The following is a 57671-nucleotide window of genomic DNA, read 5'->3' as shown; positions in this document are numbered from 1 at the left end:
CTACAGTAAATAATCTACATTACTACATTACCCTATTCCAGAAAATTCGTTTAAGGGACTTCCAGAAATTAAATTATTCAATTTTGGGAGCGAAGACAATTGTTAGATTCTTCCTCCCCTGCTTCCCCTGCCTCCCCTGCTCACCAAAACGATGGGATATTTTTTAGTAGGAAGTCTCTAACTCCTGCCTCCTTCAAATAGCTCTTTGCCGCACATGTTGCCCATTAAGCCCTTGCTTAATCCAACTCAGACATTCATATTCAGATTTGAATAATTTTGGAGCTGCAATATTATTCAATAACTCTGGTGGGTAATGGTCATAAAAATATTTGTCTCCTTCTTGGAAGATAATAATTAAATTGTTCCGATAAATGTAGCGAGACTTAAAACTATCCCCCCGATGAACAAACTCTGAATTGTTATCGATATGTTCTTTAGCAATATCAACGATATTACTAACGCCACTTCCATATATTTTTGCTGGGTTTTCTGCCTTATGAAATTGGCTCTTGTGCCCAATCTCAGATAGCAATTTATACGAATAAATCTCGTAATTATCAGCTTGCCCAAAAACAAATGGAATAATCAGATATCCTTTGTATGAGACTGAATTTTCATAAAGAAGACGACTCATCTCAACCTCCTTTGATATAACTGCGCTCAAAAAATTCGCTTAAATCACATTCACATTAACAATCAATACTTTTAGGTTAAATATATTCATGTATTGCCTAAAGCCTCATCGTCATTTAACCAAGAGGACTATTATCCTTTTTCTCAAACAAAAAGGAATTTCAAGCTTTAACAAAAAAGTATCGTAACACTAATTATCGCTCTTTTTTTAATTACTAAACATGAGATATTTTGTAAAACTTAAAAAAGTATAAATATCATTCTGTGGGACTACTCCCCCTACTCTTGCGCCTTACCTTTCAAGACCATAAACTGAGCTGATGGGGGGGATGCTCAAGGTTATTCCAAGGTAGGGGTGGAACTGGTGTATGACTCTGTTCTAATAGCTGTTGGAAGTGACGGGCTGTACTAGGCGATCGCGCTTCTATTGGACAATGAACAAAGAAATAAATTCGCACTCCCATTTGCAACCATTGCTGAATCTGCTTTACCCACTCTTCCATAAACGGCTGATTCACTGATAAATCTGGATGAGAAATAAACCGAATCAGAGTAAAAGGTGCTGTCACACTCAATTGCAACGGTAATTTGGGTTTACGCCGTTCCGATCGCAACTGGGGGTCATCATCTCCAGTGTAGATCGGGCGCGAGTCTAACAGCACCCTTCCTACACCTAGCTTTTCTAAAAGCGCCGTCAAATTACTAGCATGGGGTTCTCTGAACCAGTCAGGATGCCGAACTTCCAGCGTTAAGGGTGCTTCTGTACGCGGCCAAGCTGACAAAAAGTTGGTCAAATCGTCAAGCAATGTCGGTGCATAACTGGGTGGTAACTGGGCAAACATTGGGCCAAGACGCTTCTCTAAAGGGCGCATCCCCTCTAGAAATTTTAAAGCAGCCGGAATATAAGGTTGTAGCAACCCTTGATGGGTAATATCTCGCGGTAATTTCAGACAAAATTCAAAACCTGCTGGTGTTTCGGCAGCCCAACGGGTTACAGTTTCTTGGTTAGGCACTGCATAAAAGGTGGTGTTACCTTCTACAGTGGTGAAGCGACGACTGTAGAGATGGAGAAAATCGGCAGTGCGAGTGCCTTGGGGATAGAGTTCGCCCACCCAACCTTTATATGCCCAAACAGCACAACCGATAAAAAAGTTCACAGTGCCTAAATGCCTTGATGTATCATATTCAATTTTACAAGCAGGTTGTAGGGATGCAATACTTCTCGGTTAGCGCAATTAGTCGTTGCAGATCCCCCCAACCCTCCGATAAATTGGGGGGCTTCTAACCCTCTTTTACCCCCTTTTTAAGGGGGTCGCCGTAGGCGGGGGGATCTGAATTTAGGACGGCTCAACCCTTATCCGAGAAGTATTGTGTAGGGATGGATGAAGCTAGGTCAGATTCCCAACTTGTTAAAGGATAGTGGCGATCGTTAAAAGCGCAGATTGCTTACTCAAAATGCTTGATTGCTTACTCATTTCGGTAGATTTAGCAAGTAAAAAGGCATATTGCTTACTCAAAATGCTTGATTGCTTACTCATTTCGGTAGATTTAGCAAGCAAAAAGGCATATTGCTTTCTCAAAATGCTTGATTGCTTACTCATTTCGGTAGATTCAGCAAGCAAAAAGGCATATTGCTTTCTCATTTCGGTAGATTCAGCAAGCAAAAAGGCATATTGCTTACTCATTTCGGTATATCGCGTATTTAAAACCTCGTTTCCAGCCTGTGGCTGGAAATGTTGCTCATATCATGTCCGCTTGATTACTTATTAAACCTCAAGAACCCCACCCCGCCTGCGGGGAGAGGCTAGGGGTGGGGTGCAATGACGACTGTGGAATCATAACTAATTACTCGGACTTGATATTCATTGGACTGCTGCCGCTCAGTTATTGATAAATTGCACCATCAGGCATAATTGCCCCTGCTAAGTTAGTACCAACTAGTTTAACCAGAAGACGCTCACCAGAACGAATCCGCGCTCCTGTCAAGTCGGCTCCTCGCAAGTCGGCCCCACTAAGATCCGCTCCAATCAAATTAGCCGCGCGTAAATTCGCCTCCCTGAGATCCGCTAAAAGTAGGTTTGCCCGAAATAAATTTGCTTCAGATAAATTCGCACCTCTGAGGTTGACTTTGTGCATAAAAGTATCGCTGAGATTAGCACCGCTCAAATTGGCATAACTCAGATTTCTGCCAGATAAGTCTTTATTGCTCAAATTTGCCCGACTGTAGTCTTTGCCACTCAAGTCTGAGTTTTGCTTTGGTGGTTTCTGGATTGTTTGAGATGGTTTTTCCTGTTGAGGTGGCGGTGAATGATGTGTATTTTGATGTTTGGTTTTTAGAGAACGCAACTTTTCACGAGCTTCATTTATGGCTTTCAGCTTGTCTTGTGCTTTTTGCTGTAAACGGAGATTGTCTTTGGGAATGCGATCGGGATGCCAAACAAAGACTAAATCTTTGTAAGCCTGGTTCACTTCGTCAAGTGTTGCCCCAGGCTCTAATTCCAAAACTCTATAGTACCGCTCCAGATCGCTCATACGATATTTTGGTGGACAATCAACTTAATTATGAGTGATGGAGCCATCTATTCGCCGCATCATTTGTTATAGATCGTGGGGCATTGGGCATTGGGCATGACTCAAGAATCAATAGTTTTTCTTCCCTTGCCTCCCCTGCTCCCCCTGCCTCCCCTGCTTCCTCTCTTCTCATCTCCCCATCTCCCCATTTCTCCATCGAGCGATCGCTCTCAAATATGCTGCAACTGGAATCTGATAAATTTCAATAACAATCCAAACAATAATTGATAAGTGTGACAAGAAAGTTAATACCGTCCAAATATATGGCGTCCAGGTAATAGGTTCCTTGAGATTAGCAGGAAAATAGTAAGCTACTATGCCAATTAAACTACTGGGAAGAATTACAAAAACTGCTGCTGCTAGTCCATAACCCCAACCTAATTCCACACCTTCTAACTGGGCTTCTGTCCAACTAAACCCATTCCAACGCCAAATTAAGGGTGGATGCCTAGAGGGCATCTTGATTTGCTGGAGTTCTAGGTTAACTGTAAAAATCTCTTGACAAAAGTCACAAGCCATAGCTTCCATCAATGGCATATGAGAAATCTTACCTATCCGACAGACTGGGCAGGGATAAACTCCATAATAGTCGAAAGATTGGGCTAAGATTTTGGAACTGGGCATAATGAAACTGAATGTTCCTAAAAAGTTGATCTGGTCAATGAGGACTTAGGGAAGAATAATAATGTATAGCGATCGCCAATTGTCTGCAATTAGCTTTCACAAGGTGAGATGACAAGTCAGGAGAATTATATATTTTAACTTCTCAATCCTGGTTTGAACTTCTGAGCGACGGAAGCCACCGCTTAGAGTTCTCTCTGATTACCTTGATTTGGCTGTATTCTATGTCATTAGAGAATCACCATATTGTGAATTTTTAGATTTTTCACCATTGATTTTTGATCCTTTATACTACTCATTAGTCATGACACAACAATATTTGTAAACTTACTATGGTGATATCTAATGACAAACCACTTTCTTCGTCTACGCAAACAAGCAACTAGTACTTCACCACACAATCAGAACAGGGCGTGATTTTGAATTGTGCAAAGCGTTACTAGCCTTGACTCCTACAGTTAGTTGTACTGAGTCTATCGCTTTTTTATAGTTTGTGGGGGTCTTGACACCGCTTACTCTTCCTGTTAATGTTAGCTTACATAGGTATAGTTATTAAGTTTTCCAGCAAAAGCCCCGCAAATGCTCAACACAAATTCCTACTTTTATTTTTGGTTTAGGGTGGTTCACCGGGAGTGAATCGAGTTTCCTAATGGAAACCGCCCGGTGAACCGCAGAGGCAACTCTGCGGTTTTTGTTGTTTTAAGGAGAATTTCATCGTCATGACTTATTTCAGTAGCTGGTTTTATGGCTTTTACTTTTGGCCCAGACTAAATTCCGGGTAAATAGCGTCATGTCGATGAATCAGAACGCGCCCGGAACTCTTCAAAGGTTTCGGGCTTTTTTTTATCGCAAAATAGTCCCCAATACTTAATTTTTAGGAGAATAGAACCATGATTAACGCCAAACTTGCCGGACAATCCCATCTGAACCACCAGACAATCGTTAAAATCTCAGAAAAAGTCGCTTTCGGGGGCAAAGAACTGGTAATTATCGGCGGCCCCTGCACTGTTGAAAGCTTAGAACAAATGGAGATAGTCGCCCGAAAGCTATCTACTGCATCGGTACAGGGATTGCGTGGCGGTGTCTACAAACCCCGGACATCTCCCTACGCTTTCCAAGGTATGGGAGAGTCAGGATTGGAGATTTTGGCAATGGTGCGATCGCTTTACAATATGCCGGTTGTCACTGAGGTAATGTCAATTTCCCAAATTGAAGTAGTCGCCGCCCATGCTGATATGCTTCAAGTTGGTAGTCGTAATATGCAAAACTTCGACTTACTCAAAGCTTTGGGACAAGCTGGTAAACCAATACTACTTAAGCGTGGGTTAGCAGCGACAATTGAAGAATTCGTGATGGCTGCTGAATATATCCTCAGCCACGGGAATCCTGATGTGGTGTTGTGCGAAAGAGGTATCCGCAGCTTCGATGATTACACTCGTAACGTCCTGGATTTAGGAGCAGTGGCAGCACTTAAGCAAATAACTCACCTACCTGTGATTGTAGATCCTTCCCATGCCGTCGGTAAACGGGAGTTGGTAGCACCTGTGGCTAGGGCTGCGATCGCTTGCGGTGCTGATGGATTAATTATTGAATGTCACCCAGAACCAGAAAAATCTGTTTCTGATGCGCGTCAAGCACTTTCTTTAGAAGATATGGTGCGTTTGGTTGATAGTTTAAAGCCTGTAGCAACAGCCGTTGGGCGGAGTATATCAGATGTCGGGGCGGGTTTAGAACCTGCCCCGATTTTTTGTGCTGCTTAAATTTAGTCATTGGTCATTGGTCATTGGTCATTGGTCATTGGTCATTGGTCATTAGTCATTGGTCATTAGTCATTGGTCATTGCTACTAAGCTAAAAATCTTTTAATTTGCATCCTCAAAAAAATGAATCTCTTGTGGGGTGGGCATCTTGCCCGCCCTAGTTGTGCAAATTAAATGCGCGACAGCTTAATGACTTTGATTTTCGCACGGTTTTTTATGAAAACGATAGCGGAGCGTTAACGAGTCTACGAGTGTCGCGATCGCAAGAACGTGTGGCAAAGACTTGCGATTTTTTTTGTAGGCGTGGGATCGGTCAAAATATCTATTTTGGCTTAATTACAAACAGCGATGCCTACGGCGGTAAACTACGCTTTCGTAAAATAAAGTTGTTGCTTGGGCTATTCCATTTGTTCTCAAACAATTTTTGCAACATAACCCTATATACAGCAGTTTTCTTTTGGATGGATGAACTACAAAGTTATGGGTTTTGAGGCAGTTCTTGCTGGAGGTAGAAACTCTTTATATCTGATGCGTGAGTCCTGTATTTTCTACCTCACTTAAAAAGCAAACTGCTGTATAAAAATAATTTCTTTCCAAAAGGGGTAGGCGAAAAAAACAATTATTAGTACACTAATGTTTAGCTTAACTAATATTATGCTTTTCTAATTAGAATTAATCGCAACCAACCATCCATTTTGCGGAAAATGCGATGTCTAATGACAAGCTAGTACGTGTCTGTGCTTTCCCCTTTCCCCCAGAATTGTTGATATGCGCTGTTTAGCCCCTGTTCAGACGATAAACCCTTCGTCCTTGGCTGTTCAAATTGTTCCTCGTTTTCAGAGCATTATTCAAAGAGGGCGGTTCTCGGTACTTATGTTAGGTATAGCCTATTTATGTACTGCCTGTAATGCTTCCGAAGCCCAATCCAGTGGAAAAGAAGCAGGAAAAAAACGAGCTGTGCCAGTGGTGGTTGCCACTGCGACTCAAAAAACGATTCCAATACAGCTATCGGCTACGGGAACGGTGGAAGCATATTCCACGGTATCTGTCAAGTCTCAAGTAGGCGGACAACTTACGGGAGTCTATTTTCAGCAAGGACAGAACGTTAAGAAAGGAGACTTGTTATTTAAAATTGATTCCCGCCCTCTACAAGCCGCTCTGATGCAAGCTAATGCTGCCAAAGCCAAAGATTTAGCGCAGGTGAAACAGGCACAGGCAAATGTTCTCCAAGCGATCGCCCAAGTGAACCAGGCAAAAGCGAATGTAGTCAAGGATAAAGCCCAGGCAACAAATGCAGATGTGCAAGCTCAACGTTATGCTAACTTGCTCAAGCAAGGGGCAATCAGCAAAGAACAGGCCGAACAGTATCAGACTACTGCTAATGCTCAACAAGCGACAGTGAACGCCGATCGAGGTGGAGTCGCAAATGCTCAAGCAGCAGTGGCGGCAGCTCAAGCAGATGTACAAAATGCTCAGGCAGCAGTAGCATCAGATGAAGCTGCGATCGACAATGCCAAAGTTCAGCTTTCCTACAGCTCCATCTACTCGCCAATTGCTGGACGCACAGGTAGTCTGAAGCTAAATCAAGGCAACTTGGTACAGGCAAATGCCACCGATCCGCTAATTACAATCAGCCAAATTCGCCCGATTTACGTCAACTTTTCCATTCCCCAGCGACTGCTGCCAGATATCAAAAAATACAGTGCTAATAATGGCAAATTAGAAGTCGATGCTTTACCTCCTAAAGATGCAGGGCATCCAGTACGAGGCGAACTTACCTTTGTCGATAGTGGAGTCAATACCCAAACAGGCACAATTCAACTTAAGGGTACTTTTGCCAATGCTGACGAGCGGCTGTTTCCGGGACAGTTTGTCAATGTAGTACTCAAACTCAGCGAAGAACCAAATGCCATTACTGTGCGTTCCCAGGCTGTACAAAGCGGACAACAGGGGCAGTTTGTGTATGTAGTCAAATCCGACAAAACAGCAGAAATGCGTCCAATTACGGTAGGTGACACCGTTGGGAACGAAACGGTAATTAAGCAAGGGTTGAAACCAGGCGAACAAGTAGTCACTGATGGACAATTCAACCTAGTGCCTGGTGCCACAGTCCAAGTGAAACCGGAAGTAGGAGGCAGAGGGGCAGAGGGGCAGGGGGCAGGGGGAGCAGGGGGAGAAAGGTAAACTTCTCGCTCAACACTCCTTACTCAGCACTGGCTCAACTTTAGCTATCCGCTAACAGCACTCATTCAAGGGAACGCGATGAACATTTCCGAGCTATTTATCCGGCGTCCAATCATGACAACCCTAGTTATGGTTGGCATTTTGATATTTGGGCTGATCGGTTACCAACAGCTACCTGTTAGCGACCTGCCTAATGTAGATTATCCAACACTCCAGGTGACAGCTAACCTGCCCGGAGCTAGCCCAGAAACGATGGCTGCCTCAGTAGCAACTCCTTTAGAGCAGCAGTTTTCGAGCATCGCGGGATTGAGTTCGATGAACTCTACCAGTTCTTTGGGTACTACACAGCTGACGCTGCAATTTGACCTCAACCGGGATATCGACGGGGCAGCACAAGATGTGCAGTCTGCTATTTCTAAAGGAGCAAAGCAGTTACCTACTAATATGCCTAATCCGCCATCTTACCGAAAGGTAAATCCGGCGGATCAGCCAGTTCTCTATATATCTCTCAATTCGTCTATTCTGCCCTTGTCAACTGTAGATAAGTATGCTGAGACATTGTTGGCACAACGTCTATCAATGGTGGATGGGGTGGCGCAAGTGCAGGTGTTTGGCTCCCAAAAGTATGCGGTACGGATTCAACTTGACCCCGAATCATTGAGTGTAAAGGGAATAGGAATCGATGAAGTAGCTGATGCGATCGCTAATGGAAATGTCAATTTACCTACTGGCACACTTTACGGTCAACAGCAGAATTCTACCATCCAAGCAAACGGTCAACTCAACGATGCCGCTAGCTATCGTTCCCTGAATGTAGCTTATCAAAACGGCGCACCAGTGCAGTTAGCAGAACTGGGTCAAGTCTTGGACAGCGTGGAAAATGATAAGATTGCGAGTTGGTATTTTCCTGTCAAGAAGGAGAGTAAAGGAGCAGGGGAGCAGGGGAGCAGGGGAGCAGAGGAGCAGGGGAGCAGGGGAGCAGGGGAGAAGTCCCAATCTAAAATCCAAAATTCTGGCGTGCGGGCGATCGTTTTGGCAATTCAGCGCCAACCGGGAACTAATACCGTTCAAGTAGTAGATGCAATCAAGAAACTGCTACCCACCTTTCGGACACAGATTCCGGCGGCTGTGAGCATGGATATCCTCTACGATCGCTCCCAGTCAATTCGCGAGTCGGTGGATGATGTACAATTCACGCTGTTACTCACCATCGCTCTAGTGGTGCTGGTAATTTTTCTATTTCTTCGCAATATCTCTGCTACAGTCATCCCTAGTTTGGCAGTACCGCTTTCGATAGTAGCGACCTTTGGGGTCATGGTGCTATTGGGTTTCTCCCTCGATAATCTATCGCTGATGGCGTTGACTCTTTCAGTAGGTTTCGTGGTTGATGATGCCGTAGTCATGCTGGAAAATATTGTCCGCCACATGGAAATGGGCGAAAGCCGTATGGAGGCAGCCCTAAATGGTTCTAGAGAAATTGGTTTCACAATTTTATCCATGACCATCTCCTTAGTAGCAGTATTTATCCCTATCCTTTTCATGGAAGGAATTTTAGGGAGATTATTCCGTGAGTTTGCCGTTACTATCAGCGTTGCAATCTTGGTATCTGGCGTAATTTCCCTCAGCTTAACGCCAATGCTGTGTTCCAGATTCTTAAGTCCACCTCATCATGAGCAGGAGGGTGAGAGAGCAGGGGGAGCAGAGGGAGCAGGGGAAGCAGAGGGAGCAGAGGGAGCAGGGGAAGCAGGGGGAGAAATTTTTAATTCTCAATCGAAAATTAAAAATCGAAAATCCAAAATTCAAAACTTTAACCGTCGTCTCTACAACTTTTCAGAAAACATCTTTAATGTGATATTGGGGGGATACGATTGGAGTTTGAAGAAATCACTCAAGTATCACCGCACAACGATGGTGATTTCGGGAGCGATTCTTTTAGCGACAGTGTATCTATTTATAATTGTGCCGAAAGGGTTTGTTCCCAACGCAGATGTTGGACAAATTACTGCAACTACCCAGGCATCGGAGGATATATCCTTTGATGAAATGGTAAAACATCAACAGGCTGTAGCTGCGATCGCTTATCGCGATCCGAATGTCGATTCCATCAACTCCAGCGTCGGGGCTGGCGGCCCAAATGCTTCCGCCAACGCCGGAAGAATTTTAATCGAACTCAAGCCGCGTCATGAGCGCCGTCTCAGTGCTGATGAAGTTGTGCAGGAACTCCGACCGAAGTTGTCAGTTGTACCTGGAATTAAGGTATTCTTACAAAATCCCCCAGCGATTAATGTGGGTGGACAACAGACAAAAGCGCAGTATCAATTTACTCTGCAAACTCCCAATATTCAGGAACTTTACCAATACGCTCCAGCTTTAGAAGAAAAATTGCGATCGCTCTCAGATTTACAAGATGTCAATAGCGATTTGCAAATCAAAAATCCGCAAATAAAAGTAGACATCAACCGCGACCACGCTTCGGCTCTAGGTTTGACCGCCAATCAAATCGAAACTGCCCTGAGTAACGCTTATGGTACTCGCCAAGTTTCCACCATCTACGCCCCCGATAGCCAGTACCAAGTAATTATGGGCGTGGAACCAAAATATCAGCAAAATGCCAACGCCCTGGATTTACTCTCAGTTCGTGCCCCCAACGGACAACTTGTACCTCTCAACGCTGTAGCAACCTTGAGCAAAGATGTCGGCCCCTTGACCATCAACCACAAAGGGCAACTAGCATCTGTCACCTTCTCCTTTAACCTGAAGCCAGGAGTATCACTCGGTAACGTCACTGGCAAAATTGAGGAACTGGCTCGTCAAACATTACCACCCACTATTAGTACAGGTTTCCAAGGTTCAGCGCAGGCATTCCAGTCATCAATTCAGGGTTTAGGATTGCTACTGCTGGTTGCCATCTTGGTGATTTATATCGTGCTGGGGATTCTCTACGAAAACTTCATTCACCCGTTGACTATCCTTTCTAGCTTACCCTCCGCTGGATTTGGGGCAATACTGACCCTGTTGCTGTTTCAAGTTGACTTGAATATTTACGCCTTCGTGGGTATTATCCTGCTGGTTGGCATTGTGAAGAAAAACGGGATCATGATGGTTGACTTTGCGATTATTGCCCGTCAAAACGGCAAAACCCCTTATGAGGCTATCTATGAAGCTTGTTTGGTGAGATTCCGTCCAATTATGATGACGACAATGGCAGCACTTATGGGTACGCTACCCATCGCCCTCGGTTTAGGAGCCGGAGCAGATACACGCCGTCCCCTTGGTTTAGCAGTAGTTGGGGGGTTAGTGTTCTCGCAGTTTCTCACGCTTTATTTGACACCCGTTTTCTACACCTACATGGAGTCTTGGCAAACCAAGATGAAAAAACGTAGCTGGCGCAAACAGCCAATTTGACATTCCCTTGACTGAACAAATAACGCTTGGTTCATTTGCTCTTTTTAATCACTAACTCTTGACTCCCTTCATTTTAGAGGGGAGTTTTTTATGTATCATAGTTATTTTTGCTAGTTTGCTTTGATTAACTTTCCCATAATTGCGATCGCAAATCACAGTCTCCAAACATCGAAGAGCCGTAGTATGGCACTTGAGATTGAAGGAAGTATAATATTCCGTACAAGAGCTAGGCTAATGAGTATCAAAGGTGGATTCATCCAGTTCAAATACTCGTCAACGGAGTTCAACGGCTGAACAAGCCTTAGAATTGCAATACGCTTAGAATAAGTTTTTTTCCCTGCCCCCTTCACGCTCATATCAGTTTTGCTTAGAGGAATAAAGCCATGACTCAAGCCTTACGCAAACTAGTTACATTCGATGAATTTGTTGCTCAGTACCCAGACAACCCACAAAGACGTTATGAACTCCATGATGGAGTAATTGTTGAGATGGCACAACCGACAGGCGACCACGAAGAGGTTACAGGATTTTTGGTCAGAAAACTGAGTGTAGAATTCGATCGGTTAAATCTTCCCTATCTCATCCCAAAAACAGTATTCGTCAAACCACTTGAAAATGAATCAGCTTATTCACCAGATGTCCTAATCCTAAATCAGCCTAATTTAATAAATGAACTTCTATGGAAAAAAGCATCAACTGTAAGCCTTGCTGCATCCATTCCTTTAGTGGTGGAGGTAGTGAGTAGTAATTGGCGTGATGATTACCACAAAAAATACGCTGATTATGAACAAATGGGAATTCCTGAATACTGGATTGTGGACTATGCCGCATTGGGTGGTCGGGAATTTATTGGCAAACCAAAACAATCTACTATCTTGGTTTGCTGTTTGGAAGAAGGTGAGTATCTAATTAATAAATTTCGAGATAATGACCGTATCCAATCACCAACTTTCCCAGAGTTGAATTTAACCGCAGAACAAATTTTTCGCGCTGGTGTAGTCAGCTAAATTTACGGTGTCTATTAAAATTACATCAGAATTCAGGAGTCAAGAGTCAGAATTGAGGAGTTAGAAGGCAACCCACACGCAACTATTCACGCCGACCTACTTAAAATTATGTCTGAGGCAATTATTCAATCTGAATTATTGGATGACAAAGCTGATAAAGAGCAAAACCTCTCTCAGATTCTGAATGTACAGGAGTTAAGTGTTCTAAACGATCGCTCCAATAGCAAAGGGCTGGTTCAACTGGCTTTACATCTCACAGTCATGATTTGCAGTGGCTACCTGTGGGCAACGAACTTTGGCAATTGGTCGGTGGCTATACCAGCACTGGTAATCTACGGCTTCAGTCTGGCTTCAATGTTTGCACCGATGCATGAATGCGTTCATAGAACAGCTTTCGCTAACAATCGTTTGAATGAAGCTGTGGCTTGGTTTTCCGGCTTGCTCTCATTTTACAACAGCACGTTTTTTCGTCGTTATCATAAGTGGCATCACCGTTACACTCGCGTTCCTGACAAAGACCCAGAACTGACCGATCCCAAACCGAGTAATCTGGGAAAATACTTGTTGATAATTAGCGGTTTACCGTGGTGGTGGGGTAAAATAAATGGGCATTTTCAGGTTGCAACTGGTCAATTTGACGATTTTCCATTTGTGCCAGAAGCAGCACGAGCCGAAGTTATTCGTTCTACACGTTGGCAATTAGGTATTTATGGTGGTGCGTAGGCGAAGCCCGTCGTAGACATCGCTCTTTCAATTGTAGTTAATCAGCCTTGGTTTTTCCTCTATTGGCTGCTACCCATGCTTGTCGGTCAGCCGATTCTCCGTTTCATTCTGCTGGCAGAACATACGGGTTGCACTCTTGACGCAAATCTGCTTACGAATACCCGCACAACCCTGACCCTCTGGCCTGTGCGATTTTTCATGTGGAATATGCCATTTCATGCAGAGCATCATTTGTATGCATCAATTCCATTCCATGCCCTACCAAAAGCACATCAGCAATTGAGCCAACACTTTACCCATATTGAACCTGGCTATCTGAAAGTCAATTGGAATATCATAACTAATTCGTAATTAGGACACACAGTAAATTGCTGGCGTTGGCGATCGAGAAACTTTAACATTTCTTCCTATTCCCGTGTCACCTGTCACTTATTCCTATTTCCTTTGATTTTTATTTGCTCTAGACTCGAACTTAATGCACCTTTATCTTTTAATGAAGAATGATTAAGAAAAACGAGTATAGACAAACATGATAAAAATGCTAGCTGAAAACTTGATGGGAATTGAGGCAGGATTACAAATTAATTGGGTTTGGCTAAATGCCAGCTTACAGTTCGCTAGTTGGGCACTCTTCTCACTTTTACTCGCTGAGGTCTTGAGAGACAGCTACCATGCTTTGTGTCACCAAGTCAATTGGCTTGCTAAATGGCACAACAAGCACCACATGGCCTATCGCCGTGATTTATCGATAGTTTCCATGAAAATTTACCAAGAATCCCAGTTATATCACGACATTTTAGAGTCGAGTCTACTGCTGGTGGTATTGGTGGTAATTGCCTTAATTGTCCAGCAAATGGGGTTATGGTTGGGAGTAGCTTATGGTTGCACCTTCTTGTATGGCGCATCTGTACGATATTTCCAGGGAAAAATTGATACAGATTTCAACCACCTACCCGGCCCTTTAGAGACAATACCATCCATTTGGTGGGTGAATCGGTCTTACCATTGGCGGCATCATTTTGATGATGTCAACGCTTATTACAGTGGTGTCTTTCCCCTAGTGGATAAAATTCTTGGTACAGGACTGTCTCTTAAAGGTAAAACGATCGCTTTAACCGGAGCATCAGGAGCGCTGGGACAAGCGTTGGCGGCTGAACTTGTAAGGAATAATGCTAAAGTCGTCGCATTAACTACTAATCCAGAAAAATTAGTAGACCAAGTTGGGGTGAAGGTGGTTCCCTGGCAGTTGGGTAACGAAGCCGAACTGAGGAATAGTTTAGAGAAAGTAGATATTTTAATTATCAACCACGGAATCAATGTCTACGCCAGCCGCACATCGGAGGCTATCAACTCTTCTTATGAGGTGAATACCTTTTCAGCTTTGCGGTTGATGGATGTATTTTTGACAACTGTAACAGGGCCACAAGCAAAAGCAACCAAGGAAATTTGGGTAAACACTTCTGAGGCTGAGGTTTCTCCAGCACTGAGTCCGCTTTATGAACTCAGCAAGCGATCGCTAGGAGATATTGTTACCCTGAAGCGTTTGGACGGAAATTGTGTAATTCGCAAGTTAATTCTTGGCCCATTTAAGAGTCAACTGAATCCTTATGGAGTGATGTCTGCACAGCAAGTTGCTCGTGCCATCTTGTTTTTCGCGCGGAGAGACTTCCGAAATATTATTGTGGCAATAAATCCTCTCACCTATCTGCTGTTTCCCTTAAAAGAAACTAGTACATCGCTATACTATCGAGTCTTCAGCTGCAAAGCGAAAAGTGAACAGGACTTACGCAAACAATAGCCGAAACGCTGATTTTCAGTAGGGGTAATTCATGAATTGCCCCTATAACGCGTAGTTTTGCATAGGCGTAGCCCGCCGCAGGCATCGCTGAGAGTGAGTGCTGATTATTTAATGTTGAAAAAAGCTTATGCTTATGCACTTTTAAAATGGAAAGTCTCTTCTATTCCAGATTTTGAGAAATTAGGAAAGCAATAGTAATGCCATCTCTGAGCATTATTTACTATAATAAAATGTAATGAAAAGGATAAAATATAAATAATGAATATAAATTTTGACGATTTAAAGGTAATGTTTAAAATATTAGTCCCTGATTCATTAGGTAAAAAGAAACCGAAAGAAAAGGGTGATTTCTTTGAAGACCTGGTTACTCCTTTGTTCAAAAATCAGAGATGGAAAGTTACTGCACGCAACAAAGTTTTACCAGGAGCAGAAATTGATATATCTGTAGAAGATGAACATACGAAACAAACAGCATTAGTACAATGTAAATTTCATGAGGCTAGAACAAGTATAGTAATAGCATTAAACATCTTTAAATTACTGAATAGTAATTTAACTAAACTAGAAGTTACTAAAAACTTAAATTTAAAATCTCAAGGTGGCACAATTGAAAATGCTCTTCAGGATTTGCAAAAATTTTTACCTCTTGAAACTCAGCAAAACTCAGGTTTAGTAAAAATACCTAATAATATTAACAAGTTGAACGATTATGAAATTGCTGAAATTATTGCTGATTATTTAGAATCTCATGTATTAATTCAAGAAATCTATAGAGAATATCAGCCTGATCAATGCTTTCATTATGATGATTTTGATAAAATTTTATTAAAGAATCGTTATGTAAGTAGTAGTAGAGATCCCAAGGACTACCGTAGTAGATTTTTATCATGGTTTTGTTTTGCTGGTTTACTAGAAATAAGAGAAGATGAGTGGATATATAGACCTATTAATTCTAGGAAAGGAAAGCACAAAGCAAACGTTTCGGACTGCGAGTTTAGAAATAAACGAAGAAAAGATAAATCTAAAGGAAAATATCGGCAGTTAAACGCATTAGATTTACTCTAACAAAGCTTAAATAGATCACTTCCAATATAAGTAAATTTAATTGAAGTCGAAGAGCCGATATACTCACATTTCAACTTCAGTCGGGATAAAATGCAAAAAATGATTAAACAGATGCAAAACCAGTAAACTGTCTCACATGAGGCGATCTAAAACCTAAAACTATATCTGTTTTCGGCACACCTAATTCTACTAATTCATTAGCTACACCTTCCTCTGTCAAATCGCACTGAATCCAGATTTTTCCATTGATAATATCTATATGAATCACCGAACCATAAGTCCGTTTTTCACCTTCCCAACCTAGATGAATTACTAAATAGTGATTTTTTTGATTATCAAATATTAATTGTATTTCCGTTCCCTTGGCTAAATGACTTTCTGTATGTCTTGCTAATACTGTTTGTACTAATTCAGGATAATTCATTCCTTCCATAAAACAATCTCCTTTTTGCTACTTTCAAATATCAATAATTTTAATTTATGTTCAGCAATTATTTCTTGAATCACAGGTATCAGAAAAAAAGCTGTATATATTTCATAACTAATTGCTAAATATAAAATACGATCGGGTTCTTCTTTTCTTAAAATAGAACGGTAATTAAGTGTTTGTCCTAAAGCTGTATGAAATTCACTAATGGCTGATTTTCCCAAAAACGATTTTATTTCAACTGCTATTTTTTCTCCTTCTTTTTCTGCTCCTAAAAGTCTTTCTGCTCCTAAATCAAGACGAAATTCTATCGTATCTACTAGAAATATTAAAGGATCATCAGTAATTAACCAACCATCTTTCTCTAAAGCTAACTTAACAGCATTATGAAAAAAATCTTTTGCTGACATACAAACCTACAATAACACCCTCTATCCTAATACGGTTCAGTTAAGGGCTAGTGGCAAAAATTTTGGGTTTTCGAGACGCGATAAATCGCCGTCTCTACAAGTGTTTTGGTCTTATCTGAACTGTATTGCCCTCTATCCTATTATATGCTCTCTCTGTGGCTCTGAATCTCTGCGAGAGAAACACAAAAAAGGGATAAGCCCTAAAGCCTATCCCCTAAAAAATCAATTAATCAATGTATTAAGTTCCACTTGTCCAAGAATTGATGTACTCAATTTGATCGGGTGTTAGGCTATCAATCGTGATCCCAATAGCCTCCAACTTCAACCGAGCAATTTCTTGATCGACTTCAACAGGAATTGAGTGCAAACCAGGTTCCAACTTACCTTTATTCTTCACCAGGTATTCACAAGCCAAAGCTTGGTTTGCAAAACTCATATCCATAACCGCGCTGGGGTGTCCTTCAGCCGCAGCTAGGTTAATCAAGCGTCCTTGTCCGAGAACGACGACTGATTTACCATTTTTCAACTTGTACTCTTCGGTGAAAGGACGAACTTCTTTGATTTCCTTAGCTTGTGCAGCTAAGTATTTCAAATCAAGTTCCAAGTCAAAGTGACCTGAGTTACAAACGATCGCACCGTCTTTCATGACATCGAAGTGTTCGCCGCGAACGACGTGCTTGTTACCTGTCACAGTGATAAATATATCACCTTCAGGTGCAGCTTTAGCCATTGGCAGAACGCGGAAGCCATCCATTACGGCTTCAATTGCCTTGATGGGGTCGATTTCGGTGACGATGACGTTAGCACCCATCCCACGGGCGCGGAGGGCTGTACCTTTACCACACCAGCCATAACCGACGACGACAATGTTTTTACCAGCCAACAAAATATTTGTGGCGCGGATAATGCCATCTAGGGTTGATTGCCCAGTACCATAGCGATTATCAAAGAAGTGCTTGGTGTCGGCGTCGTTGACGTTGACGGCGGGGAAGGTGAGAACGCCTTCTCTAAACATGGCGCGTAGGCGCACAATACCAGTGGTGGTTTCTTCGGTGCTACCAATCAAATCAGCGATTTGGTGTTGGCGGTGTTGGATTAAAGCCGCAACTACATCGCTACCGTCATCAACAATAATGTTGGGGCGATGATCTAAAGCTATTTGAACGTGGCGGTTATAAGTTTCGTTATCTTCGCCTTTTTGAGCAAAGACGGGAATTTCATGATCCAGGACGAGGCTAGCGGCTACGTCATCTTGGGTTGATAAGGGATTGCTAGCAATTAAAAGCGCATCTGCACCACCGGCTTTCAGAGCGATCGCCAAGTGTGCTGTTTCGGTTGTAATGTGGGCGCAAGCTACAAGGCGTAAACCAGCGAAGGGTTTCTCGATAGCAAAGCGATCGCGAATTTGCCGCAAAACTGGCATTTCGCGTCCAGCCCATTCAATGCGCTGTCTTCCCAAGGCAGCTAGGCCGAGGTCTTTAACCTCGTGCTTTAATCGGGGAGAAGTTGCGGTCATCAAAAGTTACCTCAAAAAATAAAAAAGCTACGTAAAATTTACGCACTCTACTAGGTTATTCTACTACTGCTGATTTTTGCTTGTATTTAGCAAATTACTAGTCAATAGTCCTCAAAACTAGCTTGACGTTTGATCGGCGGAATGTCAACTTCCTTCCCAGGTTCTTCCTTTTTGTTTTATCTTTGCTAAAAGTAAGACTCTTCTAACTCTGCACGATTTTTTTTAGGTACATTGTCATCTGTCTAAAGATAGAAGAGAAACAAAAAAAACATCAAAATTTCATCAACTCAAGAGAAAACCTCAACTTTAGATAGGTACATCTACCCAAAGGAATTAAGCAGGATAGTTAAGGTAGTAATTAATAGATTTTACTCAAGGAGGTGTTTGAGTGCGCTTTCAATTTTTGGCGATCGCTAGTTCAATGGCCATAGCCGTTGTATCTGTGCCAAAAGCCACAGCCCAGATTCCTTTGTTACCACAGCTGCTACCATCTCCCAACAGTGTGAGTAATGACGCAAATAATCGACTTGTTACAGGCTGGATTTATTTAGATGGTCGTCGGTTATTTCAGATAGCAGCATCAAGAAGCAACTTTCCTGAGCGTTCAGAAGATATCCAAAAGAAGTTGGAGAAAATTGCCCGAAATTACTTTCAGTCGCCAGCAAAAACACCAGTCAAGGTAGATATTCGGGAAGTAAACCAATTACCAGTAATTTATGTCAACGACCAATACCTGATGACCGTCACTTCCGAGGATGCTGGATTGCGAGAGGTAGATATATCGACATCGGCAAATCAGGTAAAAGAATCGTTACAAGAAGACTTGCAACAAGCAAAGCAAGAAAGACAAACTCAATTTTTAATCGACCAAGGCAAAATTGCTGCGGGCATCGGACTGACAATGATTGTGATGAGTTGGGGGGTATATAGCTGGCAAAGGCGTTCTAAGAACGATGCAGTATACTCCCTTGCCTCCCAACCCCCCAGAGGGCCCCTAAACTCCCCAATTTCATCAGCAGCAGCTCAACCAATTACAACACAACTGAATCAACAGCAACATCGACATATCCAAGAAGCCAAAAGACGATTGTTTCAGCTAACTCAAGCCGGAATTTGGGGAGGTGGAAGTTTCTTTATTTTGGGTCTATTTCCCTACACACGACCATTTCAGGTAGGGATTCTTACAGCGGCCCAATTTCCTTTGCGATTAGGTGTTGTGTTCCTGGGAACTTACGTGGCAATCCGTCTCATCTACGCCCTTATTGACCGCTTCACCACCACCCTGATTAGCAGTGGTGCTTTATTAACTCCAGAAAGTTCTGAACGGCTGCAACTGCGAGTTTCTACATTTTCTGGCGTGACTAAAAGCATTGCTACTGGTATCTGCGTAGGAGTAGGCTTTTTGCTAGCGCTGGTGGCATTGGGGATAGATATCGTTCCCTTGCTAGCGGGTGCGAGTTTAGTTGGTGTTGCGGTGTCTCTGGCTTCGCAAAACTTAATTAAAGATGCGATTAACGGTTTCTTGATCATTCTAGAAGACCAGTACGCTTTAGGCGATGTGATTAATGTTGGAAACGTGGGAGGCTTAGTAGAAAATCTGAATCTGCGGATGACCCAAGTGCGGGATTCTGAAGGGCGCTTGATTACAATTCCCAATGGTGAAATTAAAGTTGTTGCCAATCTTTCTAGCCGTTGGTCGCGAGCCGATTTAACGATCCCCATCGCCTACCAAGCTGATATTGAAAAGGCTTTGAAGTTGATTGAAGGTATTGGCTTTAAGATGGATAAAGATCCGCAATGGGAGCGTCAAATTCTGGAAACACCGCAAGTTTTGGGAATAGATCAATTTGGCGATCGCGGTTTGATTATTCGTGTATGGATTAAAACACAGCCCCTCAAACAATGGGATGTAGCACGGGAGTTTCGCCGCCGTCTAAAAGTTGCCCTAGACGAAGCCGGAATTTCTATTTCTGTGCCTCAACAAGCAGTTTGGGTCAATGATGAGCAATTGTTAAATTTTCAAGGTAATGGTAATGGCAAAGCTAATTAGAAATTTGGATTCATTACCGCCTTTTTCTGTTAATTAGACCAGACCCTGGCCTTTCTCCTACGAGGAGAGAGGCTTTAAATTTGTCTGTTCCAGCTAACAAAAGTTTTTCTTGGAGAGGTTTCTCGGTTGGATACAACACACACATAAGTAACTAACTTTTCACGGTATCTGGAAAACCTCACTTCTATTTCTCTCATCCTTTAAGGAGAGAGACTTTGAATTTTCCCCCTTCCCGCGACGAGTTGGGGGTTAGGGGGTTAGGTCAATCGTTGGCTTTTCCACATAACGTGAAAAGTCAGACATAAGTAAGTCGGCACAATAAAAGTAAACTTTGTAAAGAAAAATAAACAAGGCTCAAACCCTTTTTCTCCCTGCTCTCTACCCCCTGCCCCCTGCCCCCTGTCCCCTTGCCTCTTTTTCAATCGTCAATTTTGTGCGATCGCCAACACTAAACCTTAATAAATACTTATTATTAATAAAAAGCTACTACCTTACTAACGAGTCTTGAACTTTTCCTGAATTTATGTTTGTCAATACCTTCATCAGACGTCCAGTCCTGACGACGGTCTGTACGTTTATTATTTTGCTGCTGGGGAGCATCTGTATTCCGATCCTGCCCATTTCTCAGTTACCAGACCTCGCTCCGGTGCAAATCACTGTTAGCTCCAACAATACTGGTGCAGATGCTCAAACAACAGAAAATACTGTCACCAACATTATTGAGCGACAAATTAATGGTGTTAAAGATGTATCTTATATATCTTCTAATACGGGTAATGATGGTTCGAGCAATATAACTGTCTCCTTTCCAACTAATGTCAATAGCGATATTGCTCAAGTAAACGTTCAAAATAAACAAGCACTTTCTGAACCTCAATTGCCAGATACTGTTCAACGAACAGGTGTTACCGTTGAAACGGCATCGAGCAGTCTCCTTCTCGTCTATGGGTTTTACTCAGATAATAATGAGTATGACAACATTTTTATCAGTAACTATGTCGATCTGTATATTTTCGATCAGATCAAACGGCTTCCTGGTGTAGGAAGTGCCAGGGTTTTTGGGGAGCGCAAATATGCTATGCGTCTTTGGCTCGATCCCAACAAGCTTGCCCAACATCAACTAACTCCTCAAGATGTTACAGCCGCCCTGCAAGAACAAAATATTCAAGTGGGTGCAGGGGCGATTGGTAAGGAACCAGCACCAGATAATCAAAGCTTTGAATTTGCTTTACGGGCAACCAGTCGATTTAAAGATGCGGCTGAATTTGAAGATATGGTGCTGAAGGTGAGTCGAGGTGGCACTAATAGCACTACTAATAGCACCACTAATAGCACTCTAGTTAAGGTCAGAGATGTCGGCCGAGTTGAACTGGGAGCAGAGAGCTATCTGGCTGATGCCAAATTCACCATCCCCGGAAATGCTCCCAAGGCAGCCGTGGGTTTGGGGATATATCAACTTCCGGGTAGTAATGCCCTGGATGTTGCCCATGCTGTTGAAGAGCAGATCAAAACACTAGAGAAGAGTTTTCCACCTGGACTAAAAGCACAGTTGGCATTTGATACCACTCCATTTGTGGAAATTTCTTTAGAAGAAGTTTTGCACACTCTGGTTGAGGCGATTATCCTGGTGGTCTTGGTAATTTTCGTCTTTTTGCAAGACTGGCGTACTACGATCATTCCCACTGTGGCGATCCCCGTCTCTTTAGTTGGGACATGTGCGGCTCTTTTGGTTTTAGGATTTCAGATTAATACACTCACCTTATTTGGTTTCGTTCTGGCGATCGGTATCGTCGTTGATGATGCGATTATTGTAGTGGAGGCAGTTGCAGTCAAACTAGAGCAGGGCATGAGGCCCTTTGAGGCAGCTGTCGAGGCCATGAAGGAGTTAACCGGAGCAATCATTGCCACTTCACTTGTACTCATGGCGGTATTTATTCCAGTTGCATTCATTCCGGGTACTACTGGGATTGTCTACAGACAATTTGCATTAACCGTTGCTTGCTCTATTGGCATCTCCACTTTCAATGCCTTAACCTTCTCTCCGAGTATGGCAGCCATCCTCATGCGCCCGGCTCAGACTCCACGGGGCCCTTTAGGTTGGTTTTTTACGCAGTTTAATCGCGGATTTTCCTGGTTCACGCGCCGATACGTCGGGTTTGTTAGCTTCCTTACCCATATCAAGCCGATTGTAATTGGGGTTTTTATCGCTGGTTTAGCCGCAACGGTTTTGATGTACAGAGCAGTGCCTACCGGATTTATTCCAGAGGAAGACCAGGGTTACTTTTTTGTAATTGTCCAAGGGCCTGACGGAGTTTCTTTGAAATACACCGAATCTGTCATGAATCGGGTTGCCAAAGAAGTAACATCGGCTCCCGAAGTTCAAGCTAGTTTTATGATCAGTGGCTTTGGTTTCGATGGCAATGCTTCTAATTTAGGCATTGCCTTTGCTAACCTGAAACCCTGGAAAGAGAGAGCTGAAGAATCTCAGTCTGTCTATGGAATACTTCAGAGAATGAACAAAAAGCTCTCTGCAATTACAGACGCGAGAGCGATCGCTGTGAATGCTCCTCCGGTTAGAGGATTAAGTACTACGGGTGGTTTTGAGTTTATCATTCAAGACAAAACCGGAACTGCGCCGATTGAAACCCTGGTTGCTACTGCGAACAAATTCATTGCGGCGGCAAATAAAAAGCCTGTTTTACAACGAGTCTTCACTCAGTTCACCGCGAACACTCCCCAATTTGACATTCAGGTAAACCGCAACCAAGCCAAAGCTCTCAACGTCGAACTCAACGACATCTTTGGGACATTGCAAAGTTACTTGGGGTCGCAATATGTGAATGACTTTGTGCAGGGACAGCGACAGTATCGGGTATATGTGCAAGCAGATGGGGTTTTCCGCTCTAATCCAGATGATATTGGCAAGCTGTATGTTCGCTCTGCAAGCGGGGCGATGATTCCATTGAGCAGTTTGGTGAAAATTACTCCCTTTGTGGGGCCAAAAACCATCTCCCATTACAACTTGTACAGATCGATCAAAGTCCAAGGCGCTCCTGCTCCCGGTTCTAGTTCTGGGGAGGCAATTAAAGCGATGGAGGAAGTTGCAGCAGAGGTGCTGCCTCAAGGATTTGGTTACGAGTGGACAGGGACTTATCTCCAGGAGAAGACATCCGGGGGATCTACGGGCTTGATTTTTGCTTTAGCGATCGTGATCGTCTTTCTGGTGCTATCAGCTCAATATGAAAGCTATGTTGACCCGATCATTATTTTGCTGACGGTTCCCTTAGCAATTTTGGGAGCGATGACGGCGATTTGGCTACGTTCCAATATTTTCATGGCAGGTAGCCTTTTCCCGAAAGTGGTGGATGATATCTATTGCCAGGTAGGTCTGGTGACTTTGATTGGTCTAGCCGCAAAGAACGCGATTTTAGTCGTGGAATTTGCCAATCAGCTGCATGAGCAGGGTATGAGCTACACGCGGGCGGCGGTGAAAGCGGGGGAAGAACGTCTGCGACCTATCTTAATGACTTCCTTTGCGGCGCTGTTAGGATTTTTGCCCTTGGTAATCTCTGAGGGAGCTGGAGCCAGCAGCCGTTGGTCTTTAGGAACAGCGCTCTTTGGGGGGCTGCTGCTTTCAACGTTCTTGAGTTTGTTCTTAGTGCCAATTCTGTATATTTTGGTTAAGAGCTTGGCTCAGGCTATGTTTTCTCGGAAGCGATCGGGAGGTTCAAAGCCTCCAGATTCTCCTAATGGAACTTCGCCATCTGAACATCGGGTTTTACCTGCTGGCTCAACTCAGCCAGAGACACAGCTCAGGTCTCAGCAGGATGGCATAACCTAACTTTTGCCTTTAAATCTCTATTTCGGCTCTGCCGCCAGTCAAGAGGCGGCAGAGCCTCTTATTAGGCATTCTCAGTCTCCGACTCTTAACGAGATAACTTTAAACAGGACTCTTAAGAATAGGATGCGATCGCTAAAATAGCAGAAATGGCATCTGTAAAAGTGCAAAAATCAGCCTTTGAGCCTCGACGTTGACCTTCTGAGCCTCGACGTTGCACCTTTGAGCCTCGACGTTGCGCCTTTGAGCCTCGACGTTGCGCCTTTGAGCCTCGACGTTGCGCCTTTGAGCCTCGACGTTGCACCTTTGAGCCTCAACGTTGCACCTTTGAGCCTCGACGTTGCGCCTTTGAGCCTCAACGTTGCACCTTTGAGCCTCGAAGTTGCACCTTTTAGCCTCGAAGTTGCGCCTTTGAGGCTCAACTAACAAATATAGTGCTTCTCAGTTGAGTGGAATACAGACCTAACAAGAACAGCCCCTTCCCTACTAGCGTTGGGGAGTAAAATTCAAAGCCTCTCTCCTTTTAGGAGAGAGGAATGGAAGTGAGGTCAAAGTGTATTGCTTCCATTCGAGAACCGCTATATATCTAACCATTCCTAAATTTACAAAAGTAAGTCTGTAGTAAAATTTGCTCACCTCTGTAAAGTGGAACATGGCTTTAGACTTCACTTCTTTGGTCAAAATTTCTGAAGATGGAACTTCAAAGGTAGGAAAGACCTTGTGGGTACAAATAAGTATGGCGTAAAAATTTTACTATTACTCTCGAATAGGATTTACAAGTTAAGTCATTCAATAGTAATCTTCTAGTGTCAATATTTACGTAAGAGGGTCTTGATTTCATGAATATGATGAACTTTAAAATCCAAGGCTTTTTTACGACGTTAATAATTGGTAGTGTGTCAGCATTGACCATTTCAGATGCTATCTCTCAAAAGGTGAACGCCCAAGCTACCCCTTCTTGTAATAATGCAACCATAACAGGTAGCTATGGAGATAAAACCATTGGGAGTGGGACGGACCCAGGAACAACTACGTCTATACCTGTAGCTGGAGTTGGTTTAGTCAAGTTTGATGGAAAGGGAAATTTTCAAGAAACATCTGCTATTAGCGTTAACGGTGACATATCTCCAAACCAAACAGACTCAGGAACCTATAGTGTTAAACAAGATTGTACAGTGCAGATAGTATACCGAAGTGGTACTTCTAGCGGTGTCATTGTTGATGGTGGCAAGGAAATATTTCTTATCGCACTCGTTCGAGGTCAAGTAGTTACTAGTACTTTGAAAAAAGTGAACTGATTTACTCAATCTGTCCCAACGCTTGAAAATTAATCAGTCTTACCTACGATGTACAAATAATTTTTGGATAATTTATTTTTTGGAAGTCCCTAACGGACTTCGACGAACCTCTCCCTGCCTTGAACTAAAGTTCAAGTCTGTCCCTCTCCGAGTCGGAGAGGGACGGTTTTGCATAGTAAAACCAGGGAGAGGTCTTTTCATTGAGCTAATTCGTAATTGATCGCGATCGTATCTACTTTCTTCATTCTCAGGTAGTTTTGGAATGTAGAGTTGAGTTTTTCCAAAATGTCTTTAACTGAAGAAATTCTTTCCCAATTACCAGGCGATGTTTTAGCAGGATTGCGTCAGGGCGATCGCATCCTCACATCTCTGCGTGAAAACACCGCACCTGTACCAACCTTAGTTAAAGAAAGTCAACAGCCTTTAGGCGTTGTAGACAACGATGTGCTTATCTGCGGTGGCACCTTGGGTATTTTAATTGGTTGCGCCTTGGCGCTGAAGGGACTGCGGGTAGCGTTGATGGAACGAGGAATTTTGCGGGGGAGGGAACAAGAGTGGAATATTTCTCGCAAAGAATTAGATGTGTTTGTGGAATTGAACTTGCTAACAGAGAAGGAATTAGAGAGTGCGATCGCCACTAAATATAACCCAGCGCGAGTTAGTTTTGATGGCGGTACAGAAGTTTGGGTAGAGGATGTTTTGAATATCGGCGTAGATCCAGTTTATCTACTAGCTACCTTGAAAACACGATTTCTCGCCGCTGGCGGAAAGTTGTTAGAAAACACACCCTTTACCGAAGCGGTGGTTCATCCAGATGGGGTGATGGTAAATAACCAATTCAAAACTCGGTTATTAATCGACGCGATGGGACATCTTTCACCCATCACCCAACAAGCACGCCAAGGCAAAAAACCAGACGCTTTATGCTTGGTTGTAGGAAGTTGCGCTCAAGGTTTTCCGGAAAATAACTCTGGCGACTTGTTATTATCATTCACATCTTTGCAGAATCAATGTCAGTACTTTTGGGAAGCGTTCCCAGCTAGGGATGGCAGAACTACTTACTTGTTTACCTACATGGATGCACATCCCCAACGCTTGAGTTTAGAAGCTCTGTTTGAGGAATATCTGCGTCTTTTACCAGAATATCAGGGAGTGGAATTGAGCAAGCTGAAATTTCAAAGAGCACTATTTGGCTTCTTTCCCACCTATCGCCAAAGTCCGCTAAAAACCCCTTGGAATCGCATTCTCCCAGCCGGAGATAGCAGTGGTAGTCAATCTCCCTTGAGTTTTGGTGGTTTTGGGGCAATGGTGCGTCACCTGAAGCGTTTAACTTATGGTATTTCCGAAGCGCTAGAAACTGAACAATTATCTGCAAAAGCGTTAACGCTGCTGCAACCCTATCAGCCAAGTTTGACTGTTACCTGGTTGTTTCAAAGGGCGATGAGTGTCGGTGTAAATCAAAAAATTGCTCCAGATCAAATTAACCAACTACTTTCGGCAGTATTTCAAGAAATGCAACAGTTGGGTACGCCAGTATTAAAACCATTTTTACAAGATATAGTGCAGTTTTCAGCACTAACGCAAACACTGTTAAAAACTGGTTTATATCATCCTGGAATAGTTGCCAAGATAATTCCGCAAGTAGGTTTGGCAAGTTTGTTAGATTGGATGTTACATTACAGTAATTTAGGTGTATACACTGCCTTGCTTTCGCTAAGTCCAATGTTAGAAACATGGATTAAGAATCAACCAAAAGAACAACAATATTATTGGCATCGTTTGATTGATGCCTGGAAGTATGGTTCTGGCAGTGATTACTCAGATGAAACTTAGAATTTTACCTGTGTGAGGATAACATGATTGAACGGAAATCTTTAGGGATAAAATACTTTGCGGTGCTGATTGGATTCCTGCGCGATCGCCAAGGATTTCTAGAGGAAGTTCGTCAAGGAACGAGATTACCAAATAAAATTATTTCTTTGCTAGTTTGCAGTTCCTTATTTATCGCTGCTTATGGCGGAATCATTGGTGCATACCATAGCTGGATGCAAGCCATATCTTCCGCCATTAAACTCCCAGCGCTTTATTTAATCACACTTTTGATTTGTATCCCGACGTTGTTCTTTGCTAACATTATTTTTGGTTCCAAGCGGACTTTTGCACAACATTTAGCATTAGTTTTAACTGCGGTTTCAGTCACGAGCGTACTTTTATTTAGCTTCGCTCCAATCACACTGTTTTTCTTAATTACCACCAATAATTACCAATTTTTAATTCTGTTAAATGTCTTTATCTTTGCCATAACTGGATTTATTGGTGTTTCGTCTTTATATCAAGCCACGAGTTTGGTTTTAGAACAAGAGAATGAAGGTAGCAAGACACGCCAGAAAATTTTACAATTTTGGCTCTTTCTTTACGCTTTCGTCGGCAGTCAATTAGGATGGACTCTCAGACCGTTTTTTGGTACGCCTGGTTCTGCTTTTGAGCTATTCCGTGAAAGAGAAGGTAATTTCTATTTGAGCGTGATTCACGCTCTTAGCTATCTGTTGGGAATGCGTTAAATAGCCATTAATAATTTAGCCAAACATATAACATATAAAATCATGTTGGGAAAACAAAAGCGCGGAATTCAACAATTTGGTGTTTTGGTTAATTTATTGCGCGATCGCCAGGCATTCTTAGAAGAAATTCGTCTGGGAATAAGATTACAAAATAAAATTAGTTCTCTGTTTGTAACTAGTTCCATATTCTTTGCCATCTATGGCGCAATTATCGGTGCATCTAACAGTTGGGCACAGGCATTAACTGGTGCGATTAAACTTCCAGCATTTTATTTATTAACGCTGATTATTTGTTTTCCGACTTTGTTCTTTTTTAATGTTTTGTTTGGTTCGCGGAGCAGTATTCAACAACATTTCGTTGTGTTGCTCACATCTGTATCAGTGATTAGTGTGCTTTTATTCAGCTTGGCACCAGTTACGCTATTTTTTCTGATTACAACACCCGACTCTTATCAATTTTTTAAACTGTTGAATGTGTTAATTTTTGGCATTACAGGCATCTTTGGCGTTAAATTTCTGTATGAAGGAATGCAACTACTTTCTCAACAAGATGAAGTTGGTAAAAAAACCCGCACCACTATTTTAAGATCCTGGTTATTGCTTTATGCCTTTGTTGGTATGCAGTTAGGATGGTTTCTCAGACCATTTTTTGGTGCCCCTGACTCTAAATTTGAATTGTTTCGGGCAGTGAAAGGCAACTTTTATCTGGATATTGTAGCGGCGATTTCCGAAATCTTAGGGTTGCGTTAATCTAAGATTTTTACATGTTTTATATCATGCATGTCTGGTAAATTCTCGACTAAGACTTTCTTCGTGCCCCCATATCAGCTATCGCACTACAGTAACTGGTGTTCCCAAACTTACCTGAGAGAATAATTCTTTGACATCCTTGTTGTACATCCGAATACAACCGTGTGAGGCAGCCTTCCCAACTGAATCAGGATTAGGAGTACCGTGAAAGCCTACCCAATTTTTACCATTTGTCCAAAATCCAATCCAGTATTTACCAAGTGGGTTTTCAGGATCTCCTCCTGGGATAGCCTTACCTGTAAAAGGGTTTATCCAAGTAGGGTTTTCTAACGTGGTTTATGTTGTTATTTAACTAATAAATTAACTGAATTAATTTTCTTATCCTTCTGCCTAAAGTATAGTCAGATGTTAAATTAACACGTGATACTTTAAACAGCATTTATTTATTTTTCCTTAATTAATCTACTTCTTTAGATATAGGTTTAATATATTTTTGTATGTAAAAAATTAATGCTTTAAACTTCATATAGCGTTTCCTAATCTAGCGAGGTACAGCTTAACCTCACTCTATAAAGCTGTGCTTTATCTCCCCTCCCCTTAGTAATAAGAGGGGTTGGGGATGAGGTTTTGATATGTACTTTATGTACTTGGGAACCGCAATAACATAAATCGGCAAAGAACACAATTATTTATGGATATATTAAAGGGGCTATTTAGTTTATTTTTCCAGACTCCAGCCCAGCGCTACGGCTACTTCAGCAGCTAATTCTAGAGGATTGAATGGTTTAGCGATCGCACCGATCGTTCCCATCTGGGCATAGCGACGGCGATCGGAAGCCTGGATTTTGGCAGTTAACAAAATTACTGGAATCGCTTTGGTTAATGGATTGGCTTGTAACTTTTCAAAGGTAGCGATGCCATCCATATTTGGCATCATTACATCTAGTAAAATCGCATCTGGTTGGTAAGTTTCAGCTTTAATTATGCCCTCTTGACCAGAACTCGCTGTCTCCACTTTCCAGCCTGCAACTGTTTCTAAGCAAATCTTGGCAACTTCTTGAATATACTGCTCGTTATCAACCACTAGAATTTGCTTTGTTGCCATTACTGCTATCCTCTTGTTGGTTCAGGGTAATTCGCTGAAGTAACTCGATCGTCCGTTGTTCAAATTCTTGGGTGGTAACACGCCCTTTGGTCAAAAATTCTCTATCTGGATTTAATTGGCCATTTCTGGTTGGCTGGTAACTACTATTATTAGAAGAGTTCTCTAAATCAGTATTTTGGAAAGTCCCAAACAACGATAGAGTTATGTAAAAAGTGCTACCCTTGCCCAATGTACTTTCAGCCCAAATGCGTCCACTGTGCTGTTGCATAATACTTTTACAAATCGCCAAACCCAATCCAGTACCATCGTGGTTGCGCGAATCCGAAGAGTCAACTTGTTGAAAGCGCTCAAAGATACTCTCAAGTTTGTCAGCGGGGATACCGCGTCCGGTGTCTTTGACTGTTAACACAACTTCATTTCCTTGTTGTTGCGCCCCCAACCATACTGTAGATCGAGCAGACGAAAATTTAATGGCGTTACTCAGTAGATTGGTCAAAGTTTGGACAATGCGATCGCAATCTGCCAATACTTGAGCGGATAGGGCAGAAATAGATAGCATCACTCCGGCTTTGTCGGCCAGAGGCTGCATGACATTTACTGCTTGAGCGATCAGATCGACGATATCGCAGATTTCTGGCTCCATCTTCGCCTGACCCGACTCGATCCGCTCAATGTCTAGGATGTCGTTAATTAAGCGTACTAGGCGTTCGGTGCTATCAGCAGCAATTTGTAGCAAGCGTTTTCCCTGCTCTGAGTCTGTCGGTAGCAAACCACTGGCTAGCATTCCTAGAGAGCCGTGAATCGAAGTTAAAGGTGTGCGGAGTTCATGACTAACAACAGAGACAAACTCATCTTTCATGCGTTCGATTTGCTTGCGCTCTGTGACATCTCGCAAGATAACCGTATAAAATATCTCTTCGCCCATGTCTATTTTAGAGATAGAAGCCTCCGCTGGAAATTCAGTACCATCCTTGCGGCGACCATAGATTTCCCGCCGTTCTCCCATCCGACGGGCAATATTGGGAGATTGACCAAAGTCAACTACATGTTGACGATGCACTTGGAAAAAGCGCTGCGGTAAGAGTAAATCAAGACCCTGGCTAATCACTTCCTGGGCAGAGTAGCCGAAAATTTTCTCTGCTCCTTGATTAAATAAGGTGATGCTTTGAAACCCGTTGATGGAAATAATTGCATCATCAGCAATATCTAAAATCCGGGCAAATCGGGCTTGAGAGAAGCGTAGTTCTTCCTGCGTCCGCTGACGTTCATCGAGTTGTGACTGCAACTGTTGATTCACGTTAATTAACTCAGCAGTGCGCTCTGCTACCCTCAGTTCCAGTTCGTTAATGGCTTGCCAATTGGGTGATAAGGGCGATGAGGAAGAATTTACTTCCCTATCTCCCCCTGCCCCCCCTGCTCCTCCTGCCCTTCTACCCCCCTGCACCACGCGCTGCCGCAGTTTCATCCGTTCTAAGCGATTGACGATTCGGGTTACTAGTTCCGCCCCGACAATGGGCTTGCTTACAAAGTCATCAGCACCAACGCTAAACACCTGATTTACCATCTCGGCATCGCTATGCACAGTGAGGAATAAGATGGGTAACTCACTCCAGCGTGAATCGTTGCGTACCAATCTGCAAAGTTCTATACCATTTATATAGGGTAATTCCACATCCAGAATCAGCATATCAGGGGCAACCGCTTCCAAAGTTTCCCATAACTGACGGGGATCTTCAAGAGCGATCGCTTTAAGTCCCCAAGGGCTAAGTAAGCTTTGCAACAATGCCTGAATTTGCGGATCGTCATCCACAACCAATATTTTAGTTTCTGCATGGGGAGCATTTTGCAACGGTTGCGTCACTGTTTCTAATACCTGTGAGGTTGGTGATGCAGACATTGGCTCTGCGTCCTTTCCGTCAATTTCTCGACGCAATAACTTGACCCAATTTTCGAGATTACTAATCTCAGATTTACTCAAGGTTTGACCAGAACTCAGCAGTAGTTCGATATTGCGGGCCAATTTTGAGCCAACAGGTAAGCCAAAAGTACCTAAAGATCCTGCCAAGGTATGCGCTTCTTTGGCTGCAAGGGAGAGTAATTCCGGATTTAAACTATTTTGATTTAAAGTTGCGATCGCTTTCTCCAACACCCTCACCTGCTCGTCCACCCGCCCTTGAAATCGTTGCCAAATTTCCGCAACTGCCATTAGTGTTTGCTGCTGTAATTTGAGATTGGAGGCTGGGGAAGAGGCAGAGGAATTTTCCCCCTGCTCCCTGCTCCCTGCTCCCTGCTCTCTACTCCCTGCTCCCTGCTCCCTGCTCCCTGCTCCCTGCTCCCTACTCCCTACTTCCTCTTCCTGTTGTTTCAGACGATAGCCAATACCATAAACTGTTTCAACCAAATCACTGGGCGCTCCTACAGCTTTGAGTTTCTGCCGTAACCCTTTGATATGAGTGCGAACAGCCTCTTCTTGTGGAGTATCTTCATAAGACCAAAGATGTTCTAAAATCATGCCACAGCTAAACACCCGGCGATTATTTCGCAAGAATAGTTCTAACAGAGCAAACTCTTTTGGCGTAAGTGGCAACAGATTGCCAGCATAAATCGCTTCACAGCTTTTAGGGTCTAGCCGCAACTTACCACACTCCAGTACAGGTTGCGAGGTTATGCCTTTGCGACGCAACAGCGCCCTAATCCGAGCAATTAACTCCTCTTGCTCAAAGGGTTTAACTACATAGTCATCTGCGCCTGCATCTAATCCAATCGCTTTCTCATGACTACTATCGCGCCCCGTCAATAACAATATTGGCATTTGCAGACCACTAGACCGGATTTGACGGCAAAGACTAATGCCATCTAGCTTGGGTAAGATTACATCCAGGAGGATTAGATCGTAATCGTAAGTTTGAATCAAATTCCAAGCAGCATCACCATCGGCGGCAACTTCAACCGCATAGTTTTGGTTAGTCAAAACGGCGGTGAGTGCATAGGCATTTAACTCATCATCCTCGACAACTAAAATTTTCATGTTAAAAGCTTTCCAAGTTAAAATGGATACAACAGATAACAAGCAATAAACTTAAATTGCAAAATCAATTACAGCGCTTTTCAAGTAATTAAACCACACCATTCTCTACTCGCTACATCCTCGTAACTGAGTAACTATCTTCCGAGTCATCAAAGAGGAAAAAGGGCAGGGGAATTTCAAAGGGAGCAATGCGATTTTGTGAGATGGGTAAGCAGGGGAGGCAAGGGAAGCGGGGGAAGAGAAGCAAATAAGTGTATTTGGGACTATTTCGCTAGTAATAGGACTTACGCAAGAACTCTCTGAAACTCTTATTTCTCCGTGCCCTCTGCGTCCTCTGCGGTTCGATTTTCCGTTACCTGTGCGTAAGTCCTGAGTAAAAATTACTATGATTTTCTCTTTACTCCCCCTGCTCCCCCTGCTCCCCTGCCTCTTCGGTCAATACGCTACAACAGAAAAAACCCTCTGCTAAACCTGTGAAAAAACGAGTAACACTTACCTTCCCCAAACGCGCCGTACAAATGCCAGTCACTTACGTACTGGCCAAAGAGTTCAACGTTGCTGCCAATATTATCCGCGCCCAAGTTGCCCCAAATCAAATTGGCAAACTGGTAGTGGAATTATCGGGAGATATCGATCAATTAGATGCGGCGATCGAGTGGATGCGATCGCGTCATGTTAATGTTTCTTATACTTTAGGCGAAATTGCGATCGATGAGGATGTGTGTGTCCACTGCGGTTTGTGTACTGGGGTTTGTCCTACCGAAGCCCTCACCCTCCATCCAGAGACATACAAGTTGACATTCACGCGATCGCGCTGTATCGTCTGCGAACAGTGTATCCCCACCTGTCCCGTACAGGCAATCTCTACTAACCTTTAAGATTACCGCATAGACCACCGAGAATTGCCCATCCAACTTTCTCGCCAATCCAAAATCCAAAATTGATTTTAGCCCAGCTTAAACACATCCGCTATTACACCACTATCACCCACCAGCCTAGTTTTTGCCGGAGAGTCATAAACTACCAATAGCGAAGGTATACCAGTTACATCCTGAAACAGCGTCATTCCCTCAGCATGTTCTTCTCGATTTCCATAGGGAATATCTTGTACAAAATCTGGATTGCTGAAGACATTTTCTCGCAAGTTAACGCCATTTATCCAGCGATAAACTTGCACGGGGCCATCTAAATCCATCGTTGGCCCGGCTAAAATCAATAAATCTTTTTCATCTACATACAAATCCCGAATTCCCAAACCATTTAACCAGATAAAATGCTTTTTATATAACTCCTTCGCTTCCCCAATTTGCTTTAGTCTCAAGAGTCCAGGGGTAGAATCTTCTAACTCTATTTCCAGCACTACAGCCCAACCTCGCAAGACTGGGCCGCGCAAACCCAGAAAAATGCGGTTTTGATAAATGCCTATTCCTTCAATATCAAAGCCATTATCTTTTCCGGGAATTGCTGCCTTAATGAACAAGCCTAGATGGGCGTCATCTACTAAAGCTGTCATCAGCAAATTACCTTGGTTCGTCACCTCTAGTTTAGCGGCATTCAACTGCACATCTGGGTTTTGGGGGTGTGGGCAAGATGAGAATAACTTACCGTCTATCATCGGAATCCGTCCTAAGAGGTAACGGTTGGGTTCTGATTCAATTTTTGCTAGCCTTTTAAAATTTTTTGCATCTGTTTTTTCGGGTTTAGATTTTTTACGTTTGTAGCTGTGAGAACCAACAAACCATAAGTAGTAATCACTGTAAGCAAGTCCTTCTATATCAATTTCTTGGTCTTCTGGTGCAGGTAAATTGATAAATTCTGCTACCCGAAATTGTTCGTGGTCTGTAAATTTATCAGTATCAAGCAAAGTGAGACGTTCAATAGTTGAGGTTTCATCTGACCCCAACCATAAATACTTTTGATGTGTTAGCAGCAGCGCTGATAAGTCTTCTCTATGTTCTTTAAAATTATCTACAAAAGTCAAATAAACTTGACTGAGCAAGTGTGAGTTTGGCATTCTAAATTATCTTAATAGTTAGAAAAATTTTAGTCATGGTATTATAATACAAATTTAAATTTTCGACAAAAATCATCTAAGAAATATAGCTCATATCATCTCGCTAGGGGGATGTGCTATTTAGACCTTTGATAGATATTGTATATTTATCGAAAAGAATGCAACTATCAATAGTCATAAGCATAATTTACCACCCACATTGCATAAAAAAATATCTAAACTAGATCCAAGTTTTTAACTAATGTTATTATGCAATAACCTCACGAGGTAGTGATTAAGAACAATTATGAAATTAGCTACACAACCCACGGTAAAAACTCTAGGTGACTACGCCTACCAAGCGATTGAAAAACACTTTAAGAAAACCTTTAAGTGGGAAAAATCAGTAAAGAAAGATGAAGATCCAGAAGCGCTGCACCAAATGCGAGTAGGAATGCGCCGCTTACGGACAGCTGTAACTCGGTTTGGGCTAGCGGTGGATTTGCCGAAACCCGTCAGCGATAAAAATATTGGCAAAATAGCCCGTCGTCTTGGTAGTTTGAGAGATTTAGACGTACTCAAAGAAAGTTTGGAAAACAATTACAAACCAAACTTACCCCGTAAAGAGCAGGAATCTCTACAAACAGCTTTCACAGCTTTGGCAAAACAACGTGAAGATGTACTATCGAGCGTACAAAAAACGTTAAAAGATGAATCTTACAAATCTCTAAAAGATGCATTAGAGAAATGGTTAGAGAAACCCAGTTATCAACCTTTGGCATCTATTACTATTGGGCAAGTCTTACCAGATTTACTTTTACCAGAAGTGAGTAACTTCTTACTGCATCCGGGTTGGCTAGTTGGCACTCAATTTGTGGAATCAGAAGTAAAAATCCAGAAAAACTGGGAACCAGAAAAGATAGAAAAACAATTGACAACAGAAGGTGAAAATCTTCATAGTTTGCGAAAAGAAGCGAAACGTATACGCTACCAGATGGAGTTATTTACTGACTTATATGGGGAGTCTTACGCAGCTTATATTACAGAAGTGAAAAATATCCAAGAAATTTTGGGGACGATGCAAGATAGTGCCGTTTTAACTGACTGGCTTGCAGATGTCTTTAAATCAGAAATTCAGACTGAGTTACCCACCCTTGCTAACTTGCTAACTGAAAATCGTTACCAGTCCTGGCAAGAATGGCAACCTTTGCAAGAAAGGTATCTGAAAACTGAAACTAGGCATAGTTTTCATTTAACAATACTGCACCCGCTTTCAGGAGTAATAAGTTAAAAGTTTCTTTTTGTTGGGAAAGCAAGCGTTAGCTAAGTTGGGGTGCGTTCCATCCCTTCACTCAATCAACAGGTTTGCAGTTATTGATTTATACAGCCTTGTATCAGAAAAATATCTAATTTCTGGCCTCGTTCCCAGTCTGCGACTGGGAATGCCTATTTTGGGGCTGGAATTAAACACTGGCGATAAATAAAGACGGGTTGCAGCCCGTCTAAATAGCTTGAAAGTGCAAATACACCTTGTATAATCTTGAAAATAACACAATTAATTTTCTCAGAGTTGCCAATTTGCCAATTCATACAAAGAACAGACGTTAGAGCCGTCCCACAAGTTCTGGTATTTCCGGCTAAATCTTTTACCCATGCATGTTTGAGGATTTCTGGAAACTGCGATTGAACTCCTCATTCATTCAGCTATTTTGAGCTACTCTCTGGTCTGAAAGTAGTAATTTTGCCCTGTAAAGATATTCCTTTGTTTAAATCAGTCATAGTAGAGGTTACATTACATCTACTGCATACAGAAATTGCTCTCATGTATCGTCAGACTGATTTGTTTTGACATGAACTCAAGCAGCAGCAAACATCAAGGGTTATAAGCATCGAATATGAACGTTTTACTTGTATATCCTCGTTTTCCAAAAAGTTTTTGGTCTTTTGAAAAAACACTGGCTTTATTAGACCGTAAAGCAATGCTACCGCCTTTAGGCTTGGTAACTGTAGCTGCGATTTTACCCCAAGAATGGGAATTCAAGCTGGTAGATCGAAATGTTCGCGTCTGTACGGAGGCAGAGTGGGCTTGGGCTGATTTGGTTATTATGTCGGCGATGATTGTGCAAAAAGAGGATTTGCTCTCTCAGATAGTAGAAGCAAAACGCAGAGGTAAACGGGTAGCTGTGGGTGGCCCCTTCCCGACAGCGCTACCAGATGAAATGACATCCGCCGGAGCAGATTACTTGATATTGGACGAAGGGGAAATTACCCTACCCTTATTTGTAGCAGCGATCGCACGGGGCGATCGCACAGGCATTTTTCGCTCTGGTGGTGAAAAACCAGATGTTACCAACACTCCAACTCCTCGCTTTGACTTGCTAGAATTTGAAGCCTATGCGGAAATGTCGGTGCAATTTTCGCGTGGATGTCCCTTCCAATGTGAATTTTGCGACATTATTGTGCTATATGGTCGCAAACCCCGCACCAAAAACCCAGAGCAATTATTAGCAGAACTTGATTATCTCTACAAACTGGGTTGGCGGCGCAGTATTTTTATGGTGGATGACAACTTCATCGGTAATAAGCGGAATGTCAAATTATTTTTGAAGTCTCTTCTGCCCTGGATGGTAGAACATAACTATCCATTTTCCTTTGCCACAGAAGCCTCAGTTGATTTAGCCCAAGATCAAGAACTGATGGATTTGATGGTAGCGTGTAATTTTGGAGCCGTTTTTCTGGGAATTGAAACCCCAGACGAAGAAAGTCTTACTTTCACTCAGAAATACCAGAATACCAGAGACTCACTCAGTGATGCGGTGAATAAGATTACCCGCTCAGGGTTGCGAGTTATGGCAGGCTTTATCATTGGGTTTGATGGTGAGAAAATCGGAGCAGGCGCACGAATTGTCAAGTTTGTCGAGCAAACAGCAATTCCCACAGCCTTATTCAGTATGCTGCAAGCGCTTCCAGATACAGCGCTTTGGCATAGATTAGAAAAGGAAGGAAGACTCCGCAATAAATCAGCCAACATCAACCAAACCACGTTGATGAACTTTGTCCCAACTCGACCTTTAGAAGACATCGCTCGTGAATATGTGCAGGCGTTCTGTGATTTGTATGAGCCAGAGCGGTTTTTGGAGCGTACATACAAACATTTCCGGCTTTTGGGCGAAGCAACCTACCCGAAAAAGGGCAAAGCTGCCAAGAAACCATTGAACTGGAAAGTACTCCGAGCGTTTCTGATCATTTGCTGGCGGCAAGGTGTACGTCGTCAGACGCGCTGGCAATTCTGGCGCAACTTGTGGAGCATGTATCAGCATAATCCAGGTGGGGTGAGTAGCTACTTAGCTGTTTGTGCCCAAATTGAGCATTTCTTGGAGTATCGTCAGATTGTCCGCGATGAAATTGAGGCTCAAGTAGCTGAATTTTTGGAAGCAGAAGCTAAGGTAAAACCTGAAGTACAAGTGATGGTTAATTCGTAGCGAATTAAACTAATTCGCAATGGGCTACTAGTCTGTCAAATCCATTTTGATGGATAAAGAACGAACCGCGAAGACGCGAAGTACGCGAAGGAAGAAGGAAAGAAGAGAAATTGAAAGATTTATTTATCCGTCAATTAGTTCTTGACAGACTACTACGCCCCGCTACGCTAACACAATTACGTTTTGTAACGGGGATTTAACCCTCACACAAAACGTGCTGCTTGTAAAGGCAGGGGAATTAATTAAACCCCGAAACTTTGTTAAAGACAATACTTTGCAATGCCAATGTATCCCGATACAATAGACCTCTTGCATAAATCAAAAATAAAGAACCTCACCCCGCGTTTGAGTAAAGCAAACGCTCCCCTCCCGAAGAGCGGGGAGGGGTTAGGGGTGGGGTGTTAGGGACTTTTGCAAGAGGTCTAATGTTAATGCGTCGCCCTGCAATGCCAATGCATCCCGATACAATGTTAATGCGTCGCCCTGCAATGCCAATGCATCCCAATGCAATGTTAATGCGTCGCCCTGCAATGCCAATGTATCCCGATGCAATGTTAATGCGTTGTCCTGCAATGCCAATGCATCCCGATGCAATGTTAATGCGTTGCCCTGCAATGCCAATGCATCCCGATGCAATGTTAATGCGTCGCCCTGCAATGCCAATGTATCCCGATACAATGTTAATGCGTTCGTCTGCATTAAAAACGCTACGCTTTTACCAAGCTATCCGCGCCGAGAAAGACCCTAAATTTATTTATGGGGTTTAAAATTATTGACTTTTGACTTCCCCAAAGGGGCTGACCATGCCATCCGATCATTTGGAGATTAATGAAACGATCGCAGCACAATTTGCTCAATTGGTGCTGGATTGTATTGGGCGAGAATATCCCCACAGTGGTTTGTATTGGGCTGATAGCGACGAGGATATAAAACCACCGCGTGAATTGACTCCTGCTTTTTATGGCTGCTTAGATTGGCATTCAGCCGTACATGGCCACTGGTTGCTGGTACGTCTGGTGCGTCACTTTCCTGAAGCCTCATTCAACGCAGCGTCAAAACAAGCACTTGAGCAAAGCCTAACACCTGAGAAGATTCAAGGAGAAATTGCCCATTTCCAACGGCTACCTTTTTTTGAATTTCCTTATGGTGTGGCATGGCTTCTGCAACTGGCTGCGGAACTTCACGAGTGGAATCATCCTCAAGCGAAACAATGGCGGATTGTATTGGAACCGCTAGAAAAGTTGATTGCTAGTAATTTACACCGTTGGATTAACGGACTGAAACTCCCAAATCGCACAGGGATGCATAGCCAAACAGCTTTTGCACTTGGTTTGATGCTAGATTGGGCACGGATTACCGAAAATGCTGACTTCACTCAGTTAGTGGAGAACAAAGCACGGCAATTTTATCTTAGCGATCGCAACTACTCATTACAATTCGAGCCGCTTGGCTACGATTTTCTCTCTCCTGGTCTTGCTGAAGCAGACCTGATGCGGCGAGTCCTGCCAACAACAGCTTTCGCTGACTGGCTGACTGATTTTCTGCCACAAATACCGATTGATAATTCCGCAAATTGGTTAAAACTACCTGGAGTAGATAATCCTCAAGATTATATGCAATCCCACTTCTACGGTCTTAATCTCAGTCGCGCTTGGATGCTTGAGGGGATCGTTTCTGGATTGGCAAATAGCGATCGCCGCCGAGAAACACTTCGCTCTACTGCCCTTCACCATCGTCAGCATGGATTAGCAGATATTGTCAGCGAACATTATGCAGCCAGTCACTGGGTAGGTACTTTTGCTGTTTATCTCCTAACGAATCGTGGGTTGCAAGGGCAAATTAGTTAATCTCGATGCCTAATGCCCCAATCCTTAAAATATGCCAAGTAAATATGCCTTAGCTGACTGAGACTGTCAGGATCGTAGAGTAAAGAGTAAAAGGCAATCTATTTTGACTTTTAACTTTCTCCTTTTGTTCAACTTTCCACAAGGGTAGGTTTAATCTTGACTAAATTGAAGGTTGGTATCAATGGCTTCGGTCGAATCGGGCGACTTGTGCTTCGCGCTGGCATCGATAACCCCAACATTGAGTTTATAGGCATTAACGACCTAGTACCACCAGATAACCTCGCTTACCTATTAAAGTACGACTCAACCCACGGCAGATTAAAGCACAAGGTTGAAGCCAAGGAAGATGGTATCCTGATTGACGGACACTTCATTCCTTGCGTGTCGGTGAGGAACCCAGCAGAGTTACCTTGGGGACAATTAGGCGCAGATTATGTGGTGGAAGCTACCGGACTCTTCACTGACCACGAAGGAGCCGCAAACCACCTGAAAGCAGGTGCAAAGCGAGTAGTAATTTCCGCTCCCACTAAAGATCCAGATCGAGTTACTACCTTACTAATGGGTGTAAATCATCACTTGTTTGACCCCAGCAAGGATATCATTGTCTCTAATGCTAGCTGCACTACAAACTGTCTAGCTCCCATAGCTAAGGTCATCAATGACAACTTTGGGTTGACTGAAGGGTTAATGACCACAGTCCATGCGATGACTGCCACTCAACCAACTGTAGACGGCCCCAGCAAGAAAGACTGGCGGGGTGGTCGAGGTGCAAGCCAGAATATTATTCCCTCTTCTACAGGCGCAGCTAAAGCTGTAGCGTTGGTTTTACCAGAATTGAAGGGTAGGCTGACTGGTATGGCATTACGAGTTCCGACTCCTGATGTCTCTGTGGTTGATTTAACTTTCAAAACTGCCAAAGCTACTAGTTATAAAGAAATCTGTGCTGCCATGAAGGAAGCTGCCGCAGGTTCGCTAGCGGGTATTCTGGGCTACACAGATGAAGAAGTAGTTTCTACAGATTTTCAAGGCGATACCCATTCTAGTATCTTCGACGCAGGTGCTGGGATTGAGTTGAATTCCAATTTCTTTAAGGTAATTGCCTGGTATGACAACGAGTGGGGCTACTCGAATCGCGTGATTGACCTGATGTTGTCTATGTCGCAGAAGGAAAAACTCGCACCGACAGCGGCTGTGGTTTGATTGGTCATTAGTCATTAGTCATTAGTCATTAGTCATTAGCTTCTGACTGCTGACTCTTGACTAGAGACTTTTGGGATTTGGGTCAAATGGTAAATACACTTAAAACAAAACGCCATCTAGTATCTTAATTTAGCAAACCAGTGATATGAAGCACGTGTGGATTTGGATGCTTTGTGCGATGTCTACGACGGGCTACGCCTACGCACCAAGTATCCAAATTTGCAGGTTATTCCTCAACCCCCAATCCCTATGCGTCGAACCAAAATCATTTGTACTGTTGGCCCGGCTACATCTGCACCCGAAAAGCTGCAAGCTTTAGTAGAAGCTGGAATGAATATGGCGCGGCTGAATTTTTCCCACGGCGCTTATGAATTCCACGCCCAAACGGCTCACTATCTCAGACAAATTAGTACTGAGCAGCAAAAGCCGATCGCCATTATGCAAGACTTGTGTGGCCCGAAGATTCGTTTGGGAACTTTACCACCGGAAGGGTTAAATTTGGAAGCTGGTAGTGAAGTCACCTTTGTTTTGCAAGAAAAGGGTGACAGTATCGACGAACTACCCCTACCATTACCGACTCTGTTTGCAATGGTGCGACCAGGCGAACCGATTTTGATTAATGATGGCCGCGTCAAGTTGATTGTTACCGATCGCGATGCCGATCGCATTCGCGCCCAAGTAAAAATTGGCGGGTTAATTTCTACGCACAAGGGAGTAAACCTACCACAAACTCCTTTACCTGTTAATTCCATCACCGAAAAAGACTTACTGGATCTACGCTTTGGGATTCAGTTGGGTGTAGACTGGGTAGCGGTGTCCTTTGTGCAATCGCCACAAGACTTAGAACCCGCCAGACGGATGATTGAAGCTGCTGGTGCTTCCATCCGCTTAATTGCCAAAATCGAAAGAGCAGAGGCAGTAGAAAATTTTGACTCCATTCTGAAGGTTGCCGACGCGATTATGATTGCCCGTGGCGATTTAGGGGTAGAAGTACCAATTCACGAAGTGCCCCTAATTCAAAAAGATATTATTCGCCGTTGCAATCGTGCTGGCAAACCGGTGATTACAGCCACCCAAATGCTGGAGTCGATGATTAGCGCTCCCGATCCCACCCGCGCCGAAGCAACTGATGTTGCCAACTCCATCTTAGATGGAACAGACGCAGTAATGCTTTCTGGTGAAACAGCTGTCGGCCAATATCCCGTTGCTGCCGTCCAGATGATGCACAATATCGCCGTGCGAACAGAACAGGTTCTAGATGAGGGTAGCAAACATGCCTGGTGTCATGAAGCAGGCAGTCTCAGCGTCACCGAATCTGTGGCAGAATCGGTGTGTCGCATCGCCTATGAAACAGGCTCGCGGGCAATTCTCTGTAATACTTCATCAGGAAATACGGCGAGAATGGTGTCTAAATATCGCCCTACTTCTCCGATTATTGCCCTCACCTCCGACATCACTGCTTATCGCCAACTAGCCCTTTCTTGGGGTGTGGAAGCTTTGCTGATTCCACCAGTCCACAATGCTGAAGAGATGTTTACCAATGTGGTGAACACAGTTGTAGATATGGGTTTAGCGAATAAGGGCGATAAAGTAGTTATTACCTCTGGTGTTCCAATTGGTAAATCGGGCACAACTAGTTTAATTAAAGTGCATTCCATTGGACAGCCAATTTCTGCATAAGCCACTTAGAATAAGGCTGTGGCTGAAGATAGTAAGCAAAATTGGGCAACGATCGAGAAAAATTGCCAGAATCAGAATTGAAGGAAGAGTAAAGAGTGTAAAGAACTGGGGAATAAGTAAATCCTAAACAAACATTACGGAGTATTTTATGTCTAAGAATTTACTGGAACAATTGCGACAAGTGACTGTTGTAGTCGCAGATACAGGGGATATCCAGGCAATTGAAAAGTTCAAACCCCAAGACGCTACCACCAATCCTTCGCTGATTACTGCTGCGGCACAAATGCCAGAATATCAGGGAATTGTCGATCAAACTTTACTCCAAGCGAAGAAAGATGCTGGAGCCGGAGCCACCCAAGCACAGATAGTTTCTCTAGCTTTTGACCGTTTGGCAGTTGCTTTTGGATTAAAGATTTTGCAAATCATTCCCGGCCGCGTATCTACGGAAGTGGATGCTCGCTTGTCTTACGATACCGAAGCTACCCTAACTAAGGCACGGGATTTAATTGCTCAGTATAAAGCCGCTGGAATTGGCCGCGATCGCGTTTTGATTAAAATCGCCAGCACTTGGGAAGGTATTCGCGCTGCGGAAATTCTCGAAAAAGAAGGTATTCACTGTAACCTTACCTTGTTGTTTGGTCTTCACCAAGCGATCGCCTGTGCAGAAGCTGGCATTACTCTAATTTCTCCCTTCGTCGGTCGGATTCTTGACTGGTACAAAAAAGATACCGGACGCGATAGCTACCCAGCAACCGAAGATCCAGGAGTTTTGTCCGTCACCAAAATCTACAACTACTACAAGAAATTCGGCTATAAAACCGAAGTTATGGGAGCTAGCTTCCGTAACCTTGGTGAAATAACTGAACTTGCAGGTAGTGATTTGTTAACTATTTCGCCATCGCTTTTGGGTGAATTACATGCAACTGTTGGAGAACTGCCACGCAAACTCGACCCCGCCAAGGCAGCAAACTTGGAAATCGAAAAGATATCCATTGACAAAGCTACTTATGACAAGATGCACGCCGCAGACCGCATGGCAACTGACAAATTAGACGAGGGCATCAAAGGTTTCACCAAAGCATTAGAAGACCTTGAGAAACTTTTGGCAGACCGACTAGTTCGCCTTGAAGGAGAGGTAGTAGCAACCCATTAAGGACTTCCAATTAAAAAATATCCAAAGTAGGCTGCGTTAGGCTCAAGCCGTAATGCACCATCAGCTTATGGATAATTGATTTTTTGGTATTCCTTTACAACATAATGATAGTTAATGGTTAGTGGTTAATAAAATAACCACTAACCATTTGTTATTTGCATCAGCAGTCTTCAATAGCCGCGTCGAATAATTTGGTATCGGGTAGGCTGCCGTCGTTGGATAATTTGCTCTTCTCTTAACTGCTGCCGTCGTCGGATATTTTGGTATCGTCGGGAAGGCTGGCGTCGATTTTGGTATCGTTCTGACCGCCGCCGTTCTCGGATAATCTGCCGTCGTCGGATGTTTTGGTATCGTTCTGACCGCCGCCGTTGAGCAATTAAAAGCTCTCCGGTTTTATCTCCAACTAGGTTAGCCTCTGGCGCGGCGCTCTGTTCATTGCGAACACTACTTAGAGAAATATCCTTTGCTTCAGCTAATGAGGGCGGATACACAAAGGCGCATAGCAACATTGCTATTGAGGATAGTTTCCTGAAACCTTTCATGTTTTTGCTTCTCTAAACTTTTGGTAATAACTTTATTAAACACTTTAAAGTCGGCAAATTATTGCTCATATACTTTTTTTTAAACTCAATTTAGGATGATTTTCTCTATTGAAATTTCACCCTTATAGATAGTTGTATTTTTTTGTAATTTGTGTATATAAATAGTTAGTATCTAGCACAATGTAATTCTTTTGACATTGAGAATGTATAGCCTTGATTAATTGACTACAATGCCCCCAATAACGCTCCATAGGATCGAGATCGTCGAGAGCAAACTTCCACTCTATAATATCGGGATATATAGCAATCAGATTTGATTGCGTGAAAATATCTAAGTCTACGAACTATAGCAATTCTATTTGCAACCCGCATATCCCCGGCTTCTTTAAGAAGTCGGGGATCTTGTTTCTGCACGTTTGATTCAGGATTGCTATAAAACCGAGCGATCGCTTTATTGATTGATATTATGAGCCTTTACGGAGTTCTTGAAAATTGCTAATTGTAGTATATATACCAGCATCGGCAGCTAAATTACCGATATTAATTTGGGTTGGATAACCAAGTTGTGAGTTGTATACCACAGTTAGTTCGGATTCTCCACGAGCGATCGTATTCTGAATCAGATTAAAGAGCCTGGGAATTGTACTATATTGCCGTAATAATTTTGAATTAACTGGCTTACCAGTATTTGCATCGGTAATAGAAGTTGTTCTGCCTTTACGTACTTCAATAATTAATGGGCCTCTAACTTCGGGAACACAAAAGCAATTATTGCTAAGTTTGTAGCGGTAGCTGTCAATTTTTCGTTGATTCCACAATCGCTGATTAATTTTTAGCTGTCTTAAGTTTGAGCTAGCAATCTCTGTTTGTACTCCATTCGTAGGGGGCACAGACATTACTGGGGCGTTAAAACTCACAGATGCTACTAAGATTGCACCAATAGCAATAGGCAAACGCATATCAATCCTTTGTTAATGTTGATTTCTAACTTCAATCTGGCTAAACAGGATTCCAGAAAACCTGAGAAAATTCACACACATTAATTGAAATAGAAGATTTTTCCCAGTGGGTTGAGGAGCAAATAGAGGAATGGCTCAAAGGGTATAAGCAAGGGTTTGGGATTGCTTCTCTTCTCTACGCAGTCGCTACGCGAAAGCTTCGTACCCTACGGGTTCTCTAAAGGAGTACGCAATGACTGTAAATATTCTGTCCAGCTACTTAGTTAAACCAGTATTTAGTAGCAATTTTTAATAAACTACCTAAGAAAAATTATTATACTTTCAACTTTTTGCAAGCATTTTTACATAATTAAACATTATATTAACAAAAAAATTAATACTTGCTACACGTATGTATTGTGTAATATCGCCAGCTTCAGATGTAGTATAAATTTAGATTCACTTTTCATAGGAGAAAGATTATGTCTGAAATCAAACCAGAAGATTTAAATTCACAAGCGGTACCATTCTTTGCTCGATTCCTAGAAGGGCAAAATGCTGAAGACATTTCTGATGAAGAATCAGAAGCAATTAGCGGCGGAAACCTAATCGTAACTCAGAAGTACCCTTCTGATAATGAAGAGGGCGTTGTAGTTACTAAGAAGTGCCCTTCTGATAATGAACATGGGGGTGTAGCAACGAGGAAGTACCCTTCTGATAGTGATGAGCACGCTGTTACTAAGAAGTGCCCTTCTGATAACGAACATGGTGGTGTAGCAGTTACTTTAAAGTATCCTTCTGATAATGAAGATGGTAGTGGTGCAGTAGCTTAGAAGTAGCCTTCTGATAATGAAGATGCTTAAAGATAACTGTACTGGCTATTTTCGAGTACACCAGAGATGCGGTTTTGAAAACTATTTATAGGACAAAAATACTGTTAGTGCCAACTCCTACCAGGGGTTGGCTTTCCATGATTACTATGCTTGCTTTTTATAGTGGTTTCCCCTGTTAATAGTTTGCAGTAAGGAAAACGCAAGAACTTATTAAGATGTTTTATGCACTATGAGCGTGATGTAGTTTTATTAATTACCCACAGTGGTGATTACTTCACAATAGATAGAGTTGCCCAAGCTTTATCAAGACGAGGCGCACAGCCATTTCGATTAGATACCGATAAATTTCCGATGACAGTCCAACTCCAGGCTAGTTTTAGTAACTTGGAGAGCAATCATATACTAAAATATGGCGATTGCTCCTTCAATACAGAGCAGGTGCAAGCAGTATGGATGCGGCGTATTTGGCAACCTGAGTTGAGTCAAGAATTGGCTCCAAAATTTCAAGCAGCTTGCACTACAGAATCATTGGCCGCCTTAGATGGCTTTTGGGATAGTCTCAAAAGAGCCAGGTGGGTGGATGATTTACAACGAATCAACGCAGCTGAAAACAAGTTACGCCAACTGCGGGTTGCTTCGGAAGTTGGTCTTGTCATACCTCAGACTCTTGTCACCAACGATCCTCAAGAAGCACGAGAGTTTTTCCAGCGATTAAAAGGAAGAATGGTTGCTAAACTTCTCAGACCTCTTTCTTACAGTATGGAAGGCTCCTCTTTTTTTATGTACACCAGTGCAGTCAAAGAAGAAGATTTAGTTGATGCCGAGACACTGCGCTATTGTCCAGTTGTGTTTCAAGAACAAATCCCCAAACAGCAAGAACTACGGGTGGTGTATGTAAATGGCAAGCTGTTTGTCGGAGCATTAAACGCATCTGATTATTCAGCATCTACTCAAGACTGGCGACGTGCGACAAAAGAGGCTTGTGCGTGGCAACGCGATGAATTACCCGATGAAATAATCCATAGTCTCCATGCCTTTATGGCAAAATTTGAATTGACTTTTGGAGCGTTTGACTTCATTCAAACACCATCAGGGGAATACGTTTTTTTGGAAATTAACCCTACAGGAGAGTGGGGAATGCTGGAGAGAGATTTGGAATATCCGATCGCGGAAGCGATCGCAGATGCACTACTCTCAACAAGTACCCAACAATAACTTTGCCTCTAATCAAAAATTTAAAACTCGGCAGTTAATATGACTGTTTTAATCATTACCCACAGCGAAGACAACGAAAGTATTTCCTTGGTAATTCAGGCAATTGAAGCTCAAGGAGGGAAAGCATTTCGTTTTGATACAGACCGATTTCCCACAGAAGTGCAGCTAGATGTTTACTATGCTGGAAGTGAGCGAGTTACTCTGAGTGTCGATCGCCAGACATTAGATTTGAGTGAAGTGTCAGCAGTTTGGTATCGACGCATCGCCATTGGAGCAAAAATTCCCGAATCAATGGATAGGCAAATGCGCCAAGCCTCCATTCAGGAATCTCGCGTCACTATTCAGGGGATGATTGCCAGTATTCAGGGGTTTCATCTTGACCCTCTGCCACATATCCGTCGAGCGGAAAATAAGCAGCTTCAATTACAAATAGCAAGGAAAATAGGTCTGGATACTCCACGCACGTTGACTACTAATAACCCGCAGGCAGTGAAGCAATTTGCCCAAGAGTGCGAACAGGGTGCGATCGCTAAGATGCTTTCTTCCTTTGCCATCTACGACGAGCAAGGCCAGGAAAACGTCGTATTTACAAATCCAATTTCATCTGAGGATTTGGATAACCTCGATGGATTGCGTTTTTGCCCAATGACGTTTCAAGAGAAAATTCCCAAAGCATTGGAATTGCGGACAATTATTGTAGGCCGAAATGTGTTTACAGCCGCCGTTGATTCTCAAGCTTTGGATAAGGCACGTTACGATTGGCGCAAACAGGGAATCGCCTTACTCAACGCTTGGGAGTTATACACCTTACCTGAAGATGTGGAAGAGAAACTGCTCAAACTCATGGCAGAATTTGGTTTGAACTACGGAGCGATTGATATCATTTTGACTCCCGATGGTCGTCATATATTCCTTGAGGTCAACCCAGTTGGCGAGTTCTTCTGGCTGGAACGCTGTCCTGGCTTACCAATTTCCCAGGCGATCGCTAAGGTTCTCCAGAATTAATATAATTAACCAAACAAGTTTGCATAATAATCAGTCCTTTGTAGAGACGGCGATTTATCGCGTCTCTTGCCTTATCCGAACCGTATTGGGAGTGAACTAATCGCAGAATCCGAAGTGATTGCTACCCTACGGGTTCTCCCAGACATAATATTACTAATTACTTAATTTCTTTGTATTCCTAATTTGAATTACCAGCCAAGCTCCTCCAGAGAATACTAACAACAACGGTGTCAACCAATCACCCCAACGCACATATAAAGTCTTTGTCTGTCGCCGATAAATTGTTTCAGCGTGAGTTTCATAGGTATTATATCCAGACATCCACAAGGTTTTGCCGTGAGGATCTACAAAGGCTGAATATCCTGTATTGGTTGCCCGTGCTGACCATCTATCGGTTTCAATTGCCCGCATCATATCCTGTGCATGGTGCTGGAATGGCATCGATGCAGTGTAATGGGCATCGTTAGAAGAACTGAGGATAAATTGCCCACCCGCAGCAGCTTGACGGCGAAATTGCTCAGGAAAAGCAGATTCATAACATATACTAGCGATCGCCCGACCAAAAGGAGTATCAAATATCTGATTTGCCGAACCCGGAACTTGGTGTGCCTCCAAAGGTGACAAGCGTTGAATTATCCCACCTAAAATTCCTTCAAAGGGAATATATTCTCCTAAAGGTACGAGTTTTGACTTATCGTAGCGGCTGACAATTTCACCCTTACTGTTAAAAGTAAACAAGCTAATTGTATAACTGTCTCCCCGTTCGCCAAAAGCCCCAATCCAAGCAACTACACCTTTCTCCTTCACGGCTGCGACTAAAGCAGTTTCCATCAAGTTACGCTGGAAAATAGGTAAGGCTCCCTCTGGGGTGAGGACTGCATCCACACCTTGGTCTGCTAAAGTTAGATATCCATTGGTATAGTTTTCTTGGGCGCGACGAAACCCTTCAGAACTTCGTAAAAGTCGGTTTGGGATATTACCCTGAACAATCCCCACTTTCAAGGCTGCTTCTGGTAACTGGGCAATGGGACGGCTATATAAGATAAAACCGATGAGGTGTAAAGTAATTAATAATCCTGTGGCGATAACCCAGTATTTATTAACGAACCGCCAAGGCGCAGAGAAGCCAGTGCGTTGGGCGGGTTCCCCGACTTGTAGCAACTGGCGCGACACAGAGGAAATCTTGGCGTCCTTGGCGTCTTCTCTACGAGACGCTTCGCGTTCGCGTAGCGTTCCGAAGGAAAGGCGGTTCGTCCATCCTTCAGCAATTAACCCATTAACAGCAACTATCGCTGCTGTCACAGTATTAGGCCCAGAGAGTTGCCCCAAATGTAAAATTACGAGATTATGCGGACTTTGTGTGTAAGCAAGGGAACTCCACCACAAAGGCCCCGCACTCCACAAACTCTCTAAGCCACACCAGACGGCTGTACCAATAAGTATACGGAGCCACGGTTTTTGTCCGTTTAGGCGAACCATGACAGCCGCCCAAATACTAACAAATACCCCTCCCAACACACTGATGAATCCCCAACAAAAAAGGGTGATTAACAAACTTGGCAACCAAGGAACACCCAACCAAGTCATCGGATGAATTCCGGTAATCCAAGATAGGGCGACACCGTGATAACCTATACCCCAGAGGAAAGCCGGGGGGAATTTGTTTTTACCTTTGGCTGAAGTGACAACTAGCACCCATAAGGGGACTAGGGCAATCCAAGCCAAGAACCATGCGCCGACAGGGGCGACGGTTAGCCCCATTAAAATGCCGCTAGCCAAGGCAATCAAGTAAGGCAGTAAAGAGATAAACCTCTCCCCCTGCCTCCCCTGCTTCCCTTGCTCCCCCTGCTTTTTATTCAGCTTCTTCTGCATCGACAGCATCAGGTGGAACTATTGCCACTCCGGTAATGGCGTCATCTTCGTCTAAACGTTGCACTCTTACCCCAGTTGCCGATCGCGATTGGATAGAAATCGCATTTACCGCTTGACGGATGATAATACCGCGATTTGTCACCATCATGATTTCATCATCATCATTGTTGACAATGCGTAGGGTTGCCAACTTGTCTTTGGTTTTGCGGTTTTTGAACTTGGTTGCCATTAAACCTTGACCAGCACGATTTTGTAGCCGGAATTGGGCAACGGGTACGCGCTTACCATATCCTCCCATTGTAATTACCAACACCCAAGGGCCAACAATGCCAGTACTAGGCACTTCTGCGGACTCTTCAGTAGCTTCGGTAATTTCGATATCTTCAGTTTCGATTGTTTCGATATCTTCTGTTTCGGCTTCTGTAACTATATCCAAAGTTTCAAGAATTGCTGCGGGGAGGATATCCATACCCACCAGTTCATCTTTATTTTTGAGTTTCATGGCTTTCACCCCACGAGTCGCCCTACTTAAAGGACGCAGTTGTTCGTGGTTGCACCGGAAGTTAATCGCCATCCCGTTACGAGAACCAATGATTACACTGTCCTCTACTCTAGCGCGTCGCACCCAGCGCAGTTGGTCGCCTTCTTCTAAGGAAATGGCAATCAAACCATTGGCGCGAATGTGACTAAAGGCTGCCAATTCGGTTTTCTTGATATTGCCGCCCTTGGTGAGCATGACCAGATATTCTTCACTGCTAAACTCGTCAACAGGTACAATCGAGGTGATTTTTTCCTCTTTGGGAATCGGTAGCATCTGCACGATTGGTGTCCCGCGACTGGTACGCGAACTCGCTGGAATTTGATAAGCTCTTAGGCAATAAACAACACCACGCTCGCTAAAGAATAAAATACTGTCGTGATCGCAGCAAGTCAAAAAATGCTCAATGGTATCATCATCTTTCACCTTGGCTGCGGCTTTGCCTCTGGTAGCACGGCTTTGCGCTTCAAAGGTGTTAACTGGCATCCGTTTGATGTAGCCTTGCTCTGTAACTAGAATTATTGCTTTTTCATTGGCAATTAGGTCGCGATCGTCTAATTCGCCTTCCCCTGGTAAAATTACCGTGCGGCGGGGTGTAGCAAAGTTAGTTTTTAGTTGCGCGACTTCGGTTTCAATAATTTCTAGCACTCTCTCCCGACGTGCTAAAATATCTTGCAAATCGGTGATTTTCGCTTGTAATTCCTCGTGTTCCAAACGAATTTTGTCTGCTTCTAAGGCAGTCAACCGCCGCAATTGCATTTGCAAAATCGCATCTGCTTGCACTTCCGAGAGTCCGTAAGTTGTGATTAATTCGCCTTTGGCTGTGGGCGCATCGGGCGCATGGCGAATCAAGACAATAATTGGATCTAACTGGGATAGGGCAATTAACAACCCTTGCAGGAGATGATCGCGTTCCTCGGCTTTCCGCAGTTCGTAACGGGTGCGTCTAGCAATGGATTCGATGCGGAAATCCAAGAAGACGGTTAAGAACTGCTTGAGGGTGAGTACTTGGGGTTCGCTATTCACCAACGCCAGCATATTTGCGCCGAAGTTGGCTTGCAGTGGCGTTTGCTTGTAGAGGTTATTTAGAACGACGCGGGGATAAGCATCACGCTTGAGTTCGATGACAACTCGCATCCCGTCGCGATCGCTTTCATCCCGGATATCTGCAATCCCCTCTAAACGCTTCTCGTTCACCATTTCGGCGATTTTTTCAATCAGCGCCGCTTTATTGGTTTGATAGGGCAATTCGGTGATGATAATTGCTTCTCTATCTGGGCGTCCCCGTTGTTCAACGGTTTCAATGTTAGCGACACCACGCATGGTGATGGAACCACGCCCGGTGGTGTAAGCTTCTCGAATGGCAGATGTCCCCAAAATTTGCGCCCCAGTTGGAAAGTCTGGGCCGTGGACATACTGCATTAATTCGAGATCGGTGATTTCTGGATTGTGGATTACAGCCACCAAAGCATCAATCAATTCGCCCAAATTGTGCGGCGGAATGTTGGTTGCCATGCCCACGGCAATCCCAGAGGAACCGTTGAGCAATAATTGGGGAATCCGCGCCGGTAAGACTGTGGGTTCTTGTTGGGAACCGTCGAAGTTATCGGCGAAATCTACGGTTTCATACTCGATGTCGTGTAGTAGACCTGCGCTAGTTAAAGCTTGTAAGCGGCATTCTGTGTACCGCATGGCGGCTGGCGGATCGTTGTCTACCGAACCAAAGTTACCATGTCCGTTAACTAGGGGCGATCGCATGGAAAAATCCTGCGCCATCCGCACCAAGGCATCATATACTGCTGTGTCGCCGTGGGGGTGGTATTTACCTAACACTTCCCCGACCACACGGGCGCATTTCTTAAAGGGGCGATCGTGGAGCAGACCTAGCTCGTGCATTGCGTAGAGAATGCGACGATGCACAGGTTTTAGACCATCCCTGGCATCTGGCAACGCCCGACCCACTATCACGCTCATGGCGTATTCCAGATAAGACTGCGACATTTCGGTTCGCAAGTCTATCGGGATAATCCTCTCCTGTGAGGTTGTCATAACCTAAAAATCTCCAAAAATCGTAGATTTTAGCTTGTTTACTCAACAAAGCGCAGAATTATTCTAAATTGCTCTTGAATAATTGCCATATTTTGATATAATTCTAGCATGTATTGCTTTTTTTTGCCTGGGTAGCTAACTCAAATATCTAGTTAAAAAAGAGTATAATAATTTACATTTTCTAAGCTCTACCTAATTAACAAGAGCAGCGAACTAAAAGGTTGCTTAGTGCAAAATTACTTAAAGTGAAAGATGGCAGGGTAAATTTAAGGCAACAATCTAAATTGGCTTTATAACTCTTACTTTTATAACCGTTATTTATTAGACTTGTCACTAAATAAGGTCTGAAAAATTAAACCATAGTCGATCGTTTCTATTTAGACAAACAGCAGAACTGGATAAATCCTTTCAAGATGTAATTAAACGAACACTCGCAGAAATTGATATCAGAATCAACAGGGCATTGATCGCGTAAAGGAGAGAAAATTTTGGCAGCAGTCCGAGTCCGCCAGCATGTTAATCCACTTGGTAAAAAGTATCAAACACCAGCAAGTCCACTGGATTGGGAACAAATTTATGCAAAGCCAAATCAAGCGCTACATTTAGATATTGGCTGCGCTAAAGGACTATTTTTGGTAAATATGGCCAAAATAGAACCCAACTGGAATTTTCTCGGCTTAGAAATTCGGGAACCGCTAGTGGTGGAGGCGAATAAGTTACGTTCTGAGTTAGGTTTGACAAACCTGCACTACTTATTTTGCAATGTGAATAACTCATTGCGATCGCTATTATCTTCCCTTCCTCCAGGAAGTTTACAACGCGTTACAATTCAATTCCCCGATCCTTGGTTTAAAACCCGCCATGCTAAACGTCGTGTAGTGCAACCAGAACTAGTGGCAGAATTAGCCAATTATCTTGCAGTTGGGGGAGTTGTATTTTTGCAATCAGATATGGAATTTGTCGCGGTGGAAATGCGCGATCGCTTTGCTGCTCACCCAGCTTATCAGAAAGTTGGTACGGGAGAATGGTTAGCTGAAAACCCGCTACCAGTCCCCACAGAACGGGAAATAGGTACACAAAAAAAGGGTGAACCTGTTTATCGGGCTTTGTTTGAAAGGGTGAGAATTACAGATTAGAGATATTTAAAACTCTTGCATAAATATTTTATGGTAAGTTATTTGATTTCCAGTTTAGGTATTTAAAATAGTAGGAAGTTTCCAAGTTTTTCCGGTTAAGTGTAGTTAGAAAACATTAAGCAAAAAATGACATAAATGCTTCAGCATTAACTTATCGCTGAATTTTAATAAAAATTATATATGTTTTCTAAACTTTGAAGTCTAATTCATAATTGTAAATAAAAAATATTTTCTTGCCTTTATTAGGTCTTTCAAAATGTTGATATCCCTCTGTCGAAATAGAATGCTCCAGAATTTTGTTGAACAGTTGTTGAGTTACTAACTGAGCAGATAGATTTTGCGCCATGAATATCTTTTCCTAATTTTGCAAAGTTAATAGGTAAAAATTCGGTATTATCTGGAATAGTTGTCCATTTAAGGTCACTAATCAAAATTTTGGAACCCTGAGCTTGTTCGGTGCTATTTGCTTCAGAATTGCTGGGTTTTGGTACTGTGGATAATCCCATCTGTTTGAGCAGTCGCTTGATATGGCGATCGCTCACCTCAATCTCAAATTCTTTTGCTAGATGTTTCCCAAGCCAGTTAGCTGTCCATCGTCGAAAAGCATAGCCATGCTCGCGAGGACTACTGTTAATTAATTCCTTCAAACGCTCTAAATAGCGATCGTTCACAGCCTTCGGGCGACCAATGGGGCAATCTTGCCATTGATGCGCCATCCCAGTCCGGGCTATGTGCATCCAATGTCTTGCTGTTGCTGCACAACATCCCAAGGTTTGACAAATCTCGGTTTGAGTTTTCCCCTCATCTGCCAACAACATGATTTCAATTCGTTGGTGATAAGATTCAGGTAAACTTTTGTGCAAATTTTGTAGTAGCAGTTTCCGTTGAAACGCTGTTAAACACTTACCAGTAGATCCACTTGAGTCGTTAGTTTCAGGTTTCGCTTGGCAGTCGAACATAAACGTAGAATTTCTAGTTTTATAGACGCATAAATACCTTGTGCTTGACGTATAATTTATCAAGCACTTACAAACAAATCTTTTTAGGGGGTAGTGATTACCCTAATAGCGCACATTGTTTTATGTATTACATGTATTGTATGTTAGGCATATATCAAGCTACAAATCATATATGTAAATTCCGTAAATTAACTGTTAAACTTTCATGAAATGTTAGGCTAAATACGATAATGTAGTATTATCACTGTACATTTTATTTACAAGTAAAAATATTTTGGGAATTCAAAAGGATATACAGCAGTTTGCAAGTCAATAAGGTACAAAATGCAGGACTCACGCATCAGATATAAAGAGTTTCTGCCTTTTGCCTTCTGCCTCAAAAAGAGGGATCTTAAAGCCCAGGATTAAGTTTTGCCTTTTTAAGGCTAGCTAAGGGGGATTAAGGATCTATTGCAAGCATTGAGAAATATATGCTTAAACTTCTAGTAAAGGGAGGGTGACGGTAAAAGTTGTACCGACTCCAACTTGACTTTAGATACTGATAATAAATGTGACAACGATAGTAATTAAACAATTCTGTATATGTGTAGTTACAGCTATAGCGGTTCTCGCGTGGATGCAATACATTCTGACCTCTCTCCAAACCTCTCTCCTTTTAGGAGAGAGGCTTTGAATCTTGCTCCCCTTCCCTTGTAGGGAAGGGGTTGGGGGTTAGGTCTGTATTGCGCTCAACCGAGAAGCGCTATATTTTCAGGTAAATAGCTGTAAGTTAATTTCAGAAATTAAGTTACGAGTTATTATTATTCCAATGCCCCTTTAATCAAATCCAAGAGTTGAACCACATTCGCCAAGGTTTATAACCTTCAGGAGAAAGGGGTAAACCCAAATAAATGGGCATCCAGAAAATAAAAGCAACCAAAATGATAAAAGTAATGGTGACACCTAGCACCCGGAGTTGTTGATAATAGCTGCGAAGGCACTGATCGACAAACCAAGCGATCGCTAAAAATACAAACACCACTGCACACATATAGTGGTAGATAAAAACGCACCTTGTCACTTTCACCCAAGGTAATAAGTTAGCAGCATAATTTATAACTAAATACAAGCCAATCCAAGTATCAACATTAAGAGTTGCAGGTACTGAAAAACGCTTTTCTTTTACCCAAGGAATTACGGCTTGTGACACCAGCATCCCTACTAAAAATAACATGGCAGCAACACCGAACCACCACAAAAATGGATTGCCCATTGCGTGGACATCATAAATTACTTTTCCAGCACCGGCAGGCAAAGGCGGGCCCATCACAGGTAACGGATCGGCGATCCTTTCAGTCGTTTGATAATAATATGCCATTGGCCTAGTCATCAAAGGCCATTTGTACCAGGCAGCACAATAAGGATGCACATTAGGGCTATTGCCACCTAAATGTAAGTGAAACTTCAAAATTTGCTGATGTACTGCAATAAATCCGTATGTTTTATCTAGTTGAAGGTGAGGAATCCAGATGATGCTGTAAATGAAAGCTGGGATAATTCCTAGATAAAACAGCATTTGAAAAATATTTAGCTGAGTTAGATTTTGTAGTGGTGTCTGAGATGATAGGGATGGTGGGGATGGGGGAGAATAAGTACTAACTCCTGACTCTTGTACAGACGCGATTAATTGCGTCTCTGCTGACTCCTGCCTTCTGCCTCCTGACTCCTTCAACGAAGGGGATATAAAAAGAAGTTTGGAGTTAAGAAAAGAATGTATTAAATGGATTGCCCAAGCTGCTATCCAAATGAGATAAGCGCCTGAGAGGAACCATAAACCGTTCCATTTAGTACCGACTGAAGCACCAAAACCAATGCCAGCAAGAACTAACCAAAAAGAACGTCGCCGATTTTGGTTATCTAATGCCAATAATAAAAACCAGTGCCCTAATAAACCAAAGATGACGATATAAATATTACTTAAAGCATAGCGAGACTCAACCAGAAAGATGCCATCACAAGCTGTGAACAAACCTGCAAGCAGAGCAAAGCTACGACGATAACTCAACTGATAAGCGATCGCAGCCACAACTAAAGGGATAAATGAGCCGGTGAGGGCATTTAACCAACGATAAGTCCAAGGCGATCGCAATGAACCTGTCAATCCATTTACCGTGTCGTGCCAAAAAGGAATGTGGCTGCCAATCCAAATGCCGATGCCAATAATATATTGACTTAGTGGCGGATGAGCATTAAAAAATGGCGTATGCGTAAGATAATTATTCCCAAATTTGGCAAAGTAAACTTCATCAAATACCAGAGTGTTGAATCGCTCCAGCCCCCAAAACCTCAAGGCGAGTGAGAAAAGAAATACACTCACCATCCCAATTTGGAACCACTTTTTAGTCATTAGTCATTAGTCATTAGTCATTAGTCATTAGTCATTAGTCATTAGTCATTAGTCATTAGTCATTAGTCATTAGTCATTAGTCATTAGTCATTAG

The 57671-nt window shown here is 43.0% G+C and carries 42 protein-coding genes and 2 pseudogenes; 26 read left to right on the top strand and 18 right to left on the bottom strand.

Annotated elements, in window-relative coordinates; all coding sequences use genetic code 11:
- Positions 1 to 193 precede the first annotated feature (193 nt).
- The 5 genes from V7L01_RS17020 to V7L01_RS17000 form a co-directional block, all read right to left on the bottom strand.
- On the bottom strand, positions 194 to 634 hold the full coding sequence (locus tag V7L01_RS17020; protein WP_335036682.1) for a hypothetical protein: 441 nt from the start codon (positions 632 to 634) through the stop codon (positions 194 to 196).
- A 298-nt stretch (positions 635 to 932) separates the two neighbouring features.
- Positions 933 to 1790, bottom strand: a complete 858-nt coding sequence (locus V7L01_RS17015) for a DUF72 domain-containing protein (RefSeq protein ID WP_335036680.1) — start codon at positions 1788 to 1790, stop codon at positions 933 to 935.
- A 252-nt stretch (positions 1791 to 2042) separates the two neighbouring features.
- On the bottom strand, positions 2043 to 2318 hold the full coding sequence (locus V7L01_RS17010; protein WP_335036678.1) for a hypothetical protein: 276 nt from the start codon (positions 2316 to 2318) through the stop codon (positions 2043 to 2045).
- 199 nt (positions 2319 to 2517) lie between these two features.
- Positions 2518 to 3165, bottom strand: coding sequence for a pentapeptide repeat-containing protein (locus tag V7L01_RS17005; RefSeq protein WP_335036677.1), 648 nt, complete (start codon positions 3163 to 3165; stop codon positions 2518 to 2520).
- Between the two features lie 168 nt (positions 3166 to 3333).
- Entirely contained in the window at positions 3334 to 3828 is a 495-nt protein-coding gene (locus V7L01_RS17000; RefSeq protein ID WP_335036676.1) for a hypothetical protein, read from the bottom strand.
- Positions 3829 to 4715: 887 nt separating this feature from the next.
- Between V7L01_RS17000 and aroF the strand changes: the two genes are divergently transcribed.
- The 7 genes and pseudogenes from aroF to V7L01_RS16965 all read left to right on the top strand — a co-directional run bounded on the left by aroF (position 4716) and on the right by V7L01_RS16965 (position 15766).
- A complete protein-coding gene (gene aroF, locus V7L01_RS16995; RefSeq protein ID WP_335036674.1) occupies positions 4716 to 5585 on the top strand; it encodes a 3-deoxy-7-phosphoheptulonate synthase in 870 nt (289 codons plus the stop codon).
- An 872-nt stretch (positions 5586 to 6457) separates the two neighbouring features.
- Positions 6458 to 7768, top strand: coding sequence for an efflux RND transporter periplasmic adaptor subunit (locus V7L01_RS16990; protein ID WP_335036672.1), 1311 nt, complete (start codon positions 6458 to 6460; stop codon positions 7766 to 7768).
- 78 nt (positions 7769 to 7846) lie between these two features.
- Complete coding sequence (locus tag V7L01_RS16985; protein ID WP_335036670.1) at positions 7847 to 11173, top strand: efflux RND transporter permease subunit; 3327 nt, start codon at positions 7847 to 7849, stop codon at positions 11171 to 11173.
- A gap of 383 nt (positions 11174 to 11556) precedes the next feature.
- Positions 11557 to 12180 carry a Uma2 family endonuclease gene (locus tag V7L01_RS16980; protein WP_335036668.1) on the top strand — a complete coding sequence of 208 codons (624 nt, stop codon included), beginning with the start codon at positions 11557 to 11559 and terminating at the stop codon, positions 12178 to 12180.
- 108 nt (positions 12181 to 12288) lie between these two features.
- A pseudogene (locus tag V7L01_RS16975) lies at positions 12289 to 13254 on the top strand (fatty acid desaturase family protein).
- Between the two features lie 178 nt (positions 13255 to 13432).
- Entirely contained in the window at positions 13433 to 14701 is a 1269-nt protein-coding gene (locus tag V7L01_RS16970; RefSeq protein WP_335036666.1) for a bifunctional sterol desaturase/short chain dehydrogenase, read from the top strand.
- A 258-nt stretch (positions 14702 to 14959) separates the two neighbouring features.
- Positions 14960 to 15766 carry a hypothetical protein gene (locus tag V7L01_RS16965; RefSeq protein WP_335036664.1) on the top strand — a complete coding sequence of 269 codons (807 nt, stop codon included), beginning with the start codon at positions 14960 to 14962 and terminating at the stop codon, positions 15764 to 15766.
- 103 nt (positions 15767 to 15869) lie between these two features.
- Here the strand turns inward: V7L01_RS16965 and V7L01_RS16960 are convergent, their stop codons facing one another.
- From V7L01_RS16960 to ahcY, 3 genes are all read right to left on the bottom strand, one after another.
- Entirely contained in the window at positions 15870 to 16199 is a 330-nt protein-coding gene (locus tag V7L01_RS16960; protein ID WP_292761589.1) for a XisI protein, read from the bottom strand.
- A complete protein-coding gene (locus tag V7L01_RS16955; RefSeq protein WP_335036662.1) occupies positions 16187 to 16603 on the bottom strand; it encodes a XisH family protein in 417 nt (138 codons plus the stop codon). The genes V7L01_RS16960 and V7L01_RS16955 overlap by 13 nt, the downstream gene beginning before the upstream one ends.
- Before the next feature lie 238 nt (positions 16604 to 16841).
- The gene (gene ahcY, locus V7L01_RS16950) at positions 16842 to 18119 is read right to left on the bottom strand and encodes an adenosylhomocysteinase (protein ID WP_335036660.1); all 1278 of its coding nucleotides are present in this window, start codon (positions 18117 to 18119) and stop codon (positions 16842 to 16844) included.
- A 388-nt stretch (positions 18120 to 18507) separates the two neighbouring features.
- Between ahcY and V7L01_RS16945 the strand changes: the two genes are divergently transcribed.
- The 7 genes from V7L01_RS16945 to V7L01_RS16915 all read left to right on the top strand — a co-directional run bounded on the left by V7L01_RS16945 (position 18508) and on the right by V7L01_RS16915 (position 28616).
- Positions 18508 to 20169 (top strand): mechanosensitive ion channel family protein, encoded by a 1662-nt coding sequence (locus tag V7L01_RS16945; protein ID WP_335036658.1) that lies wholly within the window; start codon positions 18508 to 18510, stop codon positions 20167 to 20169.
- Positions 20170 to 20692: 523 nt separating this feature from the next.
- Positions 20693 to 24010 carry an efflux RND transporter permease subunit gene (locus V7L01_RS16940; protein WP_335036656.1) on the top strand — a complete coding sequence of 1106 codons (3318 nt, stop codon included), beginning with the start codon at positions 20693 to 20695 and terminating at the stop codon, positions 24008 to 24010.
- A 240-nt stretch (positions 24011 to 24250) separates the two neighbouring features.
- The gene (locus V7L01_RS16935; RefSeq protein WP_335036654.1) at positions 24251 to 24433 is read left to right on the top strand and encodes a hypothetical protein; all 183 of its coding nucleotides are present in this window, start codon (positions 24251 to 24253) and stop codon (positions 24431 to 24433) included.
- A gap of 413 nt (positions 24434 to 24846) precedes the next feature.
- A complete protein-coding gene (locus V7L01_RS16930; RefSeq protein WP_335036652.1) occupies positions 24847 to 25305 on the top strand; it encodes a hypothetical protein in 459 nt (152 codons plus the stop codon).
- 285 nt (positions 25306 to 25590) lie between these two features.
- Positions 25591 to 27138, top strand: coding sequence for an NAD(P)/FAD-dependent oxidoreductase (locus tag V7L01_RS16925; protein WP_335036650.1), 1548 nt, complete (start codon positions 25591 to 25593; stop codon positions 27136 to 27138).
- A gap of 23 nt (positions 27139 to 27161) precedes the next feature.
- The gene (locus V7L01_RS16920) at positions 27162 to 27866 is read left to right on the top strand and encodes an actin-binding WH2 domain-containing protein (RefSeq protein ID WP_335036648.1); all 705 of its coding nucleotides are present in this window, start codon (positions 27162 to 27164) and stop codon (positions 27864 to 27866) included.
- Between the two features lie 42 nt (positions 27867 to 27908).
- On the top strand, positions 27909 to 28616 hold the full coding sequence (locus tag V7L01_RS16915; RefSeq protein ID WP_335036646.1) for an actin-binding WH2 domain-containing protein: 708 nt from the start codon (positions 27909 to 27911) through the stop codon (positions 28614 to 28616).
- A 78-nt stretch (positions 28617 to 28694) separates the two neighbouring features.
- Here V7L01_RS16915 and V7L01_RS16910 read toward each other — a convergent pair.
- The 3 genes and pseudogenes from V7L01_RS16910 to V7L01_RS16900 form a co-directional block, all read right to left on the bottom strand.
- A pseudogene (locus V7L01_RS16910) lies at positions 28695 to 28946 on the bottom strand (L,D-transpeptidase); the annotation flags it as partial.
- A 388-nt stretch (positions 28947 to 29334) separates the two neighbouring features.
- Complete coding sequence (locus tag V7L01_RS16905; RefSeq protein ID WP_335036644.1) at positions 29335 to 29721, bottom strand: response regulator; 387 nt, start codon at positions 29719 to 29721, stop codon at positions 29335 to 29337.
- Positions 29693 to 32749 carry a response regulator gene (locus tag V7L01_RS16900; RefSeq protein WP_335036642.1) on the bottom strand — a complete coding sequence of 1019 codons (3057 nt, stop codon included), beginning with the start codon at positions 32747 to 32749 and terminating at the stop codon, positions 29693 to 29695. Before V7L01_RS16900 ends, V7L01_RS16905 begins: the two co-directional genes overlap by 29 nt.
- A 473-nt stretch (positions 32750 to 33222) precedes the next feature.
- On the opposite strand from V7L01_RS16900, the gene V7L01_RS16895 reads away from it, so the two are divergent.
- The gene (locus V7L01_RS16895) at positions 33223 to 33627 is read left to right on the top strand and encodes an NIL domain-containing protein (RefSeq protein ID WP_292718668.1); all 405 of its coding nucleotides are present in this window, start codon (positions 33223 to 33225) and stop codon (positions 33625 to 33627) included.
- A gap of 68 nt (positions 33628 to 33695) precedes the next feature.
- On the opposite strand, the gene V7L01_RS16890 is transcribed toward V7L01_RS16895, so the two are convergent.
- A complete protein-coding gene (locus tag V7L01_RS16890) occupies positions 33696 to 34763 on the bottom strand; it encodes a DUF3616 domain-containing protein (RefSeq protein WP_335036640.1) in 1068 nt (355 codons plus the stop codon).
- 286 nt (positions 34764 to 35049) lie between these two features.
- Here V7L01_RS16890 and V7L01_RS16885 point away from each other — a divergent pair, with 286 nt between their 5' ends.
- The 7 genes from V7L01_RS16885 (at position 35050) to V7L01_RS16855 (ending at position 44104) form a co-directional block, all read left to right on the top strand.
- The gene (locus V7L01_RS16885; RefSeq protein WP_335036638.1) at positions 35050 to 36033 is read left to right on the top strand and encodes a CHAD domain-containing protein; all 984 of its coding nucleotides are present in this window, start codon (positions 35050 to 35052) and stop codon (positions 36031 to 36033) included.
- Positions 36034 to 36637: 604 nt separating this feature from the next.
- A complete protein-coding gene (locus V7L01_RS16880) occupies positions 36638 to 38224 on the top strand; it encodes a B12-binding domain-containing radical SAM protein (protein ID WP_335036636.1) in 1587 nt (528 codons plus the stop codon).
- 425 nt (positions 38225 to 38649) lie between these two features.
- Positions 38650 to 38991, top strand: a complete 342-nt coding sequence (locus tag V7L01_RS16875; RefSeq protein WP_335036634.1) for a hypothetical protein — start codon at positions 38650 to 38652, stop codon at positions 38989 to 38991.
- A 36-nt stretch (positions 38992 to 39027) separates the two neighbouring features.
- Entirely contained in the window at positions 39028 to 40071 is a 1044-nt protein-coding gene (locus V7L01_RS16870; protein WP_335036632.1) for a DUF2891 domain-containing protein, read from the top strand.
- Positions 40072 to 40227: 156 nt separating this feature from the next.
- The gene (gap, locus tag V7L01_RS16865) at positions 40228 to 41271 is read left to right on the top strand and encodes a type I glyceraldehyde-3-phosphate dehydrogenase (RefSeq protein WP_335036630.1); all 1044 of its coding nucleotides are present in this window, start codon (positions 40228 to 40230) and stop codon (positions 41269 to 41271) included.
- Between the two features lie 249 nt (positions 41272 to 41520).
- Positions 41521 to 42951 (top strand): pyruvate kinase, encoded by a 1431-nt coding sequence (gene pyk / locus V7L01_RS16860; protein ID WP_335036759.1) that lies wholly within the window; start codon positions 41521 to 41523, stop codon positions 42949 to 42951.
- 148 nt (positions 42952 to 43099) lie between these two features.
- On the top strand, positions 43100 to 44104 hold the full coding sequence (locus V7L01_RS16855) for a transaldolase (protein ID WP_335036628.1): 1005 nt from the start codon (positions 43100 to 43102) through the stop codon (positions 44102 to 44104).
- A gap of 170 nt (positions 44105 to 44274) precedes the next feature.
- On the opposite strand, the gene V7L01_RS16850 is transcribed toward V7L01_RS16855, so the two are convergent.
- Both V7L01_RS16850 and V7L01_RS16845 read right to left on the bottom strand, forming a co-directional pair.
- Positions 44275 to 44646 carry a hypothetical protein gene (locus tag V7L01_RS16850; protein ID WP_335036626.1) on the bottom strand — a complete coding sequence of 124 codons (372 nt, stop codon included), beginning with the start codon at positions 44644 to 44646 and terminating at the stop codon, positions 44275 to 44277.
- Positions 44647 to 45110: 464 nt separating this feature from the next.
- The gene (locus tag V7L01_RS16845) at positions 45111 to 45605 is read right to left on the bottom strand and encodes a DUF6174 domain-containing protein (protein ID WP_335036624.1); all 495 of its coding nucleotides are present in this window, start codon (positions 45603 to 45605) and stop codon (positions 45111 to 45113) included.
- Positions 45606 to 46066: 461 nt separating this feature from the next.
- Here V7L01_RS16845 and V7L01_RS16840 point away from each other — a divergent pair, with 461 nt between their 5' ends.
- The 3 genes from V7L01_RS16840 (at position 46067) to V7L01_RS16830 (ending at position 48637) form a co-directional block, all read left to right on the top strand.
- Entirely contained in the window at positions 46067 to 46417 is a 351-nt protein-coding gene (locus tag V7L01_RS16840; protein ID WP_335036622.1) for a microviridin/marinostatin family tricyclic proteinase inhibitor, read from the top strand.
- Between the two features lie 222 nt (positions 46418 to 46639).
- A complete protein-coding gene (locus V7L01_RS16835; protein ID WP_335036621.1) occupies positions 46640 to 47632 on the top strand; it encodes an MvdC family ATP-grasp ribosomal peptide maturase in 993 nt (330 codons plus the stop codon).
- Between the two features lie 39 nt (positions 47633 to 47671).
- Complete coding sequence (locus V7L01_RS16830; protein ID WP_335036619.1) at positions 47672 to 48637, top strand: MvdD family ATP-grasp ribosomal peptide maturase; 966 nt, start codon at positions 47672 to 47674, stop codon at positions 48635 to 48637.
- Between the two features lie 153 nt (positions 48638 to 48790).
- On the opposite strand, the gene lnt is transcribed toward V7L01_RS16830, so the two are convergent.
- Complete coding sequence (lnt, locus tag V7L01_RS16825) at positions 48791 to 50509, bottom strand: apolipoprotein N-acyltransferase (protein WP_335036617.1); 1719 nt, start codon at positions 50507 to 50509, stop codon at positions 48791 to 48793.
- Complete coding sequence (gyrA, locus tag V7L01_RS16820) at positions 50490 to 53096, bottom strand: DNA topoisomerase (ATP-hydrolyzing) subunit A (protein WP_335036615.1); 2607 nt, start codon at positions 53094 to 53096, stop codon at positions 50490 to 50492. Before gyrA ends, lnt begins: the two co-directional genes overlap by 20 nt.
- 488 nt (positions 53097 to 53584) lie before the next feature.
- Between gyrA and trmB the strand changes: the two genes are divergently transcribed.
- On the top strand, positions 53585 to 54232 hold the full coding sequence (trmB, locus tag V7L01_RS16815; protein ID WP_335036613.1) for a tRNA (guanosine(46)-N7)-methyltransferase TrmB: 648 nt from the start codon (positions 53585 to 53587) through the stop codon (positions 54230 to 54232).
- A gap of 251 nt (positions 54233 to 54483) precedes the next feature.
- Here the strand turns inward: trmB and V7L01_RS16810 are convergent, their stop codons facing one another.
- Positions 54484 to 55191: a helix-turn-helix domain-containing protein gene (locus V7L01_RS16810; RefSeq protein ID WP_335036611.1), complete on the bottom strand. Its 708-nt coding sequence runs from the start codon at positions 55189 to 55191 to the stop codon at positions 54484 to 54486.
- Positions 55192 to 56011: 820 nt separating this feature from the next.
- Positions 56012 to 57577 carry a dolichyl-phosphate-mannose--protein mannosyltransferase gene (locus V7L01_RS16805; protein WP_335036609.1) on the bottom strand — a complete coding sequence of 522 codons (1566 nt, stop codon included), beginning with the start codon at positions 57575 to 57577 and terminating at the stop codon, positions 56012 to 56014.
- Positions 57578 to 57671: the final 94 nt, after the last annotated feature.

Origin of the sequence: Nostoc sp., from assembly GCF_036917095.1 — a bacterium.
In the GTDB taxonomy this organism is placed as follows: domain Bacteria; phylum Cyanobacteriota; class Cyanobacteriia; order Cyanobacteriales; family Nostocaceae; genus Nostoc.
This window is presented reverse-complemented; position numbering and strand designations above follow the sequence as displayed.

What these genes read in the sequence shown, in the direction of transcription:
- V7L01_RS17020 (WP_335036682.1), bottom strand. Translation starts at nt 634, where the DNA reads ATGAGTCGTCTTCTTTATGAAAATTCAGTCTCATACAAAGGATATCTG.
- V7L01_RS17010 (WP_335036678.1), bottom strand. Translation starts at nt 2,318, where the DNA reads ATGAGTAAGCAATATGCCTTTTTGCTTGCTGAATCTACCGAAATGAGA.
- V7L01_RS17005 (WP_335036677.1), bottom strand. Translation starts at nt 3,165, where the DNA reads ATGAGCGATCTGGAGCGGTACTATAGAGTTTTGGAATTAGAGCCTGGG.
- V7L01_RS17000 (WP_335036676.1), bottom strand. Translation starts at nt 3,828, where the DNA reads ATGCCCAGTTCCAAAATCTTAGCCCAATCTTTCGACTATTATGGAGTT.
- aroF (WP_335036674.1), top strand. Translation starts at nt 4,716, where the DNA reads ATGATTAACGCCAAACTTGCCGGACAATCCCATCTGAACCACCAGACA.
- V7L01_RS16990 (WP_335036672.1), top strand. Translation starts at nt 6,458, where the DNA reads ATGTTAGGTATAGCCTATTTATGTACTGCCTGTAATGCTTCCGAAGCC.
- V7L01_RS16985 (WP_335036670.1), top strand. Translation starts at nt 7,847, where the DNA reads ATGAACATTTCCGAGCTATTTATCCGGCGTCCAATCATGACAACCCTA.
- V7L01_RS16980 (WP_335036668.1), top strand. Translation starts at nt 11,557, where the DNA reads ATGACTCAAGCCTTACGCAAACTAGTTACATTCGATGAATTTGTTGCT.
- V7L01_RS16970 (WP_335036666.1), top strand. Translation starts at nt 13,433, where the DNA reads ATGATAAAAATGCTAGCTGAAAACTTGATGGGAATTGAGGCAGGATTA.
- V7L01_RS16965 (WP_335036664.1), top strand. Translation starts at nt 14,960, where the DNA reads ATGAATATAAATTTTGACGATTTAAAGGTAATGTTTAAAATATTAGTC.
- V7L01_RS16960 (WP_292761589.1), bottom strand. Translation starts at nt 16,199, where the DNA reads ATGGAAGGAATGAATTATCCTGAATTAGTACAAACAGTATTAGCAAGA.
- V7L01_RS16955 (WP_335036662.1), bottom strand. Translation starts at nt 16,603, where the DNA reads ATGTCAGCAAAAGATTTTTTTCATAATGCTGTTAAGTTAGCTTTAGAG.
- ahcY (WP_335036660.1), bottom strand. Translation starts at nt 18,119, where the DNA reads ATGACCGCAACTTCTCCCCGATTAAAGCACGAGGTTAAAGACCTCGGC.
- V7L01_RS16940 (WP_335036656.1), top strand. Translation starts at nt 20,693, where the DNA reads ATGTTTGTCAATACCTTCATCAGACGTCCAGTCCTGACGACGGTCTGT.
- V7L01_RS16930 (WP_335036652.1), top strand. Translation starts at nt 24,847, where the DNA reads ATGAATATGATGAACTTTAAAATCCAAGGCTTTTTTACGACGTTAATA.
- V7L01_RS16925 (WP_335036650.1), top strand. Translation starts at nt 25,591, where the DNA reads ATGTCTTTAACTGAAGAAATTCTTTCCCAATTACCAGGCGATGTTTTA.
- V7L01_RS16920 (WP_335036648.1), top strand. Translation starts at nt 27,162, where the DNA reads ATGATTGAACGGAAATCTTTAGGGATAAAATACTTTGCGGTGCTGATT.
- V7L01_RS16915 (WP_335036646.1), top strand. Translation starts at nt 27,909, where the DNA reads ATGTTGGGAAAACAAAAGCGCGGAATTCAACAATTTGGTGTTTTGGTT.
- V7L01_RS16905 (WP_335036644.1), bottom strand. Translation starts at nt 29,721, where the DNA reads ATGGCAACAAAGCAAATTCTAGTGGTTGATAACGAGCAGTATATTCAA.
- V7L01_RS16900 (WP_335036642.1), bottom strand. Translation starts at nt 32,749, where the DNA reads ATGAAAATTTTAGTTGTCGAGGATGATGAGTTAAATGCCTATGCACTC.
- V7L01_RS16890 (WP_335036640.1), bottom strand. Translation starts at nt 34,763, where the DNA reads ATGCCAAACTCACACTTGCTCAGTCAAGTTTATTTGACTTTTGTAGAT.
- V7L01_RS16885 (WP_335036638.1), top strand. Translation starts at nt 35,050, where the DNA reads ATGAAATTAGCTACACAACCCACGGTAAAAACTCTAGGTGACTACGCC.
- V7L01_RS16880 (WP_335036636.1), top strand. Translation starts at nt 36,638, where the DNA reads ATGAACGTTTTACTTGTATATCCTCGTTTTCCAAAAAGTTTTTGGTCT.
- V7L01_RS16875 (WP_335036634.1), top strand. Translation starts at nt 38,650, where the DNA reads ATGTTAATGCGTCGCCCTGCAATGCCAATGCATCCCGATACAATGTTA.
- V7L01_RS16870 (WP_335036632.1), top strand. Translation starts at nt 39,028, where the DNA reads ATGCCATCCGATCATTTGGAGATTAATGAAACGATCGCAGCACAATTT.
- pyk (WP_335036759.1), top strand. Translation starts at nt 41,521, where the DNA reads ATGCGTCGAACCAAAATCATTTGTACTGTTGGCCCGGCTACATCTGCA.
- V7L01_RS16855 (WP_335036628.1), top strand. Translation starts at nt 43,100, where the DNA reads ATGTCTAAGAATTTACTGGAACAATTGCGACAAGTGACTGTTGTAGTC.
- V7L01_RS16850 (WP_335036626.1), bottom strand. Translation starts at nt 44,646, where the DNA reads ATGAAAGGTTTCAGGAAACTATCCTCAATAGCAATGTTGCTATGCGCC.
- V7L01_RS16845 (WP_335036624.1), bottom strand. Translation starts at nt 45,605, where the DNA reads ATGCGTTTGCCTATTGCTATTGGTGCAATCTTAGTAGCATCTGTGAGT.
- V7L01_RS16840 (WP_335036622.1), top strand. Translation starts at nt 46,067, where the DNA reads ATGTCTGAAATCAAACCAGAAGATTTAAATTCACAAGCGGTACCATTC.
- V7L01_RS16835 (WP_335036621.1), top strand. Translation starts at nt 46,640, where the DNA reads ATGCACTATGAGCGTGATGTAGTTTTATTAATTACCCACAGTGGTGAT.
- V7L01_RS16830 (WP_335036619.1), top strand. Translation starts at nt 47,672, where the DNA reads ATGACTGTTTTAATCATTACCCACAGCGAAGACAACGAAAGTATTTCC.
- lnt (WP_335036617.1), bottom strand. Translation starts at nt 50,509, where the DNA reads ATGCAGAAGAAGCTGAATAAAAAGCAGGGGGAGCAAGGGAAGCAGGGG.
- gyrA (WP_335036615.1), bottom strand. Translation starts at nt 53,096, where the DNA reads ATGACAACCTCACAGGAGAGGATTATCCCGATAGACTTGCGAACCGAA.
- V7L01_RS16810 (WP_335036611.1), bottom strand. Translation starts at nt 55,191, where the DNA reads ATGTTCGACTGCCAAGCGAAACCTGAAACTAACGACTCAAGTGGATCT.
- V7L01_RS16805 (WP_335036609.1), bottom strand. Translation starts at nt 57,577, where the DNA reads ATGACTAAAAAGTGGTTCCAAATTGGGATGGTGAGTGTATTTCTTTTC.